This is a genomic window from Aquabacter sediminis, from assembly GCF_028863665.1.
Taxonomy (GTDB): domain Bacteria; phylum Pseudomonadota; class Alphaproteobacteria; order Rhizobiales; family Xanthobacteraceae; genus L1I39.
Genome location: NZ_JARBFX010000003.1, coordinates 341,927 through 399,352, shown reverse-complemented (window position 1 = coordinate 399,352; position 57,426 = coordinate 341,927). Strand labels below are relative to the sequence as shown.

At 66.0% G+C, this 57,426-nt stretch carries 50 protein-coding genes and 1 pseudogene (2 of these 51 only partly in view); 17 read left to right on the top strand and 34 right to left on the bottom strand.

Translation table 11 applies throughout. The annotated features are described in order from the left end of the window. Positions 1 to 1,114: the 5' portion of a cytochrome P450 gene (locus tag PV781_RS07550; protein WP_274775021.1), read on the bottom strand. Its footprint begins 95 nt before the window's first position; 1,114 of the gene's 1,209 nt are visible here — the first part of the coding sequence; it begins with the start codon at positions 1,112 to 1,114; its stop codon lies beyond the left edge, outside the window. After that, positions 1,111 to 2,853, bottom strand: a complete 1,743-nt coding sequence (locus PV781_RS07545) for a fatty acyl-AMP ligase (protein ID WP_274775020.1) — start codon at positions 2,851 to 2,853, stop codon at positions 1,111 to 1,113. Before PV781_RS07545 ends, PV781_RS07550 begins: the two co-directional genes overlap by 4 nt. Before the next feature lie 362 nt (positions 2,854 to 3,215). Here PV781_RS07545 and PV781_RS07540 point away from each other — a divergent pair, with 362 nt between their 5' ends. The 4 genes from PV781_RS07540 to PV781_RS24105 all read left to right on the top strand — a co-directional run bounded on the left by PV781_RS07540 (position 3,216) and on the right by PV781_RS24105 (position 7,559). Continuing rightward, the gene (locus PV781_RS07540) at positions 3,216 to 5,654 is read left to right on the top strand and encodes a glycosyltransferase (RefSeq protein ID WP_274775019.1); all 2,439 of its coding nucleotides are present in this window, start codon (positions 3,216 to 3,218) and stop codon (positions 5,652 to 5,654) included. Positions 5,655 to 5,693: 39 nt separating this feature from the next. Continuing rightward, positions 5,694 to 6,365 carry a class I SAM-dependent methyltransferase gene (locus PV781_RS07535; RefSeq protein WP_274775018.1) on the top strand — a complete coding sequence of 224 codons (672 nt, stop codon included), beginning with the start codon at positions 5,694 to 5,696 and terminating at the stop codon, positions 6,363 to 6,365. 8 nt (positions 6,366 to 6,373) lie between these two features. Beyond that, positions 6,374 to 6,997 (top strand): class I SAM-dependent methyltransferase, encoded by a 624-nt coding sequence (locus tag PV781_RS07530; RefSeq protein ID WP_274775017.1) that lies wholly within the window; start codon positions 6,374 to 6,376, stop codon positions 6,995 to 6,997. A 208-nt stretch (positions 6,998 to 7,205) separates the two neighbouring features. Beyond that, on the top strand, positions 7,206 to 7,559 hold the full coding sequence (locus tag PV781_RS24105; protein WP_425532371.1) for a DUF5818 domain-containing protein: 354 nt from the start codon (positions 7,206 to 7,208) through the stop codon (positions 7,557 to 7,559). Here the strand turns inward: PV781_RS24105 and PV781_RS07525 are convergent. From PV781_RS07525 to PV781_RS07515, 3 genes are read right to left on the bottom strand one after another with little or no spacing between them, the layout of a single operon-like run. After that, positions 7,445 to 8,023, bottom strand: coding sequence for a UbiX family flavin prenyltransferase (locus PV781_RS07525; protein ID WP_274775016.1), 579 nt, complete (start codon positions 8,021 to 8,023; stop codon positions 7,445 to 7,447). The two genes, PV781_RS24105 and PV781_RS07525, sit on opposite strands and share 115 nt — an antisense overlap. Before the next feature lie 15 nt (positions 8,024 to 8,038). Beyond that, positions 8,039 to 9,676, bottom strand: coding sequence for a UbiD family decarboxylase (locus tag PV781_RS07520; protein ID WP_274775015.1), 1,638 nt, complete (start codon positions 9,674 to 9,676; stop codon positions 8,039 to 8,041). 38 nt (positions 9,677 to 9,714) lie between these two features. After that, positions 9,715 to 10,179 carry an SRPBCC family protein gene (locus PV781_RS07515; protein ID WP_274775014.1) on the bottom strand — a complete coding sequence of 155 codons (465 nt, stop codon included), beginning with the start codon at positions 10,177 to 10,179 and terminating at the stop codon, positions 9,715 to 9,717. 391 nt (positions 10,180 to 10,570) lie between these two features. Here PV781_RS07515 and PV781_RS07510 point away from each other — a divergent pair. Continuing rightward, positions 10,571 to 10,798 (top strand): annotated as a pseudogene (locus PV781_RS07510) (IS3 family transposase); the annotation flags it as partial. 101 nt (positions 10,799 to 10,899) lie between these two features. Here the strand turns inward: PV781_RS07510 and PV781_RS07505 are convergent. The 8 genes from PV781_RS07505 to PV781_RS07470 all read right to left on the bottom strand — a co-directional run bounded on the left by PV781_RS07505 (position 10,900) and on the right by PV781_RS07470 (position 20,044). Then, positions 10,900 to 11,928, bottom strand: a complete 1,029-nt coding sequence (locus PV781_RS07505) for a 2Fe-2S iron-sulfur cluster binding domain-containing protein (RefSeq protein WP_274775013.1) — start codon at positions 11,926 to 11,928, stop codon at positions 10,900 to 10,902. A gap of 133 nt (positions 11,929 to 12,061) precedes the next feature. Continuing rightward, positions 12,062 to 13,207, bottom strand: coding sequence for an ABC transporter substrate-binding protein (locus tag PV781_RS07500; RefSeq protein WP_274775012.1), 1,146 nt, complete (start codon positions 13,205 to 13,207; stop codon positions 12,062 to 12,064). A gap of 28 nt (positions 13,208 to 13,235) precedes the next feature. Then, positions 13,236 to 14,387 carry a YlbE family protein gene (locus tag PV781_RS07495; RefSeq protein WP_274775011.1) on the bottom strand — a complete coding sequence of 384 codons (1,152 nt, stop codon included), beginning with the start codon at positions 14,385 to 14,387 and terminating at the stop codon, positions 13,236 to 13,238. A 174-nt stretch (positions 14,388 to 14,561) separates the two neighbouring features. Then, complete coding sequence (locus tag PV781_RS07490; RefSeq protein WP_274775010.1) at positions 14,562 to 16,190, bottom strand: ATP-binding cassette domain-containing protein; 1,629 nt, start codon at positions 16,188 to 16,190, stop codon at positions 14,562 to 14,564. Next, positions 16,187 to 17,131 (bottom strand): branched-chain amino acid ABC transporter permease, encoded by a 945-nt coding sequence (locus PV781_RS07485; RefSeq protein ID WP_274775009.1) that lies wholly within the window; start codon positions 17,129 to 17,131, stop codon positions 16,187 to 16,189. The genes PV781_RS07490 and PV781_RS07485 overlap by 4 nt, the downstream gene beginning before the upstream one ends. 1 nt (position 17,132) lies before the next feature. Next, complete coding sequence (locus PV781_RS07480; RefSeq protein ID WP_274775008.1) at positions 17,133 to 18,002, bottom strand: branched-chain amino acid ABC transporter permease; 870 nt, start codon at positions 18,000 to 18,002, stop codon at positions 17,133 to 17,135. 29 nt (positions 18,003 to 18,031) lie between these two features. Next, a complete protein-coding gene (locus PV781_RS07475) occupies positions 18,032 to 18,643 on the bottom strand; it encodes a hypothetical protein (RefSeq protein WP_274775007.1) in 612 nt (203 codons plus the stop codon). Between the two features lie 36 nt (positions 18,644 to 18,679). Further along, entirely contained in the window at positions 18,680 to 20,044 is a 1,365-nt protein-coding gene (locus tag PV781_RS07470) for an aromatic ring-hydroxylating dioxygenase subunit alpha (protein WP_274775006.1), read from the bottom strand. A gap of 328 nt (positions 20,045 to 20,372) precedes the next feature. Here PV781_RS07470 and PV781_RS07465 point away from each other — a divergent pair, with 328 nt between their 5' ends. Continuing rightward, positions 20,373 to 21,317 (top strand): LysR family transcriptional regulator, encoded by a 945-nt coding sequence (locus PV781_RS07465; protein ID WP_274775005.1) that lies wholly within the window; start codon positions 20,373 to 20,375, stop codon positions 21,315 to 21,317. A 340-nt stretch (positions 21,318 to 21,657) separates the two neighbouring features. Then, positions 21,658 to 23,451 (top strand): sulfatase family protein, encoded by a 1,794-nt coding sequence (locus PV781_RS07460; RefSeq protein ID WP_274775004.1) that lies wholly within the window; start codon positions 21,658 to 21,660, stop codon positions 23,449 to 23,451. Positions 23,452 to 23,639: 188 nt separating this feature from the next. Here PV781_RS07460 and PV781_RS07455 read toward each other — a convergent pair whose 3' ends face one another. From PV781_RS07455 to PV781_RS07440, 4 genes are all read right to left on the bottom strand, one after another. After that, positions 23,640 to 24,599 carry an amidohydrolase family protein gene (locus PV781_RS07455; protein ID WP_274775003.1) on the bottom strand — a complete coding sequence of 320 codons (960 nt, stop codon included), beginning with the start codon at positions 24,597 to 24,599 and terminating at the stop codon, positions 23,640 to 23,642. A 165-nt stretch (positions 24,600 to 24,764) separates the two neighbouring features. Next, positions 24,765 to 25,199, bottom strand: a complete 435-nt coding sequence (locus PV781_RS07450) for a lipid-binding SYLF domain-containing protein (RefSeq protein WP_274775178.1) — start codon at positions 25,197 to 25,199, stop codon at positions 24,765 to 24,767. Between the two features lie 101 nt (positions 25,200 to 25,300). Further along, entirely contained in the window at positions 25,301 to 27,151 is a 1,851-nt protein-coding gene (locus PV781_RS07445; RefSeq protein WP_274775002.1) for a putative bifunctional diguanylate cyclase/phosphodiesterase, read from the bottom strand. Positions 27,152 to 27,492: 341 nt separating this feature from the next. Further along, the gene (locus PV781_RS07440) at positions 27,493 to 28,125 is read right to left on the bottom strand and encodes a DsbA family protein (protein ID WP_274775001.1); all 633 of its coding nucleotides are present in this window, start codon (positions 28,123 to 28,125) and stop codon (positions 27,493 to 27,495) included. A 116-nt stretch (positions 28,126 to 28,241) separates the two neighbouring features. On the opposite strand from PV781_RS07440, the gene PV781_RS07435 reads away from it, so the two are divergent. Continuing rightward, positions 28,242 to 29,141: a LysR family transcriptional regulator gene (locus PV781_RS07435; protein WP_274775000.1), complete on the top strand. Its 900-nt coding sequence runs from the start codon at positions 28,242 to 28,244 to the stop codon at positions 29,139 to 29,141. A gap of 73 nt (positions 29,142 to 29,214) precedes the next feature. Here PV781_RS07435 and PV781_RS07430 read toward each other — a convergent pair whose 3' ends face one another. Beyond that, positions 29,215 to 30,105 (bottom strand): LysR family transcriptional regulator, encoded by an 891-nt coding sequence (locus tag PV781_RS07430; RefSeq protein ID WP_274774999.1) that lies wholly within the window; start codon positions 30,103 to 30,105, stop codon positions 29,215 to 29,217. Between the two features lie 98 nt (positions 30,106 to 30,203). On the opposite strand from PV781_RS07430, the gene PV781_RS07425 reads away from it, so the two are divergent. From PV781_RS07425 to PV781_RS07415, 3 genes are read left to right on the top strand one after another with little or no spacing between them, the layout of a single operon-like run. Next, positions 30,204 to 31,073, top strand: coding sequence for an amidohydrolase family protein (locus tag PV781_RS07425; protein WP_274774998.1), 870 nt, complete (start codon positions 30,204 to 30,206; stop codon positions 31,071 to 31,073). A gap of 17 nt (positions 31,074 to 31,090) precedes the next feature. Further along, positions 31,091 to 32,074: a Bug family tripartite tricarboxylate transporter substrate binding protein gene (locus PV781_RS07420; RefSeq protein ID WP_274774997.1), complete on the top strand. Its 984-nt coding sequence runs from the start codon at positions 31,091 to 31,093 to the stop codon at positions 32,072 to 32,074. Positions 32,075 to 32,076: 2 nt separating this feature from the next. Further along, positions 32,077 to 32,661 carry a cupin domain-containing protein gene (locus tag PV781_RS07415; RefSeq protein ID WP_274774996.1) on the top strand — a complete coding sequence of 195 codons (585 nt, stop codon included), beginning with the start codon at positions 32,077 to 32,079 and terminating at the stop codon, positions 32,659 to 32,661. Between the two features lie 36 nt (positions 32,662 to 32,697). On the opposite strand, the gene PV781_RS07410 is transcribed toward PV781_RS07415, so the two are convergent. Next, entirely contained in the window at positions 32,698 to 33,609 is a 912-nt protein-coding gene (locus PV781_RS07410) for a LysR family transcriptional regulator (RefSeq protein ID WP_274774995.1), read from the bottom strand. A gap of 149 nt (positions 33,610 to 33,758) precedes the next feature. Here PV781_RS07410 and PV781_RS07405 point away from each other — a divergent pair, with 149 nt between their 5' ends. Continuing rightward, positions 33,759 to 34,721 (top strand): Bug family tripartite tricarboxylate transporter substrate binding protein, encoded by a 963-nt coding sequence (locus PV781_RS07405; protein ID WP_274774994.1) that lies wholly within the window; start codon positions 33,759 to 33,761, stop codon positions 34,719 to 34,721. A gap of 72 nt (positions 34,722 to 34,793) precedes the next feature. Next, complete coding sequence (locus PV781_RS07400) at positions 34,794 to 36,509, top strand: CocE/NonD family hydrolase (RefSeq protein ID WP_274774993.1); 1,716 nt, start codon at positions 34,794 to 34,796, stop codon at positions 36,507 to 36,509. Positions 36,510 to 36,580: 71 nt separating this feature from the next. On the opposite strand, the gene PV781_RS07395 is transcribed toward PV781_RS07400, so the two are convergent. From PV781_RS07395 to PV781_RS07350, 10 genes are all read right to left on the bottom strand, one after another. Further along, positions 36,581 to 37,576 (bottom strand): formylglycine-generating enzyme family protein, encoded by a 996-nt coding sequence (locus tag PV781_RS07395; protein WP_274774992.1) that lies wholly within the window; start codon positions 37,574 to 37,576, stop codon positions 36,581 to 36,583. Continuing rightward, positions 37,573 to 39,210 (bottom strand): arylsulfatase, encoded by a 1,638-nt coding sequence (locus PV781_RS07390; RefSeq protein ID WP_274774991.1) that lies wholly within the window; start codon positions 39,208 to 39,210, stop codon positions 37,573 to 37,575. The genes PV781_RS07395 and PV781_RS07390 overlap by 4 nt, the downstream gene beginning before the upstream one ends. A gap of 30 nt (positions 39,211 to 39,240) precedes the next feature. Then, positions 39,241 to 40,014: a GntR family transcriptional regulator gene (locus PV781_RS07385; RefSeq protein ID WP_274774990.1), complete on the bottom strand. Its 774-nt coding sequence runs from the start codon at positions 40,012 to 40,014 to the stop codon at positions 39,241 to 39,243. Between the two features lie 2 nt (positions 40,015 to 40,016). Beyond that, positions 40,017 to 41,069, bottom strand: a complete 1,053-nt coding sequence (locus PV781_RS07380) for an ABC transporter ATP-binding protein (protein ID WP_274774989.1) — start codon at positions 41,067 to 41,069, stop codon at positions 40,017 to 40,019. Then, positions 41,066 to 41,905, bottom strand: a complete 840-nt coding sequence (locus PV781_RS07375; protein ID WP_274774988.1) for a carbohydrate ABC transporter permease — start codon at positions 41,903 to 41,905, stop codon at positions 41,066 to 41,068. The genes PV781_RS07380 and PV781_RS07375 overlap by 4 nt, the downstream gene beginning before the upstream one ends. After that, positions 41,902 to 42,840 carry a carbohydrate ABC transporter permease gene (locus PV781_RS07370; RefSeq protein ID WP_274774987.1) on the bottom strand — a complete coding sequence of 313 codons (939 nt, stop codon included), beginning with the start codon at positions 42,838 to 42,840 and terminating at the stop codon, positions 41,902 to 41,904. The genes PV781_RS07375 and PV781_RS07370 overlap by 4 nt, the downstream gene beginning before the upstream one ends. Positions 42,841 to 42,844: 4 nt before the next feature. Further along, a complete protein-coding gene (locus PV781_RS07365; protein ID WP_274774986.1) occupies positions 42,845 to 44,227 on the bottom strand; it encodes an ABC transporter substrate-binding protein in 1,383 nt (460 codons plus the stop codon). A 120-nt stretch (positions 44,228 to 44,347) separates the two neighbouring features. Then, positions 44,348 to 45,853: a glycerol kinase GlpK gene (gene glpK, locus PV781_RS07360; protein ID WP_274774985.1), complete on the bottom strand. Its 1,506-nt coding sequence runs from the start codon at positions 45,851 to 45,853 to the stop codon at positions 44,348 to 44,350. Positions 45,854 to 45,892: 39 nt separating this feature from the next. Beyond that, complete coding sequence (gene glpD / locus PV781_RS07355; RefSeq protein ID WP_274774984.1) at positions 45,893 to 47,449, bottom strand: glycerol-3-phosphate dehydrogenase; 1,557 nt, start codon at positions 47,447 to 47,449, stop codon at positions 45,893 to 45,895. A gap of 149 nt (positions 47,450 to 47,598) precedes the next feature. Then, positions 47,599 to 48,396 (bottom strand): DeoR/GlpR family DNA-binding transcription regulator, encoded by a 798-nt coding sequence (locus PV781_RS07350; protein ID WP_274774983.1) that lies wholly within the window; start codon positions 48,394 to 48,396, stop codon positions 47,599 to 47,601. Between the two features lie 177 nt (positions 48,397 to 48,573). Between PV781_RS07350 and PV781_RS07345 the strand changes: the two genes are divergently transcribed. The 4 genes from PV781_RS07345 (at position 48,574) to PV781_RS07330 (ending at position 53,092) form a co-directional block, all read left to right on the top strand. Beyond that, positions 48,574 to 50,073: an NAD(P)/FAD-dependent oxidoreductase gene (locus PV781_RS07345; protein ID WP_274774982.1), complete on the top strand. Its 1,500-nt coding sequence runs from the start codon at positions 48,574 to 48,576 to the stop codon at positions 50,071 to 50,073. A 69-nt stretch (positions 50,074 to 50,142) separates the two neighbouring features. Next, on the top strand, positions 50,143 to 50,433 hold the full coding sequence (locus PV781_RS07340) for a hypothetical protein (protein ID WP_274774981.1): 291 nt from the start codon (positions 50,143 to 50,145) through the stop codon (positions 50,431 to 50,433). 81 nt (positions 50,434 to 50,514) lie between these two features. Further along, positions 50,515 to 52,284 (top strand): N-acetylglutaminylglutamine amidotransferase, encoded by a 1,770-nt coding sequence (locus PV781_RS07335; protein ID WP_274775177.1) that lies wholly within the window; start codon positions 50,515 to 50,517, stop codon positions 52,282 to 52,284. A gap of 40 nt (positions 52,285 to 52,324) precedes the next feature. After that, positions 52,325 to 53,092, top strand: coding sequence for a class II glutamine amidotransferase (locus PV781_RS07330; RefSeq protein ID WP_274774980.1), 768 nt, complete (start codon positions 52,325 to 52,327; stop codon positions 53,090 to 53,092). 82 nt (positions 53,093 to 53,174) lie between these two features. Here PV781_RS07330 and PV781_RS07325 read toward each other — a convergent pair whose 3' ends face one another. From PV781_RS07325 to PV781_RS07305, 5 genes are all read right to left on the bottom strand, one after another. Continuing rightward, positions 53,175 to 54,119 carry an arginase family protein gene (locus PV781_RS07325; RefSeq protein ID WP_274774979.1) on the bottom strand — a complete coding sequence of 315 codons (945 nt, stop codon included), beginning with the start codon at positions 54,117 to 54,119 and terminating at the stop codon, positions 53,175 to 53,177. Beyond that, positions 54,116 to 55,390, bottom strand: a complete 1,275-nt coding sequence (locus PV781_RS07320) for a M20/M25/M40 family metallo-hydrolase (protein ID WP_274774978.1) — start codon at positions 55,388 to 55,390, stop codon at positions 54,116 to 54,118. The genes PV781_RS07325 and PV781_RS07320 overlap by 4 nt, the downstream gene beginning before the upstream one ends. Continuing rightward, complete coding sequence (locus PV781_RS07315; RefSeq protein ID WP_274774977.1) at positions 55,377 to 56,042, bottom strand: amino acid ABC transporter permease; 666 nt, start codon at positions 56,040 to 56,042, stop codon at positions 55,377 to 55,379. Before PV781_RS07315 ends, PV781_RS07320 begins: the two co-directional genes overlap by 14 nt. Before the next feature lie 137 nt (positions 56,043 to 56,179). Continuing rightward, positions 56,180 to 56,995 carry an ABC transporter substrate-binding protein gene (locus PV781_RS07310; protein WP_274774976.1) on the bottom strand — a complete coding sequence of 272 codons (816 nt, stop codon included), beginning with the start codon at positions 56,993 to 56,995 and terminating at the stop codon, positions 56,180 to 56,182. 61 nt (positions 56,996 to 57,056) lie between these two features. Next, positions 57,057 to 57,426, bottom strand: partial view of an amino acid ABC transporter ATP-binding protein gene (locus PV781_RS07305; RefSeq protein ID WP_274774975.1) — the final stretch only. It continues 386 nt past the right edge of the window; 370 of the gene's 756 nt are visible here — the last part of the coding sequence; its start codon lies beyond the right edge, outside the window — the gene reads right to left on this strand; the stop codon is at positions 57,057 to 57,059.

The following is a 57,426-nucleotide window of genomic DNA, read 5'->3' as shown; positions in this document are numbered from 1 at the left end:
TGTCTTCGAGTATGCAGCGATAGTCGCGGCTGATCATTTCCAGGAACAGGCTGAGCTGCATCCGCCCCAGATTGGCGCCGAGGCACACATGGGCGCCGCTGCCGAAGAAGAGCGGGACAGGCCCGGTGCGATCGAGCGCGAAGGTGGCGGGATCCTCATAGGCGGCCGGATCGAAATTGCCGCTCTCTACTTCGCACACCATCTGTGTGCCCGCGGGAATGCAACTGCCGCCCACCTCCAGGTCGCGCACCGCCACGCGCTGGATCAGCACGCTCAGCACCGAGCTGTAGCGCAGCACTTCGTCTACGGCGGTGCGGTTGAGTTCAGGCCGGCGTGCCAAGGCGTCGAACCCGTCGTGAAGCGCCAGCAGATAGAGGGCCGCCGAGAAGGAGGCGCCGATGGCGTGGGTGGCGGCGAAGATGAAGGTGGTGAAGGTGTTGATGAGATCGGTATCGGACAGCTGCGCCTCGCCGCGTCCGGCGGCGATCAGTTCGGCAATGGCCGGCGCCGGCGTTTCGCCGAACACCTCGGTGGCCACCAGGCGATGCAATTCCGCTGCCCGGCGCTCCAAATCCGCATAGGCCCGCACCGGCAGATAAGGAAAGAGCCCCTCGTCCAGCACGTCGAGGGCGATGTTGCGCACGCGGCCGATGACCTCCTCGGATAGGCCGAGGGCGGCCGAGGCCACCTTGATGGGCAAGGGCGAGCACAGGTCCGTCGTGGCGTCCACCTTGCCGCCATGGGCCAACGCATCGAGCGCCGCGCGCATCTGCCCCGCCACCCGCTCGCGCGGTGCGGCGTCCGTCATGTGGCGCACCATGGCCCGGTAGAGGGGCCGCACCGCCGTGTGGAAGGGGGCGTTGCGGGCGAGAAAGAAGCCTCCGATGAGGTTGCCGAAATGGGTGATGTCCGCGCCTTGCCGCCGCGCCACCCGCATGAGTCCCGCATAGGCGTCCGCGCATTCCACATCCGGGTGGCGGATCACCTTAAGGAGATCGGCGTGGCGGCTTACCCGCCAGAACTTCCCGCTCTCCATGGGGCGGGGCGGGGCATGGCGAATGTCGAGCCAATAGGGATAGGCACGGGAGGTCTGTCCGGCTTCGAGAATCGTCATGGCCGCACCTCGCCACCGGACAGGAGATGCTGAAACTGGCGCCGGGTTTGCGCGCGCATCAGCTTGCCGCTGGGGGTACGGGCGATGGCGCCCGGGGGCATGATCAGGATGTCGGTGGGCAGGAGGCCATGCCCCTCGGCGACCGCGCGGGAGATGGCAGCTTTCAGGTCCTCCGCCCCGACCGGCCCGCCTGCCCATTCGCAGACGATGGAAAAGCCCTCCTCAGCCCCCGGCGCCGCGAAGACAGCCGCTTCCAATGATTCACCAGCGTCGTCCATGGCGCGGACGGTGGCCTCAATGTCCTCGGCATAGTAGTTGGCACCGCGCAGGATGATCATGTTCTTCAGCCGCCCCACCACATGGAGCGCCCCATCCACCCACCGGCCGAGATCGCCTGTACGGAGATAGGCGACGCCGTCGATCGCGACGCGGCGCTCGGGATCGGGCACCGCCGTGCCGGTCTGCGGATCCCAGAAGCCCGGGCTGACAGCAGGACCGGCGACACAGACCTCGCCCACCTCGCCCTCATCCGCCACGCCCTCCTCCGCCAGGAGGATGACGCGCGTCGCCCGATGGGGGCGGCCGCAGGCCACGGAGGGACGGTCGGCGCCAGGGCTTGCAGACTTGGGGAAGCTGTGCAGTTGCACTCCCGCCCCAGCCACCCCACCGGTCACCATCAAGGTGGCCTCGGCCAGCCCGTAGCACGGATAAAGCGCCCCCGGCGGGAAGCCCGCGGGCGCCAGATGCGTGGCGAAGCGCGCCAAAGTCTCGGCCCGCACCGGCTCGGCGCCGCAATAGGCCATGGTCCACCGCGACAGGTCGAGCCGCGCGACCGCCTCCGGCGGGACGGCACGGACCACCATGTCATAGGCGAAATTGGGCGCACCGCTTGTGGTGGCGCCATAGCGATCCATGGCCGCCAGCCATCGCAGTGGCTTCTGTAGAAAGGCCAGCGGCGACATGAGCGTGGTCTCAGCGCCGAGGAAGAGGGGGGTGAGCGCGTTGCCGATCAGGCCCATGTCATGGTGCAGGGGCAGCCAAGACACCGCGCTGTGTCCTGCGCTCTGGCGCATGGCATCGGCGATCGTGGCAAGGTTTGCGGAAAGATTGGCCTGAGTAATCACCACGCCCTTGGGCGCGCTGGTCGCCCCGGACGTGTATTGGATGAAAGCGGTATCATCCGGCCCGCTCCCGTGGAGGCGTTGGAGGGGCGCCTCCTGCTTGAGGTCTTCCACCGCCAGCACGCGCACGCCCGGCGGCGCCAGCGCCGCAATATCCGCAACGTCGGCAGAGGCCGCGAGGGCGGCGGGACAGATGAGCGCCGCGGGGCTCACATGGGCGACGATACCCCGAGTGCGGGCGAGTGCGCGTCGGTCGGCGAGCGAGGGGACGGGCACGGCGATGGCGCCAGCAAACAGGCAACCAAGAAACGCGCGCACATAGTCAAGCCCCTGGGGCAGCAACAAAATGACCGGGCGCCCCGTCAGACCCGCGCCCTTCAACCCGCTCGCGATGGCGCGCGCGGCAGTGGCAAGGGAGGCATAGGTGTCGGCATCGCTCTCGCGTTCGCCTCGATCAAGGTAACGCAGCGCGATGCGGTCGCCGCGGACCGAACCATGGGCGTTGATGACAGACGCCAGTGTTGGCTCAGGCGGATATGCCGGCGCGTGCAGCCCCTCGACGCCCGCACGGTATGGCCCACTCCCGGGCCCCAATGGAACCGCACCTTGCTTGAACATTCGGATGAACCGCAGCAGCTGATTTCCATGTGCCCTAAAACGCTCGATACCGGGATAATCAAGCTTTGAAAACACATTTTTAGCGATCATCGCGTCGGAGAAGAAGTAAATGGCTCGCACAACCTAAGATTTATAAATATTTCCATATGTATAAATCGGCATCATTATACCTCATTACATAATTTTAATGTGAGAGACTGCGGGAACATTTCGCTGATTTGCCCCTTTCAGGGGGTTGGCAAGATGTATTGAGTGTGAGAGTGCGGGAGCTTAACGTCATCACGGTGGGTGAGGTCACCAGTCTCTCCTGGCTCGCCCCCCACGACACCTCCCGCACTCCTACCAGCGGCGAGACAAGAAGAATGAAAGTGCCGCATCGCGTGCCATGCGTGGCCTATCCTGAAGCGGGCGCTTGCCAGCGCACCGTGACCCTTAGCGCCGATCGCAAGTCCCTTTTGCTCTCGGGGGACCTGAGCATCGCCTGCAAGCATTTGGACGACCTGTCCGCGATCACGGTGGAGACGGCGCCCCACGACGAGGGCGTGCCAACGCTTTACTGGCCGGTTCCTCGCGGCTACGTGCGCGTCTATCTGCGCCTGGACAGCTTGCTGGCGACACTGGACGGCGCCACCACATCCGCAACGGGGCGGGCACGGCTCGCCCTCCACCCGCTCGCCGGTAGCCTCACCTGCGAATGGGTTGCCATTCTGCGGCGCGAGGAACAGGGCGCCTTCCTGTTCCATCGCAAGCTCGCGGACAATGTGGCGTTTACCGCCGCCGAGCCCGAGCGGACCTGGGATGTCGCCCTTCCCCGGAAAGAAGACATACCCGCCGCTTCCTTCTTCCTGGGCTTTCAATTGCCCGCGGCGGAGGCCCGGTTCCGGCTCCGCCATTTCAGCCTCCGCCTCCTGGCCACGGAAAGCGAGAACGGGGCGCTGACGGCCAGCCTGCTCGGCTTCGTGGAAGGCTGGTCCCTGGCAGACGATGCCACACTCCAGGTTTTCGCCGCAGACGAGGAAACGGCCTGGACGCAACCCGTTGGACACGGACGTTTCACGCTGCCACTCTCCCACCCCGACGCGCCGCCACCCACCGCGGTGCGCCTCGTCTCCGGCGACACCCAGCTCGCCTATCTGGACGTGAACACCCCGGCGCAGGGCACCCAAGCCGCTGAGGGCGCTGACGGACCGAGCGTCCTCGCGCCGGACGAGGCGGAGCGGCTCTACGAGCAGGGACGTATGGAGCTCCTCTGGATGCTCTCGCAGGCCCTGTCCCTCCCGACGGCCTCTCACCGCGCGCCCGGGGATCGGTACGCCCTCGACCTTTTCCGCTCCCGCGCGCTTCTCGACCTGAACGCCGCCGAGAGCGCCTATGGCGGGTTGAAGTCCGCCTTATCGGACATCGCCGGCTTCCAAACGCTCTCCCCCAACACGCAGCGGCGCTTGCGGATGAGCTTCGTGCGTGCATGCCTGCGGAGCGGGCGCGTCCCGGAAGCGGAAAAGGCGCTCCAGGCCATGCAGGCGGCCGATCCGTTCGACTGGGAGATCTACTTCCAGCTCGCGACCATGACGGGCGCCGCCCAGCCCAGGCAACGCGAAACCTACTTGCACATCGCCGACACGCTCAACGCCAACCTGCCCACGCCAGCCCTTACCGTGATCTTGGAAGACCTCCTCGCGCAGCATCGCACAGACGAGGCCTGGGTGCGGGCGCTGAAGGAGATCAAGACCCGGGGCGCGCGGGGCGTGGACCTATGGCTTTCCCTCGCAAATATCCACCTGGCGCGAGGCGATCGCATCAACTGGGCGGCCTGCACCCGGCGGATGTTCGCGGAAAACGGCCTGTCGGAACCGGACCTTGAAGTGACCCGGGATCCGGGGGAGGACGTCTTCCATCGCCTCGCCGGAACCGCCGAGCCGGGCCCCATGGCGGAAGCCGATCCGCGCGTTACCGTCATCATGACCGCCTACAATGCGGAACGCACCATCAAGGCAGCCGTACTGTCTGTTCTCGCCCAGACCTATGGCAACCTGCGCCTCGTGGTGGTTGACGACCGAAGCACCGACGATACGCGCGCCATTCTCGCCCAGATCCAAGCCCAGGATGACCGTCTGGAGATTCTCCAGACCCCGTTCAATGCCGGCACCTATTTCGCCAAGAATTTGGCGCTGGCCACCCGGGCATCCGATTATTTCACCTTTCACGATTCCGACGATTGGATGCACCCCGAGCGCATCGCGCTGCACATGGAGGCCATGCGGTCCGACCCCCGCCTCGCCTGCACCATGTCACGCTGGTATCGCATGGACCAGCGCGGCACGGCCGTGGCACGCCGTGCGGGCGGCTATGTGCACGACAATCCGGCGTCCACCTTCTTCCATGCCAGCCTAATCAAGCGCATCGGTTATTTCGACTGCGTGCGCACCGGCGCGGACACGGAGTTTATCGGACGCATCCGGCGCCGTTTTGGCGATGCCAGCGTCCAGGTTATCGCCAAGCCGCTCGCCATCGGTCTGCACCATTCCGCCTCCCTCACCCGCTCGGGCGCGGCGGCCTTTGACGAGCACCGCTATTCCGCCCCTCGCCTGGCCTATTGGGAGGCCTGGGTGGACTGGCACCGGCGCTGCGTGGTGGGGCCGGGCGGCGTCCGGGACCTCTATTTGCCGTTCCCTCACCATCCGCGCCGGTTCCAGGCGCCGCTGGAGATCCTGTCCGAGCGCGCGGCGGAGCTGTTGCAGACGGTGGCTGGGGCCTGCTCCGGAGACGAGCCGACGCAAGACGAGCTTCGCCGCAGCGCATGAGGGATGACAAATGGATCAGCCAGCCCGAGGGAGGCGCCGGTGAGCAAGGTCGAGGACAGCATCCGCCAGCAGCAGAAAGAGGCGCAGAACGCCGCCTTCATGGCAGAGGTCGCCTCCTGGTTCGAGGGAAAGATCTTCACCGCCGACTGGGTGACGCGCAAGGCCCTGCGCTGGCAGCGTTTTCTGCGCGGCCTGCGCAAGGAGAGCGCCAATGTACTGGAGATCGGCTCCTTCGAGGGACGCAGCGCGGTGTTCCTGCTGAACTTCCTGCCGCAGTCGCACATCACCTGCGTGGACTTCTTCAAGGGCGAACTGGATGCCCGCTTCGACGCCAACCTGGCCCCCTTCGGGCCGCGTGTGACCAAGCTGAAGGGAAGCGCTGCCGGGCACCTGGACGGGCTCAGGCAGGCCGTCGCCCGCTTTGACCTGATCTATCTCGACGCCGGGAAGAGGCGGGATGACGCGCTCGCGCTTTCGCTCCTCGCCTGGCCGCTCCTGAAGACCAACGGCATCTTCATTTGGGACGACTATGACTGGGGCATGGATCGCCCGCCGGCAGACCGTCCCCATGACGGCATCGCCACCTTCCTGAAGCTGCACGCGGGCGACTACAGCCTACTCTGGGACAAAGGCCAGGTCTTCGTGCGCCGCCTCAGTGCCGGCGATACCGGCACCGGCCACAGCCCGCTCACACCCGATCTGTCTTATTGAAGGCTGCCATGACCCTCCCGGACGCGGACGCACAAGCGACAAACGAGCACGACAAGTGGGTCGCCTATTGGAACGACCGCTTCGACCTCATCTATTATCAGGCGGTGGACTACATCATCCGCACGGTGGGGGCATCGGCCACCTCCCTGCTGGACGTGGGCACCGGCGGCTGTCCCTATCTGGAGTGGTTCGATTGGATCGAGCAGCGGGTCTCAATCGACATCCGCAAGCCTTATGCTTCCGCCAATGTGCAGGGCCTGAACGCCAACATCCTTACCGACCCAGTGCCGGATGGATTCGAGCTGTGCACCTGCCTCCAGGTGCTTGAGCATGTGCCCGATGCCGGCCCCTTTGCCCGCCGCCTCACCGAACTGGCGCGCACAGTGGTCGTCTCGGTGCCCTTCAAGTGGCCGGAAGGCAAGACGCAGGGCCATGTGCACGATCCCGTGGACCTGGAAAAGCTGTCGAGCTGGTTCGGCCGACCGCCCAACTACCACATGACAGTCCAGGAACCGCTTCGGCGCACCAAGAATGTCCGCCTGATCGCCATCTACGACCGCGACCCCAAGCGCGTGTTCGGCGCCGACCTGGTTTCCGGCCGACGCCCGAAGCCGGCGCGCGTCACAGGCTGAGGACCTATTTGGCGTCGTCCTCGCAGACGGGCGGAAACTTCGTCTGCCCGTCGTCTGTTCAAGGCTTTTGGTGCGGCCTCCATCGCCATGGGCTGATGAACCATGATCGCCCACGTTTCCCGCCGCATCGGCGCCTGGAACAGGCCATGGGGGGAAAAGGGAGAGAAAAGCGTGCGATGGGTGACCCGCCCCTGGCACCGGACAAGGCCTGGGTGACCGACATCCCCTACATCCGCACCCTTCGTTCCTGAAACACGCTGGCGCTGGTCCTGGATGCCGGCGCTGGCGGCTGGAAGCCTCCTGGCGGGCTCGCAAATGGATCGGGAAGCGCGTTTGTGTGTTCGGCCGCCGTGTCGAGTTCGATCTGATCGAGGAGGACAGCATCACCACCCCGGACGGGATGTGTTCGGGGGCTGTCGCCTCAGCCCGGAGGGGGCAGAATTTTGGTCAAGGCATTTCCTCTCCCCAGCGCGGAAATGCCTTGAGATCGAGGTCGAACAGGTCGAGCACCCGCCCGATGGTATGGGTCACCATGTCGTCCAAGGTCTCGGGGCGGGAATAGAAGGCCGGGACGGGCGGGGCGATGATGCCGCCCATCTCGGTGATGGCGAGCATGCTCTTAAGGTGCCCGGCGTGCAGCGGCGTCTCGCGCAGCATCAGCACCAGCCGACGCCGTTCTTTCAGGCAGACGTCCGCCGCCCGGCTGATGAGACCGGACGTCACACCATGCGCAATGTCGCTCATGGAACGCACCGAGCACGGCGCCACGATCATCCCCATCGTGCGAAAAGAGCCACTGGAGATCGGGGCGGCGATGTCGCTTGGCGAATAGACCACGTCTGCCAGGATCCGCAGATCCTCTGAAGACAGGTCCGTCTCGTAGGCGCGGGTCATCTCACCCGCCTTCGAAATGATGAGGTGGCTTTCGATCTCCAGTTGCCGAAGTGCCTTGAGGAGGCGCACGCCATAGACGATGCCTGTGGCGCCGGTGATCCCCACCACCATGCGCCTGGGAACGGTGCTCATCCTTATTGTCCCCGGTCAGGCTGGCGTCGAGCCGACGTGCCGTGGATCGAAATTGGGCGGTGCCGATGGCTTCGCCTCGAACGCAAACGGGCGGTCGGACAAGGTGTAGCGGTACCATGGGGCATCATTCATGCGCCCAAGCTTGTGCCGCAGGTCACCAAACGCCCCATAGATGGCCTTGTAGGGCTGGCCGTGAAAATGCTTGAGAATATCCAGCCAAGCGCGCGGCTCTGCGGCTATGAAGGCCTCCATTTCCCGTCCGATCTCTTCCTCGCTCATGACGACCAGATCTGCGGGCGGATCGCCGAGATTGGTGACCGCGCTCTTGATGAACTCATCCGGATTCCAATGCCCGCCTATGGGCTTGGTGCAGTCCATGCCGATCTTTGAAGCCACACCCGGCTCGATGCATTTGGGATCAACCGTCATGGTATTGCAGTCCTTGAGCATGACGGTGTCCCGGTCGGGCATGTAGCGGAAGGCCATGGCTGCGAGCACGGCCTGATCGTCCCAGATGTCCACATCGTCGTTGAAGACCATCGCGACCTTGGGCAACCCCTGCTTGGAACAGGTGAGCATGAGGCCCAGCGCCTGCTTCGCATCACCAGCTCCGAGCGGCCGGATCTTTGCGTAAGCTATGTTGGACAGCCCGCCAGCCGGACTGCGCACCTCCACCACATCAATTCCAGCGAGCCGAAGCGCCCCATAAAGGTCAGCTTCGATTGCAGGAAGCTGCAGCATGTTGTCCGTGTACCAGGGATGCAGACCACCAATCGTACAATGCTGGTAGATCGGATTCTTGCGATAGGTCATCGCCTTCACCTTGAGGCGATAATTGTGCTTCATGCCGCCGCCATACATGCCGGTGAACTCGCCGTATGGCCCCTCGTCGAACGTAAGGCCTTCCGTTGCCATGAGCTCGCATTCAAGAACGAGCTCGGCATTTGCGGGCACCATCACGTCAATGGTTTCACACTTTACCATCTTGGCGGGCGCCCCATAGAAGCCGCCCAAAACCTCAAAATCATCGGTGTCCCCCGGCACGCCCACAAGTGCGGATATCTTGTCGAGGGTCGGTCCCCCGACCACCATGGCAACCTCGAGATTTTGCCCCTTGGCCGCTGCAGCCATGGCGTGGATGCGCTGCCGGTGCGAGGTGCAGGTCATGTCGACCGACTTCTCGTTCTTGGAACGGAACATGGAGCGGTAAATGCCCCAGTCATAGACGCCGGTGTCCGGGTGCTTGCTGATGAAGAGATTGTCGTTCGTATAGGCGTGACCGTCACGGTCGTGATGGAGGAAGAGCGGGAGCCGGGTCAGGTCGACGTCATCGCCCTTCAGGATCACGTCCTTGCAAGGTGCAGTCTCCACTGTCTCCCACTTCACGCGAGCCTTGGCTTTCTCAACCATTTTGCGCCCGGTTTGCGTCTTGTCGCATTCCATAACCCAGGCGTACATGTCCTGATTGGAATAGGCATTCCCGAGCACCGAGAATTCGCAGTCCTTGATCTTCTCAATCAGAACGGCCTTGGTCGGGTGAGCCTCCAGCGTGGACGGGATCTGGTCGACCCGAATTTCATCAGTGACACGCACAAGGAAGCCAGCGTCGTCCATGGCCTGGACGAACTCGGGAAGCGACTGCTGCGAAGGCATGAGGAAGATCTCCGGACCGCGGGTCACGAAATCGCGTTTCAGGAAAAAGCCGGGTCAGACACCCCAGATTCCACATAGGCACGAAGATGATCCAAGAGCGCGCCCCAGAGGGTGTTGCACTTCGTGAAATTCGCTTCGTCGTGCGGCCAACCGCCGTGCACCACCCGCACCTTTGTCCTGCCGTCATCAGTTGCGGCAAGCGTGAAGTCCGCCGTAGTCCCGGTGGCGTCTCCCGGCCCTTCGGTGCAGGTCCAAAAGACTCGCTTGGGGTCGTCCTGGTCAATCCGCCATGTAAAGTCCGGCCGCCCGGCATAGTGCAGGGTCCAACTTGACCCGACAGCGCCCGTTCCTGCCACACTGGGCGTGTTCCAGCCTTTCAACCCTTCGCTGGTCGTGAGCGCCGTATGGACGGCCTCCGGCGCTGCAGAGATGAAGATTTCATGCTTAAGCGAATGCGCGCCAGCCATCAGGCTCTCCATTTTTTCGATACTGATCAGACGCATTGGGAGAACGCAAGTGGCCCTCGTTTCCAGCGAGTGCTGTTGCCAGTGCCGCGGTAGGTAAGAGTTCCGACACCAAAGAGCAGGACGCGTGAAAGGGATGGGCGCGTGCTTCTTGAAGGCCAATGTTAGGATAAACATATTGAGATATGATTGTATAAATTTTTTTATACATTCTATAGTCGTTTTTAGCGGTATGAATTTACAATCATGGCGAGTAAAAAATACAATACAATCGATTAATTGAACAAGTTTAAAACTATATACTCAAGAGGGGCGGAGTGCCTCTCTAATAATTAAAAACCACGATCCCGATCAAAATGAATATCGAAACAAATCCGAAAAATATTGCTGCGAACGAGATTAAGATGACGCTGGCCAATGAGCGCAAGGATCCGCGCGGGGAGGGCGAGCCTGGCGCGCCCGGCCGGAGAGTTTGCGCGCACAGGCCAACCGGGCGCTCACCGATGACATCCGGCTGATCCACGCGGAGAGCCGCGGGACCTATGGTGCGCCGCGGATCCATGCGGTTCTGCGAGGACACGGTCGGCGCGTGTGCCGGTCCCGGATCGAGCGGCTCATGCGCCGCGCCGGCATCCGGGGCCTGGCGGCCTCGCCACGGCCGAGATGGAACGCAGAGCGGCTTAACCCCGTCCACTTTTTCGGGGGAAGATCATATCTCGGTGTCCACGAAACCGGCAGCAGGCCATCATGATCCTGCTTTCAGGTGGCCAGGAGGTGGGAGGTGGCTTCGCCCGTCGGCACGAAGCGCTCCACATGGACCGCAGCCGGATCCGCTCCATGTGCCATGAGGAAGACGCGGGCGGCATCGGACATTGCGGGCGGCCCGCACAGATAGATGTCGCGGCCAGGCACGTCCGCCGGCCGAAGCAGATCGGTGGCGTGCCCTGACACGGTCGCGCCGGATGCCGGGCCCTGGCTGACCGCCGTTCTCACATCAAGCCCGGGCAGCCGGGTTTGCAGCGCCGCCAGCCGGTCAAGGCAGACGAGATCGCCCGCCTGGTTCGCGCCATAGCACAGGCAGACCGCGCGCTCGGGGGCATTGTCCGCCATGTGAGCGAGCATGGCGAGCAGGGGCGCAATGCCCGTGCCACCGGCGACCATCAGGAGGGGGCGCCTGCCGTCCCGCAGATAGAAGGTTCCGCGGGGGCCGTCGCACGCCAATTGGTCGCCGGGCGTGGCGCGATCCCGCAGATAGTCCGACATGGCCCCAGTGCCGAGGAGGCGGATGAGCAGGTCCAGGGAGCGCTCGCCGGAGGGGGCATTGCACATGGAATAGGACCGCATCACGCCCACACCGGGGACTTCCACGTTGATGTACTGGCCGGGGAGGAAGGCCAACGGCTTCAATCCCAGGGTCCGGGCGGTGAGGCGAACCACGGACGGGCCGAGCCGCTCCAGGGCTTCGATACGCATGGAGAAGGTCTTCGCCGGCAGGAGCTTGGTGCGCTCATACGGCATGCGGAGGGTCACATCCCCCGCCGCTGCGCTGACGCAGGTCAGCACCTCACCCTCTGCCATCTCCACCTCGGTGAGCGAGGTGGTGGCAAGTTCGTCAAGTTCGACGTCGCCGGTCAGGAGCGTGCAGCGGCAGGTTTGGCAGTCGCCGACTTCGCAGTCGGAACTCAGCGCCAGGCCGTTGCGGCGCGCGGCAGCCAGCAGCATCTCGCCCGTGCGGGCCGTGATGGTGGTGCGTTCGCCGTCCGCGAAGACAAAGGTCACGTCGGGCATGGTGCGTCTCCTTGGTGGCCGGACGCGCATGGGCGCTCCCGGCTGTCGGCCGTGGGTGAAGAGGGGGGAAGGAGGCCGGTCTTGGGGCAACGGGGAGCACGGCGCGCGGCTGCGCCCATGCTCCTCCGCCGGCTCAGCGCGCGAGCGTGAACTTGCCGTCCTTCACGGTGAGCATGACAACGCTGTCGCCCTTGGCGCCGAAGTGATCTGCCGGGCCGTAGGAATAGACGGCGGTGACGCCCACATGGTTCTTCAGGCCTTCGATCGCATCCCGAATGGCGGCGCGGTCGCTCACCCCCGCCTTGGCCATGGCGGCGGCCAGCATCATCACGCTGTCATACGCGTTGCCCGCAAAGGTGGCCGGCGGCTTGCCGTACTTGGCTTCGTAATCCTTCACGAAGGTCTCGATGACGGCCTTTTGCGGATCGGTCGCGACGAGCGCGTCCGTCACATAGATCTTGGAGGACGGGATGAAGATGCCATCGGCAGCGGCGCCCGCCAGGCGGACGAAATTGAAGTCGTTGGCGGCGTGCGACAGATAAAGCGGCAGGTCGATGCCGAGCTGGCGGAAATTCTTCACTGCGATCGCCTGCCCCGGCCCGGTCGCCCACACCACCACGGCCTGGGCATCGGTGCCGCGGATCTTGGTCAGCTGGGGTGTCATGTCCTGGTCGGCATTACCGAAGGATTGTTGCGACACAAGGGTGATGCCGTAGCTGGCGGCATTCTTCTCAAGCTGCTCCCGCCCGCTGGTTCCGAAGGGGGAGTCGGCATTCAAAAGCGCGATGCGCGTGATGCCGCGCTTCTTCATGTCGTCCATCATCACCCCCTGCACCAGCACATCGGTGAGGGGCGCCAGGAAGATCCATTTCTTCTCGTCCGCCGGCAGGACGATGTTGCGCGAGCCGCCGTTGGAAATCATCGGGATCGAGGCGCGCTGTACGGTATCGATGATGGCGAAGGACGAGCCGGAATTCATGGGCCCGACAATGGCCGCGATGTCGCCCTGGCCGATCAGGCGCTTCACCGCGGTCACGGCGCGCGTGTTGTCGCTTTCCGTGTTCACGTTCACGAACTCGACCGGACGGCCATTGATGCCTCCGGCCTTGTTGATCTGCTCCACCGCCAGCATGGCGCCTTCAAGGCCCGGCTGGCCGAGCGAGGCGACCGGGCCGGAGGTCTCCAGCAGGCCGCCGATCTTCACGGGATCGGCAGCCTGGGCGGTGGCAAGGCCAAGGGTCAGCAACAGGGCGGACAGCGGGATCCTCAGGGAAGGCATGGCGGCAGCACCTTGGTCGGAGGGAAAGTCAGGAAAGGCCTTGAAGGGCTTCGGTGAAGACAGAGAGCGGGGGAGCGTAAAGGCCGCCACCAATGCGTCCCTTGCGCCCTGCGCGGTCGAGGATGCCGAGGGTGACGTTCAGTGGCGAAGCGTGCGCCACAAGCCGCGACGCCGGCAGGCCGACGCGAGCGTGGCTGTTGACAAATGCAGGGTGTTCGAGCGGCAGGAGACCTGTGCGCAGCGGCTCATCCGGCGCGGTCAGCATGCCGCCAAAGCCAAGGGCATCCACCAGCGCGCTGTCCCCAATCGCGCCGAGCCGATCGTCCGGGGACGCGCCCTCGACGAGCGGGCCTTCCGGCGGTGTGGACGGCGCAGTGAACCAATGGCCCGGCCGGCCGCCCAGTTGCACGCCGGTGTCCACGCCATTGGCGCCCATCGCCGTGATCAGGGTTGAGCCGGGAATTTCCCCCGCGCCCGCCATAAGCTTGGCCGCAGCCATCCAGAGATTGAGGAAGAAGCCGGGCGCGCCATCCAGAAAATGGCGCTCCAGCGTGTCGGCGCCGAGCCGGGGCGCGATGGCCGCGATGACGAGGCGCGTGCCCCCTGCGGTTCGGCCGTGGCAATCATCGCCTTCCGCCAATGCGGCATCGGCAATGGGCAGGAGCGGAACGTCGCGGTCGGCGATGATGGAGAGCGTCGCCGCGAGGTTGCCGTTGATCCACCTTAGATGGGCAAGGATGTCAGGCCCAGCGAGCCCCAGACGCTGGGCTTTCGCCATGCCACCATTGATGGGCGCATAGGCGCGACGGTCCGGGTCAGCGAGATCGATCACCACGTGGGCAGCCATGCTGGGCGACAGAATGGCGGCCAGTGGCACCATCGCCCGATGGTCCTGCGCGGGAGCCAGGCGAATGTCGCCCGCCAGGATCCTGGCTTCCGCCTCCGCACCGTCGTGCGCCCAGTTCTCCAGAACCGCGGCCATGGCGGCGCTGTTCAGGATGGGGCGGGCCATGCGGGCGAGGTCGATGGGCGGTCCGGCATGAAGCAGAGTGCGCGCGGGAAAGTCCATGACGTCCCCAGCCTGCGCCACGCCCCGCCACGCGGGCACCACCGCATGCATACGGGCGAGCGCGGCGCGGTCGACGTCCGAAAGCGTGGGGGTAGCGGTGAAGTCGTCCATGTGTCTCTCCTGGAGTGCGTCCGCTTCGAAGGCCGTGAAGCCCGGCCGGTCGTGCTCCATCCAAGCGTCGGGGTGGATCGGGGAAGCGGCAGGTTGCCCTACTTCGATCCGCCTGGTTTCAAAGCGTCAGAGGCACTGTCCGCTCGCCTTGAGCCATGCCGAGCGGACGGTGCCCTACATTGCGATCGTCAGGCGGCTAGCGCCGCATGCGGCCTCGGTGCCGGCGGACGTGCCGAGATAGGCCTCGGTGATGCCAGGGTCCCGCAGCAGGTCGCGCCCAGTACCGGTGGCGGCGACGCGCCCACCCGCCAGCACCATGCCCCGATCCGCAATCGACAGGGCCGAGGCAATGTTCTGCTCCACCAGCAGGATGGTGAGGCCCTGCTGCCGCAAGCGCTCTATGGAGGCGAAAATCTCGTCTATGACCTGTGGGGCAAGGCCGAGAGACGGCTCGTCCAGCATCAGGAGGCGTGGCGCGCCCATCAGCGCGCGGCCGATGGCGAGCATCTGGCCCTGGCCGCCGGACAGCGTGCCCGCCAGTTGCCGCGCGCGCTCTTTCAACACGGGGAACAACTGGTACACCATGTCCAGCCGGTCCTGGCATTCGGATCGCTCAGACGCGCTTTGGTAGAGCAGGTGAACGAAACCGCGAGAGCGACGTCTGGCATAGCGGCCGGCGGCAAGATTCTCCGCCACCGTCAACGAGCCGAAGAGTGCCCTACCTTCCGGAACGAGGCAGATGCCGCGCGCCACGGCCGCATCTTGCGACAACCGGCCGAGGTCCTCACCTGCGAATGTCATGGCTCCGCCGGCCATCGGCTCCACCCGGGCGATGGCCTTCAAAAGGCTGCTCTTGCCGGCGCCGTTGGCCCCCACGAGCGCCAGCACCTCGCCTTGGTTGAGATGAAGAGACACCTTGTCCACCGCCGTGAGGCCACCATAGGCGACCGTCAGGTCGTGCACGGCCAATACCGGCATGGAGGGCGTGGGACGGCGGGCGGTGCTGGGCACCGCCTGCACCTTCGGCTTGTCCGGCGTGCGACGGCCGAGATAGGCCTCGATCACCTGCGGGTTCGCCCGCACGTCCGCCGGCGCGCCATCGGCGATCAGGCGTCCCCGATCCAGCACCATGATGCGCTGCGCGATGCGGCTGACCAGCGGCATGTCGTGCTCCACGAACAGCACCGTCTTTCCGTCGCGCCAAATGGACAGGATCACGTCGCCGAGAAAGGCCTTCTCGCTCTCGTTGAGGCCGGCGCCCGGTTCGTCCAGAACCAGCATGCTGGCGCCGGTGGCCAGCACACGGGCGATGGACAGGAGGCGTCGCTGGCCGGCGCTGAGAAGGGCGGCGGGCGCATCCGCCTTGTCCAGAAGGCCGACCCGGTCCAGGTGCTGGTCGGCCTCCGCGCGCAGCCGCCGGGCCGCGGGAAGCAGGCGTGCGCCGAAGCCGAGGCCCGCCACGAGGCCGAGGCCCGTGCCGGGAACGCCGCCCACCATCACATTCTCCCGCACACTGAGGTGCAGGAAGGGATCGGCCGCCTGAAAGGTCCTGGCGAGACCGCGCCTTGCCACCTGGTAGGGCTTGAGGCCCCCAAGCGTCTCGCCGCGGAAGCGGACGCAACCCACGGTCGGCGCCACCTCGCCGGAGAGCACGTTGAGGATGGTGGTCTTGCCGGCGCCATTGGGGCCGATGAGCGCCACCAGCTCGCCCTTGGCCACATCGAACCGAACCTCGCTCAAGGCGGGGAAGGTGCCGAAGGTGACGCTGGCGCGGTCGACGCTGAGGAGGGGCGTTGGGCTCATCGGGCGACCACCTTCCTGAAGCGGCGCGCCTGCGCCACGATCGGCGCGGCGATGCCGGCAAGCAGCCCCTTGGGAAAGTAGATGACGGACACCACGAGCAGGACGCCGTAGGCGATCACATCAAAGGCGCCGAGCGGCTTGAGGGCCTCGCCCACCAGCGTCACGAAGGCGACGCCGAACAGAACGCCCCAAACATTGGCGAACCCGCCGAGCGCCACCATCAGAAGCAGGCGGACGGAAAAGCCCACATCGAAGGGACCGGGGCTGAGATAGCCCACATAGTGGGCGTAGAGCCCGCCACCGATCGCGCAGAGGAAGCCGCTGAGCATCATGACCTTGCGCTTCATCGCCGCCACGTCATTGCCCAGGGATCCGACCACCCGATCGCCTTCCGCGATCGCCCGCATCACCAGGCCGGCCGGCGAGGCGATCAGGTTCTGCGCCACCAGCAGGGCAAGGATCAGGGCCGCCCACACCACCGGCAGGACCTGGGCATCCGTGATGAGGTCCTTGCCGAGGATGGACAGGGGGGCAATTCCCGAGAGCCCGTTCGGACCGCCCGTCAGGCCATGCATCTCCACGAAGCCGATCTGGACGATGATTCCGAAGGCGAGCGTCGCCATGGCCAGGTGATGGCCTCTCAGGCGGAAGACCAGCCACCCGATGGCCCAGGCGACCGCCCCCACCAGCAGGGAGGCCAGCAGAATGCCGGGGAGTGCCGACACGCCAAGCGTCCGCCCCAGCAGCGCCGCGCCATAGGCCCCCAGCCCGTAGAAGGCTGCATGCCCAAGGGAAATCTGGCCGGTATAGCCGGTGAGCAAGGTCAGGCCGAGCGCCGGCAATGCCTGAAGCCCGATCACCACCGCGAGGCTGACCGCATAGTCGCCACCGGCCAATGCACAGGCGAGGAGCGCTGCCAGGAGCAGGACAATCCGCATCATGTCAGCCCCTCACCTTTTCCAGGTCGCCGAAAAGGCCGCCGGGACGGAACAGCAGGAAAACCAGAAGCAATATGAAGGCGATGGCATTCTTGTAGCCGGAGCTGACATAGCCCGCGGCGAAGGCCTCGAGAATGCCGAGCAGGATGCCGCCGACCGCTGCTCCGATGGGGCCGCCAAAGCCGCCGACGATGCAGGCCACGAAGCCCTTGATGCCCAGTTGAAGGCCGCTGTCGTACTGGGTCAGGGCGATGGGCGCGACCACGATCCCCGCGACGGCGCCCAGCGCACCGGAAACGATAAAGCTGATGAGGCTCATGGTGCCCACGCGGATTCCCACGAGGCCGGCCGCGAAGGGGTTGATGGCGCAGGCGCGGAACATCTGCCCGAGAAATGTCCTTCGGAACAGCAATTCCAGGCCGACCATGGAGGCAAGCGCGGCCCCGATCACCCACACGGCCTGCGGCGCAATGGTGGCACCGCCGATACGCAGGGGCGTATCGCCTGAGAAGGCAGGCATGGGCTGGGCATCCGTTCCCCAGACAAGGGCGGCGACCCCGTGCAGGATCACGCCAATGCCGATGGTGACGATGATGCCCCGCACCACATCGGCGCGCACCGGCCGGATCGCGGTCCGTTCGATCACCGCGGCCACGAGGCAGGTGGCAAGCACCGCGAGCACGATGGCGAGGGGAAGGGGCACGCCGAAGGCCAGCAACGTGATGGTGGACATGGCGCCCACCATCGCGAAATCGCCTTGGGCGAAGTTCACGATGCCGGTCACATTGTAGATGCAGGTGAACCCCACTCCGATCAGGCCATATATGCTGCCGACCACGATGCCGCTCAGCAGGAACTGAAGCGCGTCCGTCATGTCCGATCCTCCGCTGATGGCTCGGCCGCCTATGTCCGGACCCAGGTCTCGGAAAAGGCCAGGAATGCCGAACTCTTGACCGTGTCGGCGCAGTTGCGGGTGACAACGGAGCCCTTCAAAGGACGCCCGTTTATGGTCACGCTGGCCTGCGGGGCGTCCAGGAACACGCTGTACATCTCGTGCGCTTTGGTGGGTCCCTTCTCGGGCGGCATGTCCACCGCATAGGGGGCGGTGAGGTCGTTCCAGGTGGCGACCACCTCGAATTCGGCCGACCGCACGATCTCCCGATAGGTGCTTCGGGTGTCGCCCTCCCGCCGCACCTCGGTGGCCGGCAGATAGCTCAAGGCGCCGATGCCGGGAGAGACGCGGAAGGCGGCGAACTTCGAGAAGAAGTCCGCCACCAGATAGCGGGCCAGTTCCTCATTGTCGGACATGCAGAAATTGGCCGCGTCCGGCAGGCCCTTGGCCAGGTTCGGCTCATCCAGCACCACGATCCCGCTGCCGAGGCCGTAGGGGGAATAGACGATGCGGAAGAAGCACATGAGCCCGGTCCAGGGGCCATCCGGCTGTTCCTTCAGATAGATGCCGGGGTTTTCGCCACTCCAGTCCACCGGGCCGGTTTGGATCGGATGCTTGGTCACAGGCTCATCCTTCTTCTATCGGGCCGCCGGGCGATGTCACTCTGCCGCGCGGGGCAGAAGGGAGCGCTGGTAGTCGAGCAGCTTGCGCCGCACGATTTCGAGGCGGTCGTCGCCATCATGGTGTTCCCCCTCGACCACGATCTCGGTCACCCGCTGCCCCACCTCCTCAAGGAGTTCCAGGTCGTCCACCCCGTCCATGGGGGGAATGTCGAGGACGGTGTCATGGCAATAGGTAGGGATGAGGCCGTTGGACCTGTGCCCCGACAGCGGGATGTCCTCGCCGGCCGCCAGGCGCCGGATGTCGCGGCGCAGGAGCTTGCGGAACAGCACCACGCCCTTGTCGCAATAGGTCAGGTGTTCCAGCGCATGGATGGCGATGGGCCGCTGGGTGACGATGGCATCGTAATCACCGGGGAGGCGCTGGCGCTCCTCGAAGCTGCCGCCCGCACCCTGGCCGTAGAAGTCGACCGATCCGGGCCCGCACTGGTCCTCGCGGGCGATGCCGCGCGGATCCACCTCCGGGTGGAAATGGCGCCAGCCGATCACCTTGCAGGTGCGGTTGTCGATGGGCGTGGTCCAGCGCGTGATTCCGACGCGGCCGAACTGCTTGGCCTCCTGTCCGTCCTCCCAAATGTGCCCGACCTGAGCGAGGTTCGGCATGAGGATGTCATTGGAGCGGACCCACACCTTGTCCTTCCAGCGGCGCGTGGTCACGTAGATCATGCCCGTGGGCGTCTCCACGAAATCCATCACCGGAAGCTCGCCCCAGGTGTCGGAGAAGTGGGAGAAGGTCACGCGGGTGTGCAGGAACACAGCATGGGCCGGGTCCATCACGTTTTCCTGCACCTGCAGCCAGTTACAGGGATAGCTGACAGAATAGGGCACGAGCTTGTCGCCCGGATATTCATAGGAATCATAGACCGGGAACTCCGGCATGCTTTCGATCGGACCGAAATAGCCGAACACGAGCCCCTTATATTCCCGGGCCGGATAGGCCCCGTGATAGAGGCGGTCCTTCAGCGTGCTGCCGGGGGGATCTCCGGGCGTTTCAAGAACCTTTCCGTCCATGGCGAACAGCCAGCCATGGTAGCAGCAGCGCAGGCCGCATTCCGTGGGCAGGCCGAATTCAAGGGACGTGCCGCGGTGCGGGCAGTGGCGGTCCAGGATGCCGTATTCGCCACTGGTGTTGCGGAACACCACCAGGTCCTCGCCAAACATGCGGACGCCCAGCGGGACATCCTTGATCTCCGAGGTCAGCGCCACCGGCTGCCAGTAACGCCGGAGCAGTTCTCCCCCCGGCGACCCCTTTTCCACGTGGGTGAGCTCGGCATTCTCCTCCGGGAGCGGGCCGTTCAAATAGCCCGCGAAAGGCTTGGAGAGAAACTGCTTTTGGATCGCCATGGACCGTTCTCCGTGGGCGGCGGAGGAGGAGATGCCTCTTTTGCAGAAGCCGCTCCGCTCGACATGCACTGAGAATTGCGCCGGCCCCTGACATTGGCAAATCGAATTAATACGATTACAAATTCAATAAATCAGAACCAAGCGGCCGATAAAGATTGTGCTATGCGGCATCATTTTGAGCAGACGCCCTGCAAATGCATGAGAGATATGCGGTTTGATGATTTTATAGGCTACTATTGCATGATTTTACGCCGTGAGTGGATCGCGTCCGACCGGCGCCGGTCACAAGATGGGCAAGCCCCTCTGCCCGTAACCGGGGCGAGCGGCCGTGACTGAAAGTCAGGATGCCTGGCGCGATGTGCCCAATCTCAGCCTTCGCCAACTGGCCTATTTCCTGACGGCGGCGAACCATCTGAGCGTGCTTCGGGCCTCGGAGACGCTGAACGTGTCGCCTTCGTCCGTGTCCACCGCCATTTCCCAAATGGAACGGACGCTCGGCCTGAAGCTCTTCACCCGCCGCCACGCGCGCGGCATGCTGCTGACGCCGGCCGGTCGTGACCTTGCCGTCCATGCCCGCAGCATTCTCCTGCATGTGCGTGAGATCGAGACCATGGGCGAACGTGGCGGGCCGCGCGCCGCCATTCGCCTGTCCATCGGCTGCCTGAATACGTTTGCGCCCTATTTGGTGCCTCGGCTGATGCACGAGGTGGAGAAGGAACATCCGAAGGTCCAGGCGCGCTGGCACGAAGACAGCCATGACGGGCTCCTGGAGAGCCTCCATAGCGGGGCACTCGATCTGGCCATCCTGTATGACTATGACCTCCCCACCACCGTGCAGACCATCGCCTTGCGGACCATGCCCGTGCAACTTGTCGTTCCGGCTGGGCATGCCATCCTTCAGCGTGACCGTCCCCGCCTCTCCAGCATGGCGAAGGAACCTTTTATCCTGCTGGATATGCCCAAGACGCGGGACTACTTCCTCTCCATCTTCGCCGCCGAGGGCCTTGAGCCGCGCATCGCCTATCGCACCGGCTCATTCGAGATGCTGCGCAGCATGGTGGCCAACGGGTTCGGCTATACCGTGCTCAATTTCTCGCCGCCCTATCTGGCCATGGACCAGGGACGACTGGCCTCGCGCCCCCTGGATGGTCCCTTTCGCGCTCAGGAACTGGTCCTGGCACGCCTTTACCGCGCCCGCCCACCCTCACGCCTCGACCAGTTGGCAGAGACCATGCGAGCTTGCGTGTCGACCCTGAGGGCATCAACGGAGTAGGGCTGGCAATCGGTCTTACAAGCCGCGAGAAGTATCCCGCCAGAAGGGGCGATGGCGTCAGGAACGGTCCGGACTTGGCCCATAGACCATTGATGATGGGCGGTTCTCGTCTTCACGGCTTCATGCAGCCATGCTTATATCCATGAGCGAGCTGGCAAAATGGGCGAGTTTGCGCGCCTAAAGGTCGACGCACCTCGGCGTCTGCCCGTGACCTTGATGTGGGGCGGCCAGTGTCGCCGTTTGTCCCGGCAGGTTTCCGATCGAAGGACCTGAAAATCCCCTTAAATGATCCCCACGATGATTTCGCCGAACTGCATTTGGGTCGTCTTGGAGGCTGTGCATGACGAAGAAAAACGAGACCTCGGCTGAACCCTCCCGCAGGGACCTGTTCACATCCGGGGCGGCGCTTCTGGGCGCGGGCCTCCTGCCGAAGGTGGCTCAGGCGGAGGAGGGTGTTCCACCTTCCCCGATCAAGGCGCCCGACGCGCCACCCGGCGGCTACAACATTCTTTTCATCCTGGTGGACCAGGAGCATTTTTTCGAGAATTGGCCCTTCCCGGTGCCCGGGCGTGAGTGGATCAAGAAGCACGGCATCACCTTCAATAACCACCAGGGTGCCTCCTGCGTCTGCTCGCCGGCCCGTTCGACCCTCTATACGGGCCTGCACATCCCGCACACGGGTGTGTTCGACAATGCCAGCGCCCTGTGGCAGCGGGACATGTCCACGGATGTACGGACCATCGGCCATCGGATGGCGGAGCTCGGCTACCATGCCGCCTATCAGGGCAAGTGGCACCTTTCGGTCAATCTGGACCAGGTGAGCCAGGCCATCGACGCGCCGTTTCCTGAATATCGTAAGATCATCGAAAGTTACGGGTTCCAGGACTTCTTCGGCGTCGGCGACATCAATGACACGACCCTGGGAGGGTATAATTATGACGACACCACCACGGCCTTCGTGACGCGCTGGTTGCGCACCAAGGCCCAGGACCTCGCCCGCGAAGGCAAGCCCTGGTACCTGGCAGTCAATTTCGTGAACCCGCACGACGTGATGTACATCAATTCCGACCTTCCCGGTCAGAACATCCAGGGCAGGAAAACGGCGATGCCCATCGCCCGCGCTCCTGGCAATGATCTCTACAAGGCCAGTTGGGACGAGGTGCCGCTGCCGAGCACGCGCACCCAGGCTTGGACCGCGCCCGGACGGCCAAAGGCGCACCACATCTACCAGGAGGTGATGGACGTCCTGGTCGGCGTGTGGCCTGACGAAGACCGGCGCTGGCGGGTGCTCCAGAACTACTACTTCAACTGCATTCGCGATTGCGACCTGCAAGTCTCCCGCGTGCTGGACTCCTTGAAGGCGAACGGATTCGGTGACAATACCATCATCGTCTTCACCGCCGACCACGGCGAGCTCGGCGGGCACCACCAGATGCGCGGCAAAGGCAACTGCACCTACCGCCAGCAGGTTCATCTGCCGTTGATGATCGTCCATCCCGCCTATCCCGGCGGGGTGAGCTGCAACGCGGTCACCTCGCAGATAGACCTCACGCCGACGCTGCTTGCACTCACCGGCGCCGATCCCGAGACGCTGAAGAAGGTGGGTGCGGGGCTCCCCGGCCGGGATTTCTCGCCCCTCATGACCGATCCGAAGGCCGCCAGCGCCGATACGCTGCGGCCGTCATCGCTCTTCTGCTACGACATGCTGTCCTACCAGGACGCGAAATGGGCGGTGGAGTTCGACGTCTATATGGACGACAAGAAGATCCCGCTCGCGGGAAAGATCTCCGAGCTTCAGAAAAACGATCCGGATTTCAATAATCGCTGCAGCATCCGCAGCGTGTTCGACGGCCGCTACCGCTTCAGCCGCTATTTCTCGCCCGTCGCGTTCAACACGCCGGTGACACTGGAGGACCTGACGGCAAAGAACGATCTTGAGTTGTACGATCTCCGGAATGATCCCGACGAGACCAACAATCTTGCCATGAACGTCAAGGCTAACGCCGACCTGATCATGGCCATGAACGGAAAGATGAACAGCCGGATTGCGGAGGAGGTGGGTGTCGACGATGGCAGCTTCTTGCCGATCCGCGACGGGAAGTGGCACTTCCCGCCGGCGAGCGAGCGTGGCTAGAGCATGCGCTGATCAGCCTGCACAGCAGGCTGATCGGATCACGCCTTCTTTATCGATGAGTGAGAGGGCGATTCATCGGTCAGATCGAAACATTCTGAACGGCTTGTGCTCCAAGCCGTTCCTCCTCTGGGGAAAAGTCAGGGGACTTTCGGCCCGCCCCTGAAGCGGGGCTCAACACTCACGCCCGGTCACGTCTTGATGTTCATCACGGCCATCGCGTTGCCGCGCGCCACCTTCTCGCGGATCTCCGCCTCCAGCGGCGCCTCGTCAAGGAAGCGACCGGCCAGTACGGAATCCTCATAAGGATAGTCGATGGAGAACAGCACCCGTTCGGTGCCAAGCGCGGAGAGCGCGGCGAGGAGCGGCACATTGTCGAACTGGCCCGAGGTGGTCACGTACATGTTCCGCTTCAAGTAGAAGGAGGGCGCTTCCTTCAAGGGACGCTTGCCGACGATGAGCGCGGCTCGACTGTCGAAGCGCCACAGGTGGTAAGGCATCGTCTCGCCCATGTGGCCGAGGATGATCTTCAGCTTCGGGAAACGATCGAAGACCCCCGAAAAGACGAGGCGCAGGAAGTGGGAGGAGGTCTCGAAGTTCCACTCCCACGTGGGCTTTACCAGTTCCGGGGCGCCCTGAAGCACGTACGGCAGGACGAAGGAATCTGTCGGGTGAAGATAAAGCGGCGCATCGAGCGCCTGCAGGCACTCCCAGAAGGGATCATATCTGGGATCATCCAGATAGACGCCATGGGTGTGGCCGTTGACCATCGCGCCGACGAGACCCAGCTGCCTGACGGAGCGCTCCAGTTCCTTGATGGCGGCGGGCACGTCCTGCATGGGCAGATGGGCGAAACCGCGATACCGCGCGGGCTGCTTCTGGATCTCCGCCGCCAGGGCGTCATTGGCCTGAAGGGCGAGCTTCACCGCGCGTCCGCCATCGGGCTCAGCCTGCACGCCAGGGCCAGAAATGGAGAGCACGGCAATATCGACGCCGGCTGCATCCATGGCCGCCAGCCGCCGCTCGCCGAAGTCCAGCATGAGATCGACGAGCGTCTCCGCAGCCTCCGGTGAAACCTCGGGCATCGCCGCCTGCATGTGGGGCACGAGGGCGGGCGTGAGAAAATGCTCTTCTAGCGCAATCTTCTTCATGACAGCTCCGGGGTGAACGGCAGGGCTGAAGGTCGCGCAAACCTATCGACACGAAGGCCGAATGATAAGAGCGCAGCATGCCGTCGCACCCGCAGAGCCGCTATGTTGCCCGGCAGATGAAGGGTGGCGACAATCCATCGGGGCGCCGATCCCGTTGGGAAATCGTCACTTCAGCGATAAAGCGAGGCCGCTCAAATCCAGGCTCACGATGACGCCCTTTTGCTCGCCGCTCAACTCCAGGATGGCGCCATTCTGGTTCGTCAGCACGACAACTTGCGCGCCCTTTCCAAGGGCCGCGCCAGCACCGCCCTGGGCATAGACCCCGGCAATGTCAGACGGACGGCGGATGTTTCGGACCTTGCCGTGAAATCGCGTCTCCGAAGCGCCAAAGGTGAAGCCATAACTTAGCCCTCCGACGGAGAGCGGATATTTGCGGCCCTGAAACGTCAGCACACCGTCTCCAGCGGATCCGCCAACCACGAACCCGGCCTTCACGATACGGATGCTGATGGTTCCGTCGGCCGCGCTCGCCATCGAGACGGTGCCGATAAGCGCCGCCAATGCCAGGAGCCCGACTCTGAGTACCGAAAAGACTTTCATCGGCATGACCTTTCAAACGAAAGCGATGCGCCCTGTTGCCATCGACACACAACGCCGGCTTCCGGTGTTTGGTTGCTTGACCTGACCGCGAGAGGGAGCCCCTATCTCGCGCATCGCAGGTCCTGCGGTGCGTCGAAAAGCAAGGCCTCGAAAGCGTGGGCCGGCATCGGCTTGCCGAACAGATAGCCCTGTCCTTCCGGGCAGGCGCGCTCCACCAGATAGGCGCGCTCGTCTTCGGATTCGATGCCTTCGGCGATAACGTCCATGTCCAGCGCCCGGCCCATCTGCAGGATGGAGGAAATGACAGCCGCCTCGCGCGGGGACCGCAGCATGGCCTGGACGAAGCTGCGGTCGATCTTGATGCAGTTGACCGGATAGCGCGTCAGGAGGCTGAGCGCGGCGAAACCCGTGCCGAAATCATCGAAGGCGATGCCCACGCCCATGTCCCGAAGCAGGGTCAGCGCCTCCAAGGCAGCGGCATCATTGGACAACACGATGTTCTCGGTGATTTCCAGTTCAAGCGCCTGCGGAGGCAAATCGTGGCGGCGCAGGGCCTCTTCCACCTGCCTTGCCAGGTCGCCGGCGCGCAATTGCGAGCCGAAGAGATTGACCGCCATGCGGAAGCTGGAGCGGCCCTGCCGGCGCCAGCGGGCGGCCTGGGCGCAGCCTTCATCGAGCACCCAGCGGCCGACGGCCTGGGCAAGAGGCCCAGCTTCCAAGGAGGGGAGAAATGCGGCGGGCGAAAGCAATCCACGGCTTGGGTGAAGCCATCGGATCAGCGCCTCCGCCCCAACCAGGGCGCCGTCCGACAAGCGGATCTGCGGCTGGTAGAACAGGCAAAGCTCGCCATGGGCGACCGCCCGATGAAGATCCGCGCTGGAGAGCCTGCGATCCCACGCCTGATTTCGAAGGGAGGGAGAGTAGAGAGCAACGTTAGCATTCCGGCTGATCTTGGCGGCATGAAGGGCGAGGTCGGCATCGCCGATCAATTCGACCGCCTCCTTCGCGTCGCGCGGGAATAGGGCCATGCCGCAACTGGCACTGATCTGGAGGTCATCGCCGGCCAGCGGGGACATGTTCGCGATCTTGGACAGGAGCTGGCGGGCAAAGGGCTCTGCGTCGCGTTCGCAAAGACCCCCAACCAACACGGCAAACTCATCGCCGCCCACGCGGGCAACCGTTGTGCCATCCACGGCCTCGGCGGATAGGAGCCCGCCCAACGCCTTGAGAACGGTGTCTGCCGCCTCGGGCCCCAGGAGGTTGTTGATGTCGTTGAAGCCGTCAATGTCGATCATCAGGACGGCGCATGCATGGCCCGTGAGGAGGCTCGCCTCCACGGCCCGGTAGAAGTGTTGGCGATTTGGCAGCCCGGTCAAGGGGTCGATGGTCGATAGGAGGAACAGCCGTTCTGGATCAATGGGACGGACGTGAACGGGCCTGTGTTCCGCGGAAGGTGTTGTCTTTCGCCGGACCTCGAGTCGATCCATCACCATCTGGGCCAACTGGGCGAGGCGCTGTCTGTCCGCGCTGGAAAAGTCCGGGCGGGGATGGGTATCCAGAACGCACAGAACGCCAATTGCATGGCCGTCGTCGGAAAGGAGAGGGGCACCGGCATAGAACCGGATGTTCGCGCTGCCGACCACAAGGGGGTTGTCGTGGAAGCGCTCGTCGCGGGTTGCATCAGGAACAACCATCACGTTGCCTTGAAGGATGGCGTGGGCGCAGAAGGACACGTCCCGGCGTTTGTCCACCTCCCCCAAACCGGCGCTCGCGGCGAAGAAGACATGATCGGAGCCGATCATGTTGACGGCCGCCATGGGCACGTCGAAGACGTGCAAGGCCATCTCCACCAACGGGGAGAGGTCGGCAACCGGCGCCTCATCTGCGAGGCAGTAGGTCGCGAGAGAAGCGAGCCGCGCCTTCTCGTACGGGGGCACCGGAGGACACTTCATACCCTTTCCTCCCTTTGCCATTGAAACTGGCAAACGAAATCGGGCTTATTTCCCTTTAAAGTAGCATGGGAAGCAATTGAACGTGAAGTCTTTGTGATGGATCAAAACTATACTTGAATACCGGCATGGCGTGAGCGGGGAGGCGGGCGCATTCGCACGTGAGATCCGCAGACGCGGGCTTTGCCAACACTGCGGTTGCGGCGGTCGGAGAGGCGGCATGACCATCGGCGCGCAGGCCGGTCCATTCCCTGGCCGAACGGGGGAAGGGAAAGGCGCGGCCAAAGGGCAGGGCGGTCGCCCGCCCGGCGCTCCATGGCTCGCCCTGGAGCCGGTCGGCGGCGTCAGGCGGCCTGCACTTCGGCCGCCAGAAGATCGAAGCGGCCAAACAGGGCGCTGGTGGGGAGCGCGCGGCGGCCCGCCCCTTCGCCCAGCACGAGGGCGGGGACGCCGGTGATTCCGAACGCCATCATGTCGGCACGGGCCGCCTCGACCCGCGCGCCATAGGCCGCCAGAAGCGCGGCATCGGGTGCGCGCACCCTGCGGGCCGCCTCCTCAAGGCCCGCTTCGGCCAGGATCTCGGCCAAGACGGCATGGTCGGCGATGTCATGGCCCGCCGCGTAGCGGGCGCGCTGGACGCGCTTGAGAAGCTCAAGCTCGCGTTCGGGCGCCTCAAGGCCGGCTGCCACCACGGCGAGGGTGGCGGGCGCGGAATCGAACAGGGTGCCCGACGCGCCCAGGACCTGATGCCGATAGGCCTCGCTGAAGGGCTGGCCGGTGAGACGCGCGATGCGCTGGTCGTTCTGCCAGGCATAGGCCGCAAAGCCGGCATCCATCGGCCGGGCGCCAGGGCCGGCGAACAGGCCGGTGGGGGCGAGCTTCACCATCACGCCGTCCAGCGCCGCCAGCCGGGAAATCGTCGGGCCGGCGCCGTAACACCAGCCGCAGAGGGGGTCGAAGAGATAGGTGATCCGCATCGCACGAGACTCCAATCGGGCTGAACGGACATCTAGGCTCTTGCAGGTCGTCGATAAATGGCTGCCAGTCTGACATACTGTGCGTCATTGGCTAACAATCAGCCAGACGGCCGGGCATGGAAGCGATCAATCTCAACCGACTGGCCTATTTTGCGGCCGTGGTCGACGCCGGATCGTTCACCAAGGCGGCGGATCGGCTCGGCATCACGAAAACGGTTGTGAGCCAGCAGGTTGCGCGGCTCGAAGCGGAACTGAAGACCAGCCTCCTGGTCCGCACGACCCGCAAGGTCGAACCCACGCAGGCCGGGCGAAAGCTGCACGCGCGCTGTGTCATGATCCTGCGCGAGGCTGAGGACGCCGTCGACGAACTGTCCGAGGCCAGGGCCGCACCCATGGGGCTCCTGCGCATTGCCGCGCCCCATGATTATGGAACCTCGATGATCGCGCCGGTGGCGGCCCGTTTTGCCCGGCGCTACCCGGCCTGCATGGTGGATCTCGTCCTGTCGGACGCCCGGATCGATCTGGTCGCCGGCCAGGTGGACCTGTCGGTGCGGGTGGGATGGCTGGACGATTCAAGCCTGCAGGCGAGACGCATCGGCACGTTCCGCCAGATCCTGGTGGCCTCGCCCGATCTGGCTGCATCCCTCACCCCGCAGGGGCCGCAAGACCTCGCCGGCTTGCCCTTCATCGTCAACGGGGCGCTGCGCGAGCCGCTGGTCTGGCATTTCTCGAAGGGGGATTTCGAACGGCGGACCGTCCGCATGCGCCAGGTGATGAGCATCAATGCCACGCCGGCGGTTCTGGCGGCCGCCCGCGTCGGTGGGGGGCTAGCCATCCTGCCCGATTTCCAGGTCGCAGACGACGTGCGCAGCGGACAATTGGTGGAGGTCCTGCCGGACTGGACGCTGCCCGCCGGCGGGGTCCACATTGTCTATCCCGCCGCCCGCTTCCGTCCGCCGAAGGTGACGGCATTCGTCGCCATGCTGACCGATGAAATCGGACGCCTGCCCGCCTGAAGCGGCCTGCGGGAGCCTCACGGCCCGCCGACATGATGTCGGCGCGCCCCATCGTCCGCGGTCATTCCGCTGCCTATAGGTAAGGCTTGAACACCGCCTTGAGGAACTCGATGAAGACCCTCGCGCGCGGAACGGCGTGGCGATTGGGGGGATAGACCACATATAGGTCTTCGCTGGGAACGGAAGTCTCGGGCAGAATTTCCGCGAGCTTTCCGGACCGCATTTCCGGCGCTACCAGGATGGAATTGCACTGCGCGACACCCAGCCCGCTCAAGGTGGCTTCGCGCAAGGCCAAGCCGCTGCTGACCGTCAGGCGGCCGCGCGGCGTATGGGCCATCTGCGCCCCATCTTGGGCGAAGGTCCAACTGCGGATCCGCCCATCCACCAGCAGGGCGATGCAGGTGTGATCCTGCAGATCGTCCAGGTCGCGAACAGGGGCGTGGCTCGCCAGATAATGGGGCGTGGCGCAGGTGACGCGCCGCGACCGTGCCAGACGCCGGGCGACGTAGCCGCCGTCTTTCGGCTTGCCGATGCGCACCGCAATGTCCAGGCGGTTCTCCAGCAGGTCTGGCGGGGAATCGCTGTAGTCCAGGGTCAGCCGCAGTGACCCGTGCGCCGCCAGGAAGCGGTCGAGCTGGGGAATGACATAGATCTGGCCCATGGCCGCGGGCATGGACACGCGCAACTGGCCGGCGGCCTCCTGTCGCCGGCTGGCCAGCTGCTGCTCGATATCGTCCACGTCGTCGAGCACGCGCTGCACCCTCTCAAGGCATAGGGCGCCCTCGTCCGTCAGCACCACGCCATGCGTCGTGCGGTGCAGGAGCTTTGCCCCCAGCGACTTCTCCAGCTCCGAGATCCGTTTGGTGATGGCGGAGGGGACCGTGGAGAGCTTGGCCGCGGCCGCCGTGAAGCTGCCCGTCTCTGCGACCAGCACCAGGGTCCTGAAGGCGGTGAGGCGATCCATGGCGCTGTTCCAAACTGGAAAAACCGTTCTGAAAAGACGGTGGTGGGATTCGACGGACCGAGATTTTAGCATCAGGAAACAAAGAAAGATGAGGAAACATGACCCGCCCCTGCCTGCCTCCGGACCCCGATACACGCGTCCCGCGGTTCAAGGCGCCGCCGCTCTCCTGTGATGCGCACGCGCACATTTTTGGTGACTTCTCGAAATTTCCGCTCTCGCCGAACCGTTCTTTCACCCCGCCCCAGGCGCCGGTGGAAAACCTGTTCGGCATGCTGGACGTGCTGGGCGTCGCGCGGGCCGTCATCGTCCATTCCAGTGCCTATGGCACCGACACGCGGGTGTCGGAAGAGGCCCTGAAGGCGGCGCCCGACCGGCTGCGGGGCGTTGCGGTCACCGGGCCGGATACGCCCTATGCGGACCTGGAGCGCCTTGATGCGCTCGGCTTCAGCGGCAGCCGGCTGAGCACGGTGGTGAAGGGGACGGCCAGCTTCGATCACCTGGAAGCCATCGCCGCCCGCGTCCATCCCTTCGGCTGGCACATCGCCGTGCATGTCAACCGCTCGGACGAACTGGCGGAATTGGCGCCCCGCCTCCTGGCCTTGCCCAACCCCATCGTGGTCGATCATGTGGCCCGCGTGAGGGGCGATGAAGGTGTGAACTGCCCCGGCTACCAGGCGCTGCTCACCCTTTTGAAGACCGACCGCTGCTGGGTGAAGCTCTCCGCCCTCCACCGCACGTCGTCCCAGGCGTTCCCCTGGAGCGACATGCGCCCCCTCGTGGAGGGGCTGCTGGAGGCCCGGCCGGATCGCATCGTGTGGGGCACCGACTGGCCCCATGTGAACCAGTATGACGAGATGCAGAATGACGGCGACCTGCTGGACGCCTGCGCCGAATGGGTCGGCGACGATGACCTGATGCGGAAGATCTTGGTCGACAATCCACAAAAGCTTTACCGCTTCCCAGAATAACAACAAGGATACAGGAAATGCTCAAGATGATGCGCCGCCTCCTGGCGGCAGCCATGTGCCTTGGCGCGGTGGGGTGGGGGGCTGCGGGCTCCGATGCCGTCGCCGCGCCCTATCCCACGCGCCCCGTGACCATCGTGGTCGGCTTCTCCGCCGGCGGAAACGCTGACCTGGTGGCGCGCCTGGTGGCCCAGCGCCTTAGCGAGACCCTCGGCCAGCCCTTCATCGTCGAAAACAAGGGCGGCGCCGGTGGCCTGCTGGCCAGCGAGGCCGTGGCGAAGTCCGCGCCCGATGGGTATCGCCTGCTTCTGGTGACCGGCGCCTTCCCGGCCCAGGCGGCGGCTTTGAGCCGCCTGCCGTTCGACCCGGTCCGGGACTTCACCCCCATCTCGGTGGTGGTGTCCTATCCCGTGGTCATCGTCGTTCCGGCGACCTCCCCCTTCACCAGCCTGAAGGACCTCATCGCCTACGCCAAGGCCCATCCCGGACAGCTCAATTATCCCAGCCCCGGGACCGGCTCCCTCTTCCACCTGGCGGTGGAGCTGTTCGCAGACAAGACCGGCATCGCACTGACGCACATCCCTTTCAAGGGCGGCGGCCAGCAGGTCACCGAGCTGATCGCCGGGCGCCTGGACGTCATGTTCGACACGCTGTCCGTGGTGCAGAGCCAGATCAAGTCGGGCAAGCTGCGGGCGCTTGCCGTGACCTCTCCCCAGCGCCTTCCCCAATTGCCGGAGGTGCCGACGGTGGACGAGGTGGTGGGCGACTATGAGGTGTCGTCCTTTGTCGGCCTTGCCGGCCCCGCGAACCTGCCGGCGGACATCGTCGCCCGCCTCAACACGGCGATCGATGAGGCGGTGAACAGCCCCGACATCAAGGCCCGCTTCATCGAGCTGGGCGGAACGCCGCTCGGGGGCACGCCGCAGCAGGCGGCAGAGACCATGAACCAGGCGCTCGAGACCTGGCAGAAGATTGCGCGCTCCAAGAACATCAAGGCGGATTGAGCATGTCCCTGTCGCAAAAGGTGCGCCGCGTGGTCACCGGGCACAATGAGCAAGGCGAGGCCATCGTGCTGATGGACGGGCCCGCGCCCTTCCTCTTCCAGTCCGAGCATCGCCCTGGCTTCTGGTCCAATGACATCTGGCGCACCGGGCAAATGCCCGTGCTCATCGAGGCGCAGCCCGAGGAACCGACGCTCGGGCCGCGCCGCCAATTGCCGGGTCCGCGCGGCAGCGTCCTGCGCATCAACAACATCCCGCCCGAGAGCGGCCTGTTGACCTCCGACGCCATTGCGCGCGAATTCGCCCGCATGGGAAATGCCGGCGGCTCCACCCACGCCGTCTCCGGGCGCCATCCCATGATGCATCGGACCCAGACGCTGGACTATGCCATCATCCTGTCAGGCGAGATCTATCTCGTGCTCGACAAGGAAGAGACCTTGCTGCAAGCGGGCGACGTGGTGGTCCAATGCGGCACCAACCACGCCTGGAGCAACCGCTCCTCGGCCCCTTGCGTGCTGGCCTTCATGCTCCTCGACGGGGTCTATGAGGAGGAGTTGGCCCAGACGGTGGGCGCGCATCATCCGGCGTGAGGTTTCGGGGGCTGCCGGCAGACGGCGGCCCCGTCCTCACGTTATCGGGCGGAAGACGTCGGGCCGCGCGGCGCACAGCTGCGCGGCCTCTGCCTTGATCATCTCCGCCAGCACCAGGGAGGCCCGGGTCAAGGGCCGGTCGCGATGGGAGAAGAGGCCACGGGAGACGTCGAGGCCTTCCAGGCGCGCGCCGGAAAACTCGCCCTGGCCCAGCTCCCGATCCAGCGCCGAGAACGGCGTCACGAAATAGCCCGCCCCCGCCCGGACGGCCTCCTTGGCGAGGGAGAGCGAGTCCACCTCGGCCACCACATTCAACCGCACCTGCTCCTTGCTGAGGTTCTTTTCCAGCAAGGTGCGCATGAAGCTGCCGACCACCAGCGGAAGCCGGTCGAGCCGGGAGGGGGACAAGGGGTTTTCGGTGAAAGCCCAGTCCTGGGGCCGGCCCACCAGCCACATGGCCTCCCGGAACAGCGGCGTCTGGTGAAGATCGGGATGGTGCGCCTCGCAACTCATGATGCCGATATCGAGTTGGCCCGACAGCAAGCCATTGCGCACGGCGTTCGCATAATTCTCGTTCAGCAGCAGCTTGATCCGCGGGTGGCGCGCGCTGCATTCGGACAGGATCCGGCCCACGAACAGGATGCCGATGGAGGGCGGAAAGCCCAGCGCAACCGGCCCCGCCGGCTCCTGGCCATGGAAGCGCAGGTCGGTTTCCAGCTGCTGGACAAGGCGCAGGATGACCTCCGCGCGCTCCAGCACCAGCCGTCCCGCCTCGTTGGGCTCCACGCCCCGCCGGTGGCGCATCAGGAGGGGGGTGCCGACGCTCTCCTCCAGAAGCTGGATGCGCCGGGTCAGGGCTGGCTGCACGACCCCCAGCGACGCCGCGGCCTTGGAGATGCTGCGCTGGCGGGCGGTCTCCGCGAAATAGCGCAGCGAAACCAGGTCCATGGGCGAGGCGCTTTGTGATATGCCGATCCGGCATACATCCCATAGAAACTATCTATTTTCAATATGTCATAATCGGCCGCATCTTCCTCCCTGCGCCTCATGCGGCGCCGATGCCTCGCGAAAAGACGGGGCGGGATGGGAGGAAAACCATGTTCAAACGCCTTGCTCTCGCGGCCATGGTGGTGGCTCTGCCCAGCCTCGGGCTGGCCGCCGACGACTATCCCGCGCGCCCCATCACCATCGTCGTTCCCAGCCAGGCCGGCGGCCTCAGCGACATCCTGGCGCGCAAGATCGCGGACAAGGCGGCGCCGGCGCTTCATGGCGTCATGATCGTGGACAACAGGCCCGGCGCGTCCGGTGCCATCGGCAGCAATTTTGTCAGGCGCGCCGCGCCCGATGGCTACACCCTCCTGCTCGCCAACGGCGCCTCGCACGGCGCGCTGCCTTACCTGACGAAGAACCCGCCTTATGATCCGCTGAAGGACTTCGTCCCCGTCGCGCGGGTGGGCGAAACCCAGCTGGCCCTCGTCGCCTCCAAGAAGCTGCCGGTGAAGAACGCGCAGGAGCTGCTGGATTATGCCCGCAAGAATCCCGGCAAGCTCACCTATGGCACGTTCGGCCATGCCAGCGCCGGGCACCTGTTCGGCGAGGTGATGAAGAAGGAGAACGGCATCGACATGGTGCACGTGCCCTATAAGGGCGAGGGCGCGGTGATGCAGGCCCTGATGGCGGGCGAAATCGACCTGGCCATGATCGTCTCCGCCAAGCCTTATGTGGACCAGGGGCAGGTCACCCTCATCGGCATCACCAGCCCGGAGGGGGCCGCCGCCTATCCGGACTGGCCGACGCTCGCCTCCCAGGGGGTGAAGGGCTTCTCGCAGGCGCGCGGCTTCCAGGTGTTTTTGGCTCCCGTGGGGACGCCGCAGCCCATCATCGATGCCCTCGCCAAGGCCTTCTCCAACGCCGTGGCCGATCCCGACGTCCGCAAGCAGCTGCTCGACCTCGGCGTCAGTCCCGCCACCGAGCCCCCGCAGGCCTTTCCCGCCCTCTACCGGGAACTGGTGAACCAGTGGAAGGGCCTCGTGGAGAGCTCGGGCGTCAGTTCCGACTGATCGCACCCGCAGGCGGGACACGCCGCGGTGGCCAAGGCCGCCGCGCTATATCAGCGGGCCATGGAGAGTGCCTTGTCCGACTTCATCATCACCCGTGACGTGGCCATCCCCATGGAGGATGGCCTGGAGCTGAAAGCCGACGTGTTCCGGCCGGACACGAATGCCCCCGTGCCCGTCATCATGACCCTGGGGCCCTATGGCAAGGGCGTGCGCTACCAGGACCACTATAAGGCGAGCTGGGCGTTTCTCACCGGCGCCCATCCCGACCTGCTCAGCGGCTCGCAGCATCGCTGGCTGACCTGGGAAACCGTCGACCCGGAAATCTGGGTGCCCTGGGGCTATGCGGTGGTGCGGGTGGATTCGCGCGGGGCAGGGCGCTCGCCGGGCTATCTGGACATCCTCTCGCCGCGCGAGACGCTGGACTATTACCACGCCATCGAATGGGCGGGGACGCAGCCCTGGTCGAACGGAAAGGTGGGGCTGAACGGCATTTCCTACTATGCCATCAATCAATGGCATGTGGCCGCCCTCCAGCCGCCGCACCTGGCCGCCATGGTGCCGTGGGAAGGGGCGGCCGACACCTATCGGGACTTCTTCCGCCACGGCGGCATCCTCTCCAACAGGTTCCTGGAAACCTGGTATCCGCGCCAGATCCTTTCGGTTCAGCACGGCAATCCCAGCGGCCCGACCGATCCCTGGATGGATGCGCCCGCCACCGGCCCCGCCCAATTGTCCGAGGCGGAGCTTCATGCCAATCGCATGGCCACCCTTGCCAATGTCCGGGCCCGCGAAATGGACGATGCCTGGTATCGCGCCCGTTCCCCGGACTGGAGCAAGGTGGTCACGCCCTTCCTGAGCGCCGCCAATTGGGCGGGCTTTGGCCTCCATCCGCGCGGAAACTTCTCCGCCTTCACGCAAGCCGCCTCGCCCCAGAAGTGGCTAGAGGGGCACCCGGGGCGCCATGAGGAATGGTTCTACCTGCCCTATGGCATGGAGCTTCAGAAGCGCTTCTTCGATCACTTCCTGAAAGGCGAGGACAATGGGTGGGATCGTGAGCCCCCCGTGTGGGTGCATCTGCGCCGTCCCTTCAGCCGCGCCTTCCAGTTGCGCAAGGAGACGGAGTGGCCGCTCGCCCGCACCGCCTGGACGCGTCTGCATCTCGACGCGGCCGCCGGGGCCCTGACCTGGACGGCGCCCGAAGCGCCCGGTGCCGCCTCCTTCGCCGCCGCGCAGGAAAACCTGTGCTGGATGTCGGCGCCGCTTGACCAGGAGACCGAGCTGACGGGCCCCTTGGCGCTGACGGTGCACGTCTCCTCCTCCACGCCGGACGCGGACCTCTTTGTCACCCTCCAGGCCTTTTCACCGGAGGGGGTGGAGGTGACGTTTCCCGGCACGGTGGATCCGCACACGCCCCTGGCCCAGGGCTGGCTGCGGGCCTCCCACCGCAAGCTGTGCCCGGAGCGCTCCCGTCCCCACCAGCCCTACCATACCCATGACGACAAGCAGCCGCTGAAGCCTGGTGAGGTCTATGAGCTGACGGTGGAAATCTGGCCCACCTGCATTGTCCTGCCGGCGGGCTATCGGCTCGGCCTGGATATACGCGGCACGGACTTCCAGCGTCCGCCCGATCCGGCCAATCCCACCGCCTATCGCGGCTCCGGCCCCTGGCTTCACGACGATCCGCTGGACCGGCCGGACAGCCTCTTCTCAGGCACGACGACGCTCCATACCGGGCCGGGCATGGAGGCCTATCTCCTGCTGCCGGTGATCCCTGCGGCCGGGACTTAGAGCACGTTGTTTCGACGCGATTGCGGACGCGATAGCGGCCTCCCCTTGCGCTGGAATGGCTCTCGCACGGTTCAGCGCGCAAGATCGCGCTCCGGCAGGGCGGCGACGCGGAAGCCGATATTGCCACTGCTGCTGCCCGGTGTGTTGGCGGTGCGCGCCGCCACCCGGTAGCGGTTGCAATAGGAGCTGTGGCACAGATAGGAGCCGCCGCGCATGGATCTGCTGTCCCCCGGCCCCTCATGCAAAGGGTCGTGGTCAGCGGTCACGCGGTGATAGTCGCGGCTGAAGACATCCCGGCACCATTCCCACACATTGCCCGCCATGTTGAACAGCCCGTAGCCGTTCGGGGCGAAGGCATGGACGGGGGCGGTGCCCACGAAGCCGTCCTCGGCCGTGTTGTGGTCGGGAAAGGTGCCTTGCCAGATGTTGCAGCGATGCACGCCGTCGGGGGTCAGCGCGTTGCCCCAGGGATAAAGCTGGCCCTCCAGCCCGCCGCGGGCGGCATATTCCCATTCCGCCTCGCTCAGCAGGCGGGTGCCCGACCAGGCGCAGAAGGCCATGGCGTCAGTCCAGGAGACGTGCACGACGGGATGGTCCATGCGGTCGAGGACGGTGCTTGCGGGCCCTTCCGGCTGGGCCCAATAGGCGAAGGGCACCGGCAGCCACCAGGGGGCTTCCGCCGGAACACGGGGGATGCGGGCGGCGGTGGCGGGCGGAACGAGGGCCTGGAAGACATAGGACCAGTTGAAGCGCTCGGCCTCGGTCACATAGCCGGTGTCGCGGACGAAATCGGCAAACTGGGCATTGGTGACCGCATAGGCGGAGACGGCGAACGGGCTCACCGTCACCGGCCGCGCCGGTCCCTCGCCATCGCCGGCAAAGCCTTCCGCGCCGGACGTGCCCATCAGGAACCGCCCGCCGGGCAGCGCCACCCAGCGAAAAGCCGTTCCCCGCCCCTTGCGGGGGGGCGGCGGCACGGCCTCTGTCCCGCCGCTGCGGCGCGCGCAGCAGCAGGTCGGGGAGGCCCCGGCTGCGCCCTGGGTCGCGCTGCCGGGCGGCTCGCTCACGCCTCCTCCTCTTCCCAGAAGGCGGCGGCGCCCTGGGCCTTCATCAGCTCCAGGATCTTCTCGCGCGGGATGACGCCGCAGCGCTCGGCCCAGGCCTGGTAGAGCGCGATCATCTCCGTCACACGCTCGGGATGTTGGGCGGAGAGGTCGTGCAGCTCGGTGCGATCGGCCTCCATGTCATAGAGTTCCCAGGGACCGGGATATTTGCGCACCAGCTTCCAGGAGCCGACGCGGACCGCCGCATTCCCCTCGTGCTCCCAGAACATGGGGGTGTCGCGCGTCTCATCCTGCGGGAAGGAGCCCGCCAGGCTCTCGCCCTCGCACGGCAGGATGGCATTGCCTTCGTGGCTCTGCGGATAGGCGGCGCCGGTGATGTCGAGGATGGTCGCCATGATGTCCGGCAACTGGCCGGGCCTGTGGCGCAGCTCGCCGCCAGCCGTGATGCGCGCCGGCCAGTGCAGGATCAGCGGGGTTGCGATGCCGCCCTCGTGGACCCAGTGCTTGTAGAGCCGGAACGGCGTGTTGGAGAGGTTCGCCCAGGCCACCCCATAGCTCTGATAGGTGTCCTCGGCGCCCGGCATGATCTGAGGAATATTGCCGAAGCGCACCGGACGGCCGTCGCGGGTCTTTTCCTGCGCGATCATCAGGTCCTCGACCAGCACCTGGGGCGATACGTCGTCGGGAATGTCCTCGGCGCAGGCGCCGTTGTCGGACAGGAAGATGACGAGCGTGTCCTCCATCTGCCCGGTGTCTTCCAGCGCCTTCAGCACGCGGCCAATACCCTGGTCCATGCGGTCGATCTGGGCGGCATAGACCTCCATGCAGCGGGCGAGCCATTCGCGCTCCTCCGCGTCCGTCCAGGGCGGCTGGGTGGGATCGCGGTCGGTGAGCTTCCAGTTGGGGTGGATGATCCCCGCCTTGATCATGCGGGCGAGCCGCTCCTCGCGCAGCGTGTCCCACCCGGCATCGAACCGGCCCTTATACTTGGCGATGTCCTCGGGATGGGCGTGGAGCGGCCAGTGGGGCGCCGTATAGGCCACATATTGGAAGAAGGGCGTGCCGGGATTGTCCCGCGCGTGGCGGTGGATGAAGTCGGCCGCCTCGTCGGAGATGGCGTCGGTATAGAAGAAGTTCGGATCTTCCACCGCCTCGTGCTCGGCATTGGTATTGCCGCGGGTGAGCGTATTGGGCCAGTAGAAGCTGCCGGCCCCGATGATGGTGCCGTAGAATTCGTCGAAGCCGCGCTGGAGTGGCCAGGTGTCGGTGGGCTCGGTGAGGTTGGAGGCCACATGCCACTTGCCGGTCAGGCGCGTGCGATAGCCGGCCTTGCGCAGCACCTCCGCGATGGTCACGCAATTCTTGTTCAGATTGCCCGCATAGCCCTCCGGCCCGGTGCTGTAGGTGAGGATGCCGATGCCGGTCTGGTGGGGATGCAGGCCGGTGAGCAGCGAGGCGCGGGATGGGCTGCAGCGGGCGGTGTTGTAGAATTGGGAATAGCGCAGGCCGTTTGCGGCCAGGCGGTCGAGGTTGGGGGTCTCGATCTCGCCGCCATAGCAGCCGATGTCGGAAAAGCCCATGTCGTCATTGAGGATGAGGACGATATTGGGGCGCTTGGAAGGGGACGCGTCAGGCATGGAAGGCTCCCGGGCGTGGCGTGACCTTGGTCACGACCGCCGCGTCAGATTGATGGTGAAGCGGAAATAGTCGGGCAGGTAGACCGAGCGCAGCAGCTCCAGCGGCCGGCCGTCGGTGGAGATGGTGAGGCGCTCCATGGCCAGCAGCGGCGCGCCACGCGCCACGCCCAGCAGGCGGGCGGTGGTGTCGTCGGCAAGGGTCGCCGAGATGCTCTGGCTGGCCTCCTTGATGTTGAGGCCCAGCTCCTCCTCGAACACCCGGTACATGAGGATGGAGACGAGGTCGCGCGTCTCCAGCTCCAGGCCGATGTCGGGGGGATAGAAGGCGTGCTCGATGGCGATGGGGATGTCGTCCGCCAGCCGCACGCGCTTCAATTCCCACACCGCGCGCTCTTTGAGGGCGTCGCGCACGGCGTCGTCGTGGGCGTTGGTCATGCCCTTGTGGAGAATGCGCGCGCCGGGCACGAAGCCGGCGTCGCGGATGGTCTCCGAGAAACCCATCAGCCGACCCAGCCAGTTCTCCGGCTTGTTGGACTTCAGGAAGGTGCCGCGGCCGCGCTCGCGGGCGAACATGCCTTCGGCCACCAGCGGTTGGATGGCGTGGCGGATGGTGATGCGGCTGACGCCGAAATGTTTCACCAGCTCCGCCTCGGGCATCAGCCGGCCTTCGGCATCAATGAGCTTGCCCTCCCGCACCTGGCTGCGGATGGCTTCGCGCACCTGGATGTGGAGCGGCCCGGCCGCCGGTCCGCCGGCCGTGTTCGCGGGCTCGCGGGCGGTCTTGCCTTTCAAGGGCGTGAGCATGGTCAGATCCGGCGGCGGGTGATGGGGTCGAACAAATGGATGTCCTGCGGGGCGAAGGAGACGGCCATGGTCTCCCCCTCGCGGGGCAGGGGGAAGCGGTCATAGCGGGCCCGCAGGGGCGTGCCGTCCAGGGTCAAATCGAGGATGGCGGCATCGCCCAGATTTTCCACCACCTCCACGCAGACGGGGATGCCGTCCGCATCGAAGCGCACGGCGCTCGGGCGGATGCCCACCACCACCTCGCGGCCCGCCTCCAGGGGCGCCGCCACCGGCACGTGCCGTCCGCCGATGAGCACGCCGCCCGCCGTCGTGCGGGTGGTCAGGAGGTTCATGGGCGGGCTGCCGATAAAGGCTGCCACCTCGATGCAATTGGGGGCGGCGAACACCTCCGCCGGACGCCCGATCTGGCGGATCTCCCCCTCCTGGAACACCGCCATGCGGTCGGCGAGGGTCATCGCCTCTTCCTGGTCGTGGGTCACATAGACCGCCGTGACCCCGAGCGACCGCTGCAGCTTCTTCAGCTCCACGCGGGTGGCGAGGCGCAGCATGGCGTCGAGGTTGGAGAGCGGCTCGTCCAGCAAAAACAGCCGCGCCTTGCGCACGATGGCGCGGGCCAGCGCGCAGCGCTGCTGCTGGCCGCCGGAGAGTTGGCCGGGCTTGCGGTCGAGCAGATGGTCGATCTTCACCTTCGCCGCCGCCTCGCGCACGGCGGGGCCGATCTCGGCCTTCGGCACCTTCGCCATTTCGAGCGGGAAGGCGATGTTCTCGGCCACGCTCATGTGCGGATAGAGGGCGTAGCTCTGGAACACCATGGCCACGTCGCGCGCCCGCGCATCGGCGCCGGTGACATCCTCCCCGTCCAGCAGGATGCGCCCGGAGGTGGGGGCGTCGAGCCCGGCAAGGATCCGCAGCGTCGTGCTCTTGCCGGAGCCGGAGGGGCCGAGCATGGCGAAGAATTCGCCGGGGCGGATCTCCACGTCTATGCCCTTCAGCGCCTCGAACGTGCCGTGCCGCTTGACGATGTTTTCCATCTGGACCAGTCCGCGGGCGGTCATCGACGTCCTCCTCCCTTGACGGCGCCGACCGTCAGGCCTTTCACGATGTGTTTCTGGGCGATGATGCCGAGGATGATGACGGGCAGCATGGCGAGCGCCGACACCGCCGCCAGCTTCGACCAGAGCGTCTGTTCCACCGACACGAAGTTGAACATGGAGATGGTGACGGGGCGCACCACGTTCCCCGACAGCACCACGGCGAACAGGAACTCGTTCCAGGCGTTCAGGAACACGAACACCACGGTCACCGCCACCCCGCCGCGCACCTGGGGCAGGATGATGCGCCAGAGCGTCATCAGCCGGCTCGCGCCGTCGATGAAGGCGGCCTCCTCCATCTCGAAGGGCAGATCCTCGAAATAGGAGACCAGCAGCCAGATGGCGAAGGGCAGCGAGAAGGACAGATAGATGAGGATGATGCCCTGGTAGGTATCGATCCAGCCAATGTCCCGCAGGATCAGGAAGTAGGGAATGATGATGCCCACCGGCGGCAGCATCTGGGTGGCCAGCACATAGAAGCCCGACCACTTCTTGCCCGGCACCCGCAGGCGGGCGAGCGCATAGGCCGCCGGGATCGCCAGCACCATGGTCACGATGGTGGTGCCGATGGAGATGATGAAGCTGGAGACGAGGTTCGGCACGATGGAGGTCGGCCCGAACAGCACGTCGTCGAAGGCCGCCAAAGTGGGCGTGAAGATGAGCTTCGGCGGATAGGCGAGCACGTCCTGCTCGCTCTTGAAGGCGTTCAGCAGGCTCCAGAAGATGGGGAAGATCCAGGCCAGCAGGAACAGGCCGGAGACCCCCAGGAGCATGACGAGGCGCAGCTTGCGGCCCTTCATTTGGCCCTCCGGAGCGCGAAGAGGATGCCGGTCACCACCAGCGTGAAGATCAGCAGCGCCACGGCGAGCGCCGAGCCATAGCCGATGGACAGTTCCGTGAAGGACTTGCGGTAGGCATAGAGGTTGAGGATCTCGGTGGCCGTGCCCGGCCCGCCGCCCGTCACCGTGAAGATGGCAGCAAAGGCGGTGAGCGCCACCATGGTGCGCATGATGATGACCATCACGATGGCCGGCCGCAGCAAGGGCAAGGTGATGCGCACGAAGCTCTGCCAGGGGCTTGCCCGGTCGATGCGCGCGGCCTCGTAAATGTCCTCCGGCAGGGCAGCAAGGCTCGCCAGCAGCACCATGAAGGCGAAGGGCGTCCACTGCCAGGTGTGGATCACCACCACCGAGAACAGGGCGAGCGAAGGATCGCCCAGCCAGTTGTGGCTGCCGAGGCCGGCGGTCATGCTGAGATAGTCGACGACGCCGAATTCCGGGGTGAGCATGAAGGTGCGCCAGACCATGCCCACCACCGCCGGGGAGAGCACCACGGGCAGGATGGCGACGATGCGGAACAGCGTCTGGCCGCGCCGCATGCCGTTCACCAGCAAGGCGAGCGCAAGGCCAAGGATCACCTGCAGGATGACCGTGGACGAGGTGTAGACGAGGCTCACCCCAAGCGCCGACCAGAAGCGCGGATCGCCCAGCAGCTCGCGATAATTGTCAAGGCCCACGAAGCCGTCCATGAACGGCATGGCGAGATCCATCCGGTGCAGGCTGGTCCAGCCCAGATGCAGCAGCGGAAAAGTGGTCGTCGCCATCAGGGCGATGAAGGCGGGGGCCATGAGCGCCGCCGCGAAGCGGCGCTCCCGGCCTTCCATCATGCGCGCGGGATCGGCGCGTCCCGAGGCGGCAGATCCGCCTCGGGCGCCCAGTGTGGTCGCCTTGCTCACCGTGTCAGCCCCGCATCATCGGCTCGAGGCGCCGCTGCGCCTCGTCGAGCGCGGCCTTGGTGGTGGCCTGTCCCACCAGCGCCTGCTGGATGGCGGTGGCGAGCGTGTCGCCGATGGCCGGCCATTGGGGCACGCGCGGGCGCCAGTTCACGTCCGTGTCGTGTTCCAGGGCGCCGAGGGTGGCGGCGACGAAATTGTCGCCGAAGCTGTCCATCAGCTTCACATAATCCGGGTTCTTCCACAGGCTCAGGCGGTTGACGCCGGAGCGCTTGGCGGGGCCCGCATATTGGTAGGAGGTGCGCGCCTGGGTGGGCAGCGAGGCGGCCCACTGGATGAACAGCCAGGTGGCCTTCTTGCGCTTCTCGGGCAGCGCCGCATTGATGGGGAAGCCCCAGTTCCAGATGGAAGAGACGCGCTTGCCGGTCGGCCCCTTCGGCCAGCGAGCGAAGCCCACCTTGCCGACCACCTTGGACTTCTCGGGATTGTTGATCACCGAGGCCGAGGTGTTGGCGTCGATATAGCTGGCCACCGTGCCCTGGGAGAAGGCGTCGGCGATGTCCGGCCAGTTCCAGTTCTGGGCGGCGGTGGGCGCATATTTGCGCATCACGTCCACATACCAGTTCAGCGCCGCTTCGGCCTCCGGGCCATTGACGCGGAACTTGCCGCCCGGGAACCACTCGCCGCCGAATTCGCGGAACAGCGAGGAATAGATGTAGACATTCTGCCCCGCGCCGGCGACGCCGCGCAGCGCCGTGCCCCACAGGCGGTTCGCCGGGTCGTTGAGGGCGGCCGCGTTGGAGACGAAGTCCTCCAGCGTCTCGGCGGCCTTCAGGCCCTTCGCGTCATACAGGTCCTTGCGATAGACCTGAATCGTGACCTCGCCGTCATAGGGCACGCCATAGAGCTTGCCCTCGATGGTGTTGGCGTTGCGCCAGGCGGGGATGATGTCGTCCGCCTGGAACCACGACGCATCGGTGAGGGCGGCATCCTTCAGATAGGGATCGAGCGGCTCCACCCATTTGTTGGCGGCATAGAGCGCGTAATACATGGGATCGGCCGCATGGGTGGAATAGCCGCCCGCCTTGGAGGTGAGGTCGATCACGGCCTTCTGGCGGATCTGGGCCGGCGGGATCTTCTCGAAGCGCACGCTGATGCCGGTAAGGGCCTCGAACTGGGGCGCCAGCGCGATCAGGTTGTCGAAATAGCTCGCCGGGATCACGGCCACGGTGATCTGCTCGCCGGAGGCCTGCCGCCAGTCGATCTTGGCGGACTGGTAGGGGGCAAGGTCGCCATCCTGCGCGAGGCCGGAGCGGATGAAGGCGGGGAGAGCGACGGCCGCAAGGCCAGCCTGCAGCACATGCCGCCGCGTGGGCTTCATGGGACTCATTGGCGTTTCCTCCTGGCCGATATGTGTTCGGCCTATTGTCATAACAATCAGGTTATCATCATAACATGTCAAGCAGACGTGCCGCTGCGTCCGGCGGTTTTCACGCACCCCGGCGGGACGTCAGTTCGGACGATGCAGGGTCTGGGCGACGGCGGCCTGCCAGCCCGCGATCTTGGCGGCACGCACGTCGTCCGCCATCGCGGGCGTGAAGCGCCGGTCCAGGTGCCAGTTGGCGGCAAAAGCCTCCGGCCCGCCATAAAGGCCCGCCCGCCAGCCGGCGAGGAAGGCCGCGCCGAGCGCCGTGGTCTCGCGCACCTGCGGGCGATCCACGGGCAAGGCCAGGATGTCGGCGATGAACTGCATGGTGAAGTCGCTGTCCGACATGCCGCCATCCACCCGCAGCACCGCCTCGGTACGTGCGAGGCCGGCATGGGTCATGTCGGCGCGCATGGCGTCCAGCAGGTCGAGCGTCTGGTAGCCGACGCTTTCCAACGCCGCGCGGGCGATCTCGCGGCGGGTGGTGCCGCGTGTGAGGCCGCTCAAGGTGGCACGGGCATCGGAGCGCCAGTGCGGCGCGCCGAGACCCACGAAGGCCGGCACCAGATAGACCGGCTGGCTCTCGTCCGCCAGCGCCGCCAAGGCGGTGCTCTCCGCGGCGGTGGAGATGATGCCGAGGCTGTCGCGCAGCCATTGCACGGTGGAGCCGGCGGAGAAGATGGCGCCTTCCAGCGCATAGGCGTGCGTGCCGTCCCATTGGTAGGCGAGGGTGGTGAGGAGCCGGTGGCGCGAGCGCGGGCGCGTCTTGCCCGTATTGAGCAGCATGAAGGCGCCGGTGCCATAGGTGACCTTGGCGAGGCCGGGCGCGAAACAGGCTTGGCCCACAAGGCTCGCCTGCTGATCGCCCACCATGGCCAGCACCGGCACCTCGCGGCCGAGCCAGGCCTTGGACGTGACACCGAAGGCACCGGCCGTGTCGCGCACCTCCGGCAGGAGCGGCGCGGGCACGCGGAACAGGCGCAGAAGCTCCGTGTCCCAGGCACCGGCTGTGATGTCGAACAGCATGGTCCGGGAGGCGTTCGTCACGTCGGTGGCATGCACGGCGCCGCCCGTGAGCTGCCACAGAAGGAAGCTGTCCACGGTGCCGAAGGCGAGGTCCCCGCGCTCCGCCCGCGCCCGCGCGCCGGGCACATTGTCCAGCAGCCAGGCGATCTTGGTGGCGGAGAAATAGGGATCGATGAGAAGCCCGCTGCGCTCGGACACCAGCGCCTCGCAGCCCTCCGCATTCAGGCTGTTGCACAGCTCCGCCGTCCGCCGGTCCTGCCAGACGATGGCGGGCGCGATGGGCGCGCCCGTCTCCCGGTCCCAGATGACCACCGTCTCGCGCTGGTTGGTGAGGCCGATGGCGGCGATGTCGGAGGCGGATAGGCCCGCCTTGGTGAGCGCCTCGCGCAGGGTGGCAAGGCTGGTCTCCCACAAATCGCGCGGATCGTGCTCCACCCAACCGGGATGGGGGAAATGCTGCGGAAATTCCCGCTGCGCCGTCGCCACCGGCACGAACGCGCGGTCAAACACGATGGATCGCGTCGAGGTGGTGCCCTGGTCGATGACGAGGATATGGCTCTCCACGATCGTCCTCCCGTTTTTCGTTCTTGTGTGTCGCGCCGGTCAGGCCGCGGCGGTCTGCTCCTGTGCCATGAAGGCACGAAGCGACGCCACCTCTTCCGGCGCCAGCCGCAGGCCGAGCTTGGTCCGCCGCCAGATCACATCCTCCACCGTGCGGGCAAATTCCTCCCGCATCAGGTGGCGCACTTCGGCCGGGGTGAGGCCCGCGCCGAAGGGCCGCCGGGCGCCAGGGTCGGCATTGGCTGCCGCCAGGAATTCGAACGCCTTCGTGCCATAGGTCCGCGCCAGCCGGGCGGCGTCCGCGGGAGTGAGCCAGGGGTGGCCCTCCTGCAGCGCCTGCGCGAGCCGGGGCGTGTCGCCCGGCGGGAAGTCGCCGCCTGGCAGCGGCTTCGTGCCGGTCCAGTCCCCGCTGCGGGCGGCAGCCGGGCCCAGATGCGTCCTCAGCTTATCCAGGGCATCGAGGGCCAGGTGGCGATAGGTGGTGATCTTGCCGCCCAGCACCGACAGGAGCGGCGCGGCCTCTTCGTTCAGCTCCAGCACATAGTCGCGCGTGGCCGCCTGCGCCGCGCTCGCGCCGTCATCATAGAGGGCGCGCACGCCCGAATAGGTCCACACCACATCGGCGGGCGTCACCGGACGGGCGAAATATTCGCTGGCGGCGGAGCACAGATAGGCGGTTTCCTCGGAGGTGATGGCGGGCTTGGCCGGATCGCCCTCATAGTCCAGGTCGGTGGTGCCGATGAGGGTGAAATCGCCTTCATAGGGAATGGCGAAGACGATCCGCCCGTCGGGATTCTGGAAGATGTAGCAGCGGTCATGGTCGAACAGGCGGGGCACCACGATGTGCGAGCCCTGCACCAGCCGCAGCTTGCCCTTCAAGGGCGGGCGGGCGGCGCCGATCTGGCGGTCGGCCCAGGGGCCGGCGGCATTGACGAGGACACGGGCGCGCACCGCCTTGCGGGCGCCTGTTGCCTGGTCCTCAACCGTGAGCGTCCAGGCATCGGGCGCGCGGTCGAGGGCCACCGCGCGGGTGCGCGTCTCGATCACGGCGCCCTTGGCGCGGGCATCGGCGGCATTCAGCACCACGAGGCGCGCGTCATCCACCCAGCAGTCGGAATACTCAAAGCCGCGCGTGCGCAGCTCGCCTTTCAGCGGGGCGCCGGCCGCATCGTGGCCGAGATCCAGCGCGCGCGCCTTGGGCAGCAGCTTGCGCCCGCCCATATGGTCATAGAGGAAGAGGCCGAGACGCAGCATCCACCAGGGCCGCATGCCTCGCCCATAAGGCAGCACGAAGCGCAGCGGATGGACGATATGGGGCGCGATGCCCCACACCACCTCGCGCTCGGTGAGCGCCTCGCGCACCAGCTTGAACTCGTAATATTCCAGATAGCGCAAGCCGCCATGAAGCAGCTTTGTGGAGGCCGAGGAGGTGGCGCTGGCTAGGTCGCCCTGCTCGCACAGATAGACCGAATAGCCCCGCCCGGCCGCATCGCGCGCGATGCCGCATCCATTCACGCCGCCGCCGATGATGGCGATGTCGAACGTGCCGTCGCCGGCACCTTTCGTCCGCCCCTGCGTGGAGGCGCGCACCCGTTCCATCTGGACCGACCTCTCCTTGGCGCTCGGCGCACCGTCGGCCGCTCCGGCGCGGCGGCGCGGGCCTCAAGTGAAGCGCTGGCGTCCAGGCTAAAGCGAACATCGAGATGTTCGCAATCGAAAATATCGAACATCACATGAGGGAAAAACGCTTATAATTGAAAGCGTAACGGATGTTCGTTTTCGGGCGTCGTCTCCACCAGCTGGACATTGTGGGCGGCACAAAGCGCGCGCAGGCGGGGGGAGGGGAGGTGGTCGGTCACGAAGGCCGCCACCTGGGAGAGATGGCCGAGGCGTACCGGCGCCACGCGGCCCACCTTGCTCCTGTCGCACACCAGGATCACGCGCCGGGCATTCTCCATGATGGCGCGGGCCACCGTCACCTCCAGCGGGTCGAAGTCCAGGAGCGAGCCGTCCTCGTCGATGGCCGAGGCGCCGATGATGGCCGTGTCCACCTTGAACTGGCGGATCATGTCGATGGCCGCCGGCCCCACCACCGCGCCATCGGAATGGCGCACTTGCCCGCCCGCCACCATCACGCGCATGTCGGGGAAGGGATAGAGCCGGAGCGCCACATTGATGTTGTTGGTGATCACCAGGAGGTCCCGGTGGCCGGTGATCGCGCGCGCCACCTCTTCCGTGGTGGTGCCGATGGTGATGAACAGGGAGGAATTGTCTGGAATGAGCCGGGCGGCGGCTTCCCCGATGGCCCGCTTCGCGGGGGCCGCAATCTGGCGGCGCGCCTCATAGGACAGGTTCTCCACCGCCGAGGACACCACCGCCCCGCCATGGGTGCGCGCCAGAAGGCTGCCGTCGCACAGGGCGTTCAGGTCGCGCCGGATGGTCTGCGGCGTCACGCCGAAGCGCGAGGCAAGGTCCTCCACCTCCACATGGCCGCTGGCGCGGGCCAGCGAGAGGATGGCAGTCTGGCGATCATTCAGCGCGTGCACGCGGGTCCCGTCCTGGCAGGCGAGGTTCGCCGGTACGATGTCCGGGCTTGGAGCGCAGATCAATGGGCCATCCACCTGCGACAGGTGCGCGCCCCAGGAACAAGCCCGCACTCCGGCGGTTCGACTTCGGGGACACGAGCGGGGATCATCGGCAAGGCGGCAGCCAGGGAGTTGGCCATGGACGAGCACATCCGGCGCGCGCCGGCCCCCCCGGTCCGTGCGGGGGCGGAAAGGAAACGTCCCCGGGTGGTGGTGGTGGGCGGCGGGTTTGGCGGGCTGGAAGTGGCCAAGGGCCTTGCGGGCGCCGACGTGGACGTGGTGCTCATCGACCGGGAGAACCACCATTGCTTCCAGCCGCTCCTCTACCAGGTGGCGACCGCAGCGCTCAACCCGGCGGACGTGGCCTGGCCGGTGCGGCGCATCCTGCGCGGGCAGGCCAATGTCACCGTCCTGATGGCGGAGGTGACGGGCGTGGACACTGCAGGCCGCGTGGTGGTCGCCGATGGGGAGCAGGTCGCCTACGACTATCTGGTGCTCGCCACCGGCTCGACCCATTCCTATTTCGGCCATCCCGAATGGGCGGAAGTGGCGCCCGGCCTGAAGCGCATCGACGATGCCACCGACATCCGGCGCCGCATCCTGGAAGCCTTCGAGCGGGCCGAGCTGACCCATGACGATGCCGAGCGGCAGCGCCTCATGACCTTCATCGTGGTGGGCGGCGGCCCGACCGGCGTGGAACTGGCGGGCGCCCTGCACGAACTGGCGCGCCTGGCCATGCCGCTGGACTTCCGGCGTATCGATCCGCGACAGGCGCGCATCATCCTGGTGGAGGCGGGGCCGCGCCTTCTGCCCACCTTGCCGGAGCACCTGTCCGATTACGCTCTCGCCACGCTCCAGCGCATGGGGGTGGAGGTGCGCACCGGCGCCGCCGTCACCGCCTGCGATGCCGCCGGCGTGGAACTGGGCGAGGTGTGTATTCCCGGCGGCACCCTCTTGTGGGCGGCCGGCGTGAAGGCCTCGCCCGCGGCCCAGTGGCTGGGCCTGGAGGGGGACAAAGCCGGGCGCGTGAAGGTGGCGCCCGATCTCACCGTGCCCGGCCAAGGCGAGGTCTTCGTCATCGGCGATACGGCTTCGGTCAAAGTTGGCGATCAACCTGTGCCGGGTATCGCCCCGGCCGCCAAGCAGATGGGTGCCTATGTGGCGCGGGTCATCCGCGCGCGGGTGGCGGGCGCGGCGGCGCCGGGCCCGTTTGACTATCGGCACCAGGGGGATCTGGCCACCATCGGCCGCAAGTCCGCCGTGGTGAAGCTGGGGCGTACCGAGCTGACCGGCTTCGCCGGCTGGCTGTTCTGGAGCGTGGTGCACATCTATTTTCTGGTGGGCGCGCGCCACCGCATCGCGGTCGCCTTCGCCTGGATGTGGAACTATGTGACCTTCCAGCGCGACGCCCGCCTCATCGTCGCCCGCGAACGCCCCGGCGCCCGACACGACCCGCAGATGCCTTCGGCGCTGACGCCGGACGGCCGACCCAAATCTCTGACGGATAATGATTTTTCCACCCGCGCCGGGCCGCCGCCCCCGGGGGCGCCTCACCTCGCGCCGGCGAGCGGGGAAGGCTTGGCAGCACCCGCTCAAGGTCCGCAGGGCACCGGCGAAAGGGAACGCTCCCCGCCGTGAGGCGTTTGTGGAAGGAGCGCGGTCTTGACGATCGCGGTTATCATTCGGCGTGATCGGCAGGAGGAGCCTTTGAAAACAGCGATCCTCGCAGCGGTCCTGATGGCGGTCGCCGTGCCGGCGGGCGCGCAGGAAGTCCACGCCCTTCAATTGAGTTGCGCGCAGGCGCGGGGCTGGGTGAATGCCCGCGGCGCCGCCCTCATCCGAACCAGTCCCTCCACCTTCGATCGTTACGTGCGCGATCGGGGTTTTTGTGTCGCCCCCGAAGATACCAAGCCCGAATGGATCCGCACCCAGGACGTGGCCCAGTGCTTCGTGGGCTACACCTGCTACGACCCCTCCCGGGATCATTCAAACCGTTGATCCCCAAAGGCGCGGACAAGAAGGAGAGCGGCGGGCGAACCACCAGGGGCGGGCGTGGGGGCCGACAGCAAGGAGCAGGATGTGTGTGGCATTTGCGGTGAGGTGAACCGGGACGGATCCGTGCGCGTGAACGTGCTCGCAGAGATGGCGGACCCCCTCACGCCCCGCGGCCCGGACGGGTTCGGCGTGTTCGCGCAAGGCGGGATCGGGCTCGCCCATCGCAGGCTGAGTATTCTCGACCTGAAGGCCACCTCGCAGCAGCCCATGGTGGATGCGCAGCTCGGCCTCGCCATCGCCTTCAATGGCTGCATCTATAATTTCCGCGACCTGCGCCAGGAATTGACCGCCAAGGGCTATCGCTTCTTCTCGCAGGGCGACACCGAGGTGATCCTGAAGGCCTATCACGCCTGGGGCGCGGACGCGGTGAAGCGCCTTCAGGGCATGTTCGCCTTCGCCATCTGGGAAATGTGGACGGGCCGCGTGGTGCTGGCCCGCGATCGGCTGGGCATCAAGCCGCTCTATCTGGCGCAGGTGGGACCGTCCCTGCGCTTTGCCTCCACCTTGCCGGCGCTGCTGGCGGGGGGCGGGGTGGACACCGCCATCGATCCGGTGGGCCTCCATCATTATATGAGCTTCCACAGCGTGGTGCCGGCGCCCAACACGCTCTTTCGCGGCGTGCGCAAGCTGCCGCCCGCCACCGTCCTGACACTGGAGCCCGATGGCCGGCGCCATGAGCACGTCTATTGGTCGGTGCGCATGGGCGAGGGCTTCGATGCCGCCGAGATGGGCGAGGAAGAGTGGCGGGAGACGCTCACCCAGGCCCTCCAGACGGCGGTGGAGCGGCGCGCGGTCTCCGACGTGCCCATCGGCGTGCTCCTCCCGGGCGGGGTGGACAGTTCGCTGCTGGTCGCGCTGCTGGCGCGGCTCGGTCATTCCGATATCCGCACCTTCTCCGTGGGCTTTGAGAGCGTGAACGGCCTCAAGGGTGACGAGTTCGAATATTCCGACCTCATCGCCCAAACCTATGGCACCGACCATCACCGCATCGTCATCCCGCAGGAGCGGGTGTTGCAGGCGCTGCCCGACGTCATCGGGGCCATGTCCGAGCCTATGATGAGCCATGATTGCGTCGGCTTCTATCTCCTGGCGCAGGAGGTGGCGCAGCATGTGAAGGTGGTGCAGAGCGGGCAGGGGGCGGACGAGACCTTCGCGGGCTATCACTGGCACGAGAAGATGCTCACCTCCGCCGATCCGGTGGCCGATTATGCCGCCCTCTATTTCGACCGCGACCATGGGGAGATGGCGCAGGCGCTGTCCCCGGACCTCATGGGCGCCGACCATAGCCGCACGTTCGTGGAGACGTTTTTCGCCCGCTGCGGCGAGACCTCGCCCATCAACAAGACGCTGCAGATCGACACCGAGATCATGCTCGTTGATGATCCGGTGAAGCGGGTGGACAACATGACCATGGCCTTTGGCCTGGAAACCCGCGTGCCCTTCCTCGACCACGAAATGGTGGAACTGGCCGCCCGCATTCCTTCCGAACTGAAGGTGCAGTCCGGCGGCAAGCATATCCTGAAGGAGGCCGCGCGGCGCATCCTGCCGGCGGAGGTGGTGGACCGGCCCAAGGGCTATTTCCCCGTGCCCGCGCTCAAATACATTCGCGGTCCCTATCTCGACTTCGCCCGCGACGTGCTGAACCAGGAGGCCGCCCGCACGCGCGGGATCTTCCGGCGCGATTATGTGGACCGCCTGCTGGCCGATCCCGAGGGCAACCTCACGGCCAAGGGCCATTCCAAGCTCTGGCAGGTGACCGTGCTGGAGCACTGGCTCCAGACCCACGCGGCGTGACGCGGCGCCGGCAAAGACCCGTTGCAAAGGAGGAGGATGCATGTGCCGGTGGATGGCCTATTCGGGCGAACCCATTGCACTTGATCGCTATGTGACGCGCTCGTCCCATTCCTTGGTGGTGCAGAGCCAGAAGGCGCTGGAATCCACCATGGCCATGAATGGCGACGGCTTCGGCCTCGGCTGGTATGACGACTTGCCGGAACCGGGGGTCTACCGGGAGATCCGGCCTGCCTGGTCGGACGAGAATCTGCGCTCCCTCAGCCGGCATTTGCGCTCGCGGCTGTTCTTCGCCCATGTGCGCGCCGCCACCGGCACGCCGGTCACGCGGCCCAATTGCCACCCCTTCGCCTATGGCCGCTGGCTGTTCATGCACAATGGCTATCTGGCCAACTGGATGACGCTCCGCCGCACCGTGGAAGGCATGATCCCCGACGAGATGTATGGCGCGCGGGCCGGCTCCACCGATTCCGAGGCGCTGTTCCTGGCGCTCATGGGGCAGGGGCTGGCGGATGAGGCGGAGCCGAGCCCGGTGGAGGCGGTGCGGCGGTTTCTGGAGACGGTAGCGGCGATGGCGGGTTCGGACCCGTTCCTGTTCACCGCCGCGCTCTCGGACGGCGTGCATCTCTACGCCTTCCGCTATGGGGTGAATGCGCGGCCGAATTCGCTCTATTACCGTGCGGCCCAGAACGGTGTCCTCATCGCCTCCGAGCCACTGGACGATGATCGCTCCACCTGGATCGAAGTGCCGCCGCAATCGGCGCTGTGCGCTCCGTCCGGCGGCCCCGTCTCGGTTCTGCCGTTGGCGTGAGGGGGATCGACCTTATTGGACCGAGACGGAGTCACCCCTCACATTCAATCGCCGAAGCGGTTCCCTGTGAGGGGATCCGGCTCTAGGCCCCCACGCCGCGGGCATGGATCAGCAGCAGGATTTCATAGGCCAGATAGGCGGCCAGATGTGCCGCCATGCCCTGCACATCGTGGCCGGGGCTCACCGTATTGATGTCCACGGCCACGATGTTCAGCCCCGACAGGCCGCGCAGCAAGTGCAGCCCCTCCCGCGCCGAGAAGCCGCCCCAGGTGGGCGTGCACACGCCCGGTGCCACGGAGGGGTCGAAGGAATCCATGTCCCAGGACAGATAGACCGGCCGGCCGCCCATCACCGCGTGCAGTTCGGCGAGCACATCCGCCTCGCCCCGCCGCACATAGTCGGTCATGGTGATGATGTTGTAGCCGAGGCTCCTCGTATGGTCGGCGACGCCCGGCCGGTAGGTGGAGCCGCGCACGCCCACATGGTAGGAGGCGCTGGCCGAGACCCGCTGCTCCAGCGCCACATGGCTGAACTGGCTGGCGGCGTCATAGGGGTGCTCCGGGTTCACCGGGTGGCAGTCCGTATGGCTGTCCACATGCAGCACGCACAGGTCCGGCCACAGCCGCGCGGCGGCGCGCACCAGCGGCACGGAAACCGAGCCGTCGCCGCCGAAGCCCACCACGGTGGCCCCGGTGGAGGCAATGCGGAAAGCGGCTTCCTCGATGCGCGCGAAGGCCTCCTCGATGCGGCCCGGCGTGAGGGTGACGTCACCGCAATCCACCAGCCCCAAGACTTCGCGCACGTCGAAGTCCGCCCGCTCGCTCTCATAGGCCCGCACCAGGGCCGATTGCTCGCGAATGGAACGCGGCCCTTCCCGCGAGCCGATGCGGAAGGGATGGGTGCCGCAATCGAAGGGCACACCGAGAATGGCCGCCTTCGCGCCGGCCGCATCGCTGGCCCAGGGGACGCCCATGAAGCCGGCGCCCTGGTGCATGAGGGCGGCGCTGCTCAGTTCCGAGGGTTTCATGACAGGGGGCTTTCCTGCGCCAGAAAGTCGAAGGCGGTCAGCGTGTGCACCTTGGCCACGGCCACCAGTTCGTCGACGAGAATGTATTCGTCCGGCGCGCCCATGTTGAACGGCGTGCAGCCGAAGACCACGCTGGGAATGCCGAACATGCGGTAGATGCGGGCGTCAGATGCCCCCACCCGCATGTTGCTCACCGGCGGTGCGCCGAACACGCGGGCGGCGGCGTCCACCGTGCGCGTCACGATCTCATGGCCGGGCGAGGTGTAGCTTGCCGGATAGGCGCGGATGATGCGCCAGGTGACGCCCTCAAGGCCATCGAGCCCGGCATGAAGGGCGTCTTCCACCGCCTCCAGCGTCACGCCTACGGGAATGCGGATGTCGGCGGCGGCGGTGGCGGCCGCCGGCACCAGGTTCGGCGAAATGCCACCCTGGACGGTGCCGATATTCACTGTCACCCGCTGGAGCGTTGCCGCCTCTCCCGCGCCGGAAATGGGCTCTGACACGGACTTTGCCGCCGCGATGGCGGCGCTCACCTCCGCGGGGGCCGCCACGGGCAGGTCTTCCAGGCGCTTCAGGGCATCCAGCGCGTCGCGCAGGCGGTCGATGGCGTTTTCGCCCTTATGCACATGGGCGCCATGGGCGGGCTGGCCCTCAGCCTCGATCTCCACCCAGCACAGGCCCTTTTCGCCGAAGCGCACCACGGTGGGCGAGCCCACGTCGCCGCACAGCATGGCATCGCCCTTCGCTTCCGGCACGTTCTCCAACAGCCAGCGCGCGCCCAGCGAGCCCATGTTTTCCTCGTCGCCCGCCAGCGTCACCACCAGGTCGCCCGACCAGTGGTCCCGATGGCCGGCGAGGATGCCGGCCGCCAGCAGCGAGGCGGCGATGCCGGCCTTCATGTCGGAGACGCCGCGCCCATAGATGCGGCCGTCCTCCAGCACCCCACCGAGCGGCGGCACGCTCCAGGCGCCCTCGCCGATGGGGAAGGTGTCCAGATGCCCGTTCAGCACCAGCCGCCGGCCAGGGCGGCCGGAGCAGAGGACGCCCACCAGGTTCACGATGCCCGGCGCGCTTTCATAGCGCTGCACGGTCATGCCGGGGATGGCCTCCAGGAGGGCTGTGGCGGTCTCAGCGATCGCGGTCACATCGCCGGGCGGGTTGGGGGAGGCGATGCGCACCAGCCGGCGCGTGGTGTCCACGAGGGCCGCGCGGCCGGCTTCCACCTGCGCCATCAGGCGGTCGTGGAGGCAAGAAAGGTCACTGGCGGGCAAGACGACGCTCCCACAGGCGGATCGCCATGGCCAGGGGCCAGCAGATGCAGAAATAGACCACGGCGATGAAGGTGAAGATTTCGAGCGGCCGGAAGGTGGTGGAGGACAATTCCATGCCCCGGCGCGTGATCTCGCTGACCGAAATGACGGAGCCGAGCGAGGAGAATTTGATGAGCTGCACGAAGTTGGAGGCGAGCGGCGGCAAGGTCATGCGGATGGCCTGCGGCATCACGATGCGCATGAAGCTCTGGGCCGGGGTCAGCCCCAGCACCTGCGCCGCCTCCCGATGGCCCTTGGGGACCGCCTGGATGCCGGCGCGATACACTTCCGAGATGAAGGCGGCCATATAGAGCGACAGGCCGATGAGGATCGCCGCCAGCGCCGAGATGCGGATGCCGAAGACAATGGGCAGCACGTAATAGACCCACAGCAACTGCACCAGGATGGGCGTATTGCGGATGATCTCGCCCAAAGTCAGGCTGAAGGCCCGCAAGAGCCGGAACTTCGACATGTCGAACAGCGCCAGCACCAGCCCGCCCAGAAGCGCGAAGACCAGCGAGGTGGCGGAGATGATGAGCGTCAGCTGGAGGCCGGATAGAAGGAAGTCCAGGTTGTTCCAGATGATGTCCCAGCGAAACGTATAAGAGTTCACGGCGGGCCTCCTCCTGCTCGCCTCGGGATGGGACGCGCCGGCCCGTGCGCGCCGTTGGGGCGACGCGGCGGGGGCAGGCGCGGGGTTCGGGCGAGCGGGCCGGCGCCGTCACGGGCGCCGGCGGCGTCTTCAGGGCATCAGGGGGCGACGATGGGGCCGAGCTTGTTCTTGTCCGCATACTTCTTCAGGCGGCCATCCAGCTTGATGGTGTCGATGAAGAGGTTCACGTAGTTCAGCCACACCTGGTCGCCCTGGTTGATCACATAGGCATAGGGCGTCACCGCCAGCTTCTCCGGCGGCTCGATGGATTTGGCCCAGTCGAACTCGTCGGTGACTTTCACGGCGGTGGGGAAGTCGGTCATGATCACGTCCACGCGCCCGGCCACCAGTTCACCCTCGCGCGTGTTGGGCGGGGCAACCGAGACGAGTTCGGCGTTCTTCAGGTAAATCTTCATGAAGGGCTCGATATAGGAGCCGAGCGTCACGGCCACCTTCATGCCGGGCTTGTCGATGTCGGCCCAGGATTTCACCGGCCCGTCCTTGCGGGTGACCGCATAGATGTTGGTGATGAGATAGGGCTTGGAGAATTCCACCGCCTGGGCGCGCTTCAGCGAGGCGCCGATGCCGAACATGCCGATGTCGCACTTGTTGGCCTGGAGGTCGGCGATGAAGGTGCCGAAGCTGGATTCCACGATCTCCAGCTGCGCGCCCAGTTCCTTGGCCAGCTCCTTGGAGAGATCGGCGTCGATGCCTTCGATCTCGCCCGTCTTCGGGTTGCGGAAGGAGATGGAATAATAGAGCGGATACTGGCAGACGCGCAGCTTCTTGCTCTTGGTGATGTCGTTGAGGCGCGAATTGACCGCCTGGGCGGAGGCGGGCAAGGGCGCGGCGATGCAGGCGGTCAGCGCCGCAGCCGCGGCCCATCGCAGGAGTTTGGCAAAAGGAAGGGTCATGGCTTGGTCCTCTGGGGTTGGCCCGGCCTTTGGCGGCCGTTGTCTGGGGTTCGGGTAACGTTCAGTCCTGAAGCAGGGACAGGAAGCGGCGGGCGCGGTCGCTGGCGGGCGCGGTGAAGAAGGCCTCGGGGGCGGCCTCCTCGACGATCTCGCCGCGATCCATGAAGGCGACGCGGCTTGCCACCTGGCGGGCAAATCCCATTTCGTGGGTGACCACCACCATGGTCATGCCCTCCAGCGCGAGCTGGCGCATGACGGCGAGCACCTCGTTGCGCAGCTCCGGGTCCAGCGCGGAGGTGGGCTCGTCGAACAGCAGCACCTTGGGCGACATGGCGAGCGCGCGGGCGATGGCCACGCGCTGCTGCTGGCCGCCCGACAGGCGGCTGGGATGCACGTCGCGCTTGTCCGAGAGGCCCACCTTGGCGAGCAGC

Bases quoted from the DNA above. Each gene is read 5' to 3' on its own strand.
- PV781_RS07545 (WP_274775020.1), bottom strand. From the start codon at position 2,853: ATGTTCAAGCAAGGTGCGGTTCCATTGGGGCCCGGGAGTGGGCCATAC.
- PV781_RS07540 (WP_274775019.1), top strand. From the start codon at position 3,216: ATGAAAGTGCCGCATCGCGTGCCATGCGTGGCCTATCCTGAAGCGGGC.
- PV781_RS07530 (WP_274775017.1), top strand. From the start codon at position 6,374: ATGACCCTCCCGGACGCGGACGCACAAGCGACAAACGAGCACGACAAG.
- PV781_RS07525 (WP_274775016.1), bottom strand. From the start codon at position 8,023: ATGAGCACCGTTCCCAGGCGCATGGTGGTGGGGATCACCGGCGCCACA.
- PV781_RS07520 (WP_274775015.1), bottom strand. From the start codon at position 9,676: ATGCCTTCGCAGCAGTCGCTTCCCGAGTTCGTCCAGGCCATGGACGAC.
- PV781_RS07515 (WP_274775014.1), bottom strand. From the start codon at position 10,179: ATGCGTCTGATCAGTATCGAAAAAATGGAGAGCCTGATGGCTGGCGCG.
- PV781_RS07505 (WP_274775013.1), bottom strand. From the start codon at position 11,928: ATGCCCGACGTGACCTTTGTCTTCGCGGACGGCGAACGCACCACCATC.
- PV781_RS07500 (WP_274775012.1), bottom strand. From the start codon at position 13,207: ATGCCTTCCCTGAGGATCCCGCTGTCCGCCCTGTTGCTGACCCTTGGC.
- PV781_RS07495 (WP_274775011.1), bottom strand. From the start codon at position 14,387: ATGGACGACTTCACCGCTACCCCCACGCTTTCGGACGTCGACCGCGCC.
- PV781_RS07490 (WP_274775010.1), bottom strand. From the start codon at position 16,190: ATGAGCCCAACGCCCCTCCTCAGCGTCGACCGCGCCAGCGTCACCTTC.
- PV781_RS07485 (WP_274775009.1), bottom strand. From the start codon at position 17,131: ATGATGCGGATTGTCCTGCTCCTGGCAGCGCTCCTCGCCTGTGCATTG.
- PV781_RS07480 (WP_274775008.1), bottom strand. From the start codon at position 18,002: ATGACGGACGCGCTTCAGTTCCTGCTGAGCGGCATCGTGGTCGGCAGC.
- PV781_RS07470 (WP_274775006.1), bottom strand. From the start codon at position 20,044: ATGGCGATCCAAAAGCAGTTTCTCTCCAAGCCTTTCGCGGGCTATTTG.
- PV781_RS07460 (WP_274775004.1), top strand. From the start codon at position 21,658: ATGACGAAGAAAAACGAGACCTCGGCTGAACCCTCCCGCAGGGACCTG.
- PV781_RS07455 (WP_274775003.1), bottom strand. From the start codon at position 24,599: ATGAAGAAGATTGCGCTAGAAGAGCATTTTCTCACGCCCGCCCTCGTG.
- PV781_RS07450 (WP_274775178.1), bottom strand. From the start codon at position 25,199: ATGAAAGTCTTTTCGGTACTCAGAGTCGGGCTCCTGGCATTGGCGGCG.
- PV781_RS07445 (WP_274775002.1), bottom strand. From the start codon at position 27,151: ATGAAGTGTCCTCCGGTGCCCCCGTACGAGAAGGCGCGGCTCGCTTCT.
- PV781_RS07440 (WP_274775001.1), bottom strand. From the start codon at position 28,125: ATGCGGATCACCTATCTCTTCGACCCCCTCTGCGGCTGGTGTTACGGC.
- PV781_RS07435 (WP_274775000.1), top strand. From the start codon at position 28,242: ATGGAAGCGATCAATCTCAACCGACTGGCCTATTTTGCGGCCGTGGTC.
- PV781_RS07430 (WP_274774999.1), bottom strand. From the start codon at position 30,105: ATGGATCGCCTCACCGCCTTCAGGACCCTGGTGCTGGTCGCAGAGACG.
- PV781_RS07425 (WP_274774998.1), top strand. From the start codon at position 30,204: ATGACCCGCCCCTGCCTGCCTCCGGACCCCGATACACGCGTCCCGCGG.
- PV781_RS07420 (WP_274774997.1), top strand. From the start codon at position 31,091: ATGCTCAAGATGATGCGCCGCCTCCTGGCGGCAGCCATGTGCCTTGGC.
- PV781_RS07415 (WP_274774996.1), top strand. From the start codon at position 32,077: ATGTCCCTGTCGCAAAAGGTGCGCCGCGTGGTCACCGGGCACAATGAG.
- PV781_RS07410 (WP_274774995.1), bottom strand. From the start codon at position 33,609: ATGGACCTGGTTTCGCTGCGCTATTTCGCGGAGACCGCCCGCCAGCGC.
- PV781_RS07405 (WP_274774994.1), top strand. From the start codon at position 33,759: ATGTTCAAACGCCTTGCTCTCGCGGCCATGGTGGTGGCTCTGCCCAGC.
- PV781_RS07390 (WP_274774991.1), bottom strand. From the start codon at position 39,210: ATGCCTGACGCGTCCCCTTCCAAGCGCCCCAATATCGTCCTCATCCTC.
- PV781_RS07385 (WP_274774990.1), bottom strand. From the start codon at position 40,014: ATGCTCACGCCCTTGAAAGGCAAGACCGCCCGCGAGCCCGCGAACACG.
- PV781_RS07380 (WP_274774989.1), bottom strand. From the start codon at position 41,069: ATGACCGCCCGCGGACTGGTCCAGATGGAAAACATCGTCAAGCGGCAC.
- PV781_RS07375 (WP_274774988.1), bottom strand. From the start codon at position 41,905: ATGAAGGGCCGCAAGCTGCGCCTCGTCATGCTCCTGGGGGTCTCCGGC.
- PV781_RS07365 (WP_274774986.1), bottom strand. From the start codon at position 44,227: ATGAGTCCCATGAAGCCCACGCGGCGGCATGTGCTGCAGGCTGGCCTT.
- glpD (WP_274774984.1), bottom strand. From the start codon at position 47,449: ATGGAACGGGTGCGCGCCTCCACGCAGGGGCGGACGAAAGGTGCCGGC.
- PV781_RS07345 (WP_274774982.1), top strand. From the start codon at position 48,574: ATGGACGAGCACATCCGGCGCGCGCCGGCCCCCCCGGTCCGTGCGGGG.
- PV781_RS07330 (WP_274774980.1), top strand. From the start codon at position 52,325: ATGTGCCGGTGGATGGCCTATTCGGGCGAACCCATTGCACTTGATCGC.
- PV781_RS07325 (WP_274774979.1), bottom strand. From the start codon at position 54,119: ATGAAACCCTCGGAACTGAGCAGCGCCGCCCTCATGCACCAGGGCGCC.
- PV781_RS07310 (WP_274774976.1), bottom strand. From the start codon at position 56,995: ATGACCCTTCCTTTTGCCAAACTCCTGCGATGGGCCGCGGCTGCGGCG.